This is a genomic window from Undibacterium pigrum (genome assembly GCF_003201815.1).
Lineage (GTDB): Bacteria > Pseudomonadota > Gammaproteobacteria > Burkholderiales > Burkholderiaceae_D > Undibacterium > Undibacterium pigrum.
The window spans coordinates 57,672-115,342 of sequence record NZ_QJKB01000002.1; the positions used below are offsets into that span (position 1 = coordinate 57,672).

The 57,671-nt window shown below is 50.8% G+C and carries 57 protein-coding genes and 1 pseudogene (2 of these 58 cut by a window edge); 9 read left to right on the forward strand and 49 right to left on the reverse strand.

Features of this window, described 5'->3' with window-relative positions; translation table 11 throughout:
* On the reverse strand, positions 1-825 hold the 5' portion of the coding sequence (locus DFR42_RS07280; protein ID WP_110254328.1) for a PKD domain-containing protein. 579 nt of this gene lie to the left of the window's left edge; 825 of the gene's 1,404 nt are visible here — the first part of the coding sequence; its start codon is at positions 823-825; its stop codon lies beyond the left edge, outside the window.
* Positions 826-1,199: 374 nt separating this feature from the next.
* Here DFR42_RS07280 and DFR42_RS07285 point away from each other — a divergent pair, with 374 nt between their 5' ends.
* Positions 1,200-2,864 carry a long-chain fatty acid--CoA ligase gene (locus DFR42_RS07285; RefSeq protein ID WP_110254329.1) on the forward strand — a complete coding sequence of 555 codons (1,665 nt, stop codon included), beginning with the start codon at positions 1,200-1,202 and terminating at the stop codon, positions 2,862-2,864.
* A gap of 32 nt (positions 2,865-2,896) precedes the next feature.
* Here the strand turns inward: DFR42_RS07285 and DFR42_RS07290 are convergent, their stop codons facing one another.
* Positions 2,897-4,924 carry a hypothetical protein gene (locus DFR42_RS07290; RefSeq protein ID WP_110254330.1) on the reverse strand — a complete coding sequence of 676 codons (2,028 nt, stop codon included), beginning with the start codon at positions 4,922-4,924 and terminating at the stop codon, positions 2,897-2,899.
* Positions 4,925-5,256: 332 nt separating this feature from the next.
* Here DFR42_RS07290 and DFR42_RS07295 point away from each other — a divergent pair, with 332 nt between their 5' ends.
* Positions 5,257-5,991, forward strand: coding sequence for a hypothetical protein (locus DFR42_RS07295; protein WP_110254331.1), 735 nt, complete (start codon positions 5,257-5,259; stop codon positions 5,989-5,991).
* A 204-nt stretch (positions 5,992-6,195) separates the two neighbouring features.
* Positions 6,196-6,483, forward strand: a complete 288-nt coding sequence (locus DFR42_RS07300) for an SMI1/KNR4 family protein (RefSeq protein WP_170133436.1) — start codon at positions 6,196-6,198, stop codon at positions 6,481-6,483.
* Between the two features lie 55 nt (positions 6,484-6,538).
* Here the strand turns inward: DFR42_RS07300 and DFR42_RS07305 are convergent, their stop codons facing one another.
* From DFR42_RS07305 to DFR42_RS07320, 4 genes are all read right to left on the reverse strand, one after another.
* Positions 6,539-7,018, reverse strand: a complete 480-nt coding sequence (locus DFR42_RS07305; protein ID WP_110254333.1) for a DUF6985 domain-containing protein — start codon at positions 7,016-7,018, stop codon at positions 6,539-6,541.
* A gap of 70 nt (positions 7,019-7,088) precedes the next feature.
* The gene (locus DFR42_RS07310; RefSeq protein WP_110254334.1) at positions 7,089-7,523 is read right to left on the reverse strand and encodes a DUF6386 family protein; all 435 of its coding nucleotides are present in this window, start codon (positions 7,521-7,523) and stop codon (positions 7,089-7,091) included.
* A gap of 70 nt (positions 7,524-7,593) precedes the next feature.
* Entirely contained in the window at positions 7,594-7,881 is a 288-nt protein-coding gene (locus tag DFR42_RS07315) for an immunity 22 family protein (RefSeq protein ID WP_110254335.1), read from the reverse strand.
* A 65-nt stretch (positions 7,882-7,946) separates the two neighbouring features.
* Positions 7,947-8,546, reverse strand: a complete 600-nt coding sequence (locus tag DFR42_RS07320; RefSeq protein WP_110254336.1) for a hypothetical protein — start codon at positions 8,544-8,546, stop codon at positions 7,947-7,949.
* A gap of 257 nt (positions 8,547-8,803) precedes the next feature.
* On the opposite strand from DFR42_RS07320, the gene DFR42_RS07325 reads away from it, so the two are divergent.
* Positions 8,804-9,826 (forward strand): BMP family ABC transporter substrate-binding protein, encoded by a 1,023-nt coding sequence (locus tag DFR42_RS07325; RefSeq protein ID WP_110254337.1) that lies wholly within the window; start codon positions 8,804-8,806, stop codon positions 9,824-9,826.
* A gap of 12 nt (positions 9,827-9,838) precedes the next feature.
* Here DFR42_RS07325 and DFR42_RS07330 read toward each other — a convergent pair whose 3' ends face one another.
* The 17 genes from DFR42_RS07330 to DFR42_RS07410 all read right to left on the reverse strand — a co-directional run bounded on the left by DFR42_RS07330 (position 9,839) and on the right by DFR42_RS07410 (position 28,059).
* Positions 9,839-10,027 carry a 4-oxalocrotonate tautomerase gene (locus DFR42_RS07330; RefSeq protein ID WP_110254338.1) on the reverse strand — a complete coding sequence of 63 codons (189 nt, stop codon included), beginning with the start codon at positions 10,025-10,027 and terminating at the stop codon, positions 9,839-9,841.
* 53 nt (positions 10,028-10,080) lie between these two features.
* Positions 10,081-11,409: a guanine deaminase gene (gene guaD, locus DFR42_RS07335; protein ID WP_110254339.1), complete on the reverse strand. Its 1,329-nt coding sequence runs from the start codon at positions 11,407-11,409 to the stop codon at positions 10,081-10,083.
* A 303-nt stretch (positions 11,410-11,712) separates the two neighbouring features.
* Complete coding sequence (gene xdhC, locus DFR42_RS07340; RefSeq protein WP_110254340.1) at positions 11,713-12,810, reverse strand: xanthine dehydrogenase accessory protein XdhC; 1,098 nt, start codon at positions 12,808-12,810, stop codon at positions 11,713-11,715.
* Between the two features lie 38 nt (positions 12,811-12,848).
* Positions 12,849-15,215, reverse strand: coding sequence for a xanthine dehydrogenase molybdopterin binding subunit (gene xdhB / locus DFR42_RS07345; protein ID WP_110254341.1), 2,367 nt, complete (start codon positions 15,213-15,215; stop codon positions 12,849-12,851).
* Positions 15,216-15,229: 14 nt separating this feature from the next.
* On the reverse strand, positions 15,230-16,711 hold the full coding sequence (xdhA, locus tag DFR42_RS07350; RefSeq protein WP_110254342.1) for a xanthine dehydrogenase small subunit: 1,482 nt from the start codon (positions 16,709-16,711) through the stop codon (positions 15,230-15,232).
* Between the two features lie 737 nt (positions 16,712-17,448).
* Positions 17,449-17,877: a hypothetical protein gene (locus DFR42_RS07355; RefSeq protein WP_110254343.1), complete on the reverse strand. Its 429-nt coding sequence runs from the start codon at positions 17,875-17,877 to the stop codon at positions 17,449-17,451.
* A gap of 71 nt (positions 17,878-17,948) precedes the next feature.
* On the reverse strand, positions 17,949-20,315 hold the full coding sequence (locus DFR42_RS07360; protein ID WP_110254344.1) for a protein kinase domain-containing protein: 2,367 nt from the start codon (positions 20,313-20,315) through the stop codon (positions 17,949-17,951).
* Positions 20,316-20,972, reverse strand: coding sequence for a 4Fe-4S single cluster domain-containing protein (locus DFR42_RS07365; protein WP_110254345.1), 657 nt, complete (start codon positions 20,970-20,972; stop codon positions 20,316-20,318).
* Entirely contained in the window at positions 20,969-22,831 is a 1,863-nt protein-coding gene (locus DFR42_RS07370; protein WP_110254346.1) for an AAA family ATPase, read from the reverse strand. Before DFR42_RS07370 ends, DFR42_RS07365 begins: the two co-directional genes overlap by 4 nt.
* Complete coding sequence (locus DFR42_RS07375; protein WP_110254347.1) at positions 22,828-23,898, reverse strand: hypothetical protein; 1,071 nt, start codon at positions 23,896-23,898, stop codon at positions 22,828-22,830. The genes DFR42_RS07370 and DFR42_RS07375 overlap by 4 nt, the downstream gene beginning before the upstream one ends.
* 57 nt (positions 23,899-23,955) lie before the next feature.
* On the reverse strand, positions 23,956-24,531 hold the full coding sequence (locus DFR42_RS07380) for an immunoglobulin domain-containing protein (RefSeq protein WP_110254348.1): 576 nt from the start codon (positions 24,529-24,531) through the stop codon (positions 23,956-23,958).
* A gap of 12 nt (positions 24,532-24,543) precedes the next feature.
* Positions 24,544-25,206: an HAD-IA family hydrolase gene (locus tag DFR42_RS07385; RefSeq protein ID WP_110254349.1), complete on the reverse strand. Its 663-nt coding sequence runs from the start codon at positions 25,204-25,206 to the stop codon at positions 24,544-24,546.
* Positions 25,203-25,667 carry a GNAT family N-acetyltransferase gene (locus tag DFR42_RS07390; RefSeq protein WP_110254350.1) on the reverse strand — a complete coding sequence of 155 codons (465 nt, stop codon included), beginning with the start codon at positions 25,665-25,667 and terminating at the stop codon, positions 25,203-25,205. The genes DFR42_RS07385 and DFR42_RS07390 overlap by 4 nt, the downstream gene beginning before the upstream one ends.
* Positions 25,668-25,674: 7 nt before the next feature.
* Positions 25,675-26,013, reverse strand: coding sequence for an antibiotic biosynthesis monooxygenase family protein (locus DFR42_RS07395; protein WP_110254966.1), 339 nt, complete (start codon positions 26,011-26,013; stop codon positions 25,675-25,677).
* A 134-nt stretch (positions 26,014-26,147) separates the two neighbouring features.
* Entirely contained in the window at positions 26,148-26,489 is a 342-nt protein-coding gene (locus tag DFR42_RS07400; RefSeq protein ID WP_110254351.1) for a YkvA family protein, read from the reverse strand.
* Positions 26,490-26,500: 11 nt separating this feature from the next.
* Entirely contained in the window at positions 26,501-27,133 is a 633-nt protein-coding gene (locus DFR42_RS07405; protein WP_110254352.1) for a LysE family translocator, read from the reverse strand.
* A gap of 95 nt (positions 27,134-27,228) precedes the next feature.
* On the reverse strand, positions 27,229-28,059 hold the full coding sequence (locus tag DFR42_RS07410; RefSeq protein WP_110254353.1) for a L,D-transpeptidase: 831 nt from the start codon (positions 28,057-28,059) through the stop codon (positions 27,229-27,231).
* Between the two features lie 210 nt (positions 28,060-28,269).
* On the opposite strand from DFR42_RS07410, the gene DFR42_RS07415 reads away from it, so the two are divergent.
* Positions 28,270-28,737, forward strand: a complete 468-nt coding sequence (locus DFR42_RS07415) for a hypothetical protein (RefSeq protein WP_110254354.1) — start codon at positions 28,270-28,272, stop codon at positions 28,735-28,737.
* Between the two features lie 12 nt (positions 28,738-28,749).
* On the opposite strand, the gene DFR42_RS07420 is transcribed toward DFR42_RS07415, so the two are convergent.
* From DFR42_RS07420 to DFR42_RS07450, 7 genes are all read right to left on the reverse strand, one after another.
* A complete protein-coding gene (locus tag DFR42_RS07420) occupies positions 28,750-29,190 on the reverse strand; it encodes a GNAT family N-acetyltransferase (RefSeq protein ID WP_110254355.1) in 441 nt (146 codons plus the stop codon).
* A 90-nt stretch (positions 29,191-29,280) separates the two neighbouring features.
* Positions 29,281-29,832, reverse strand: a complete 552-nt coding sequence (locus DFR42_RS07425; RefSeq protein WP_110254356.1) for a gamma carbonic anhydrase family protein — start codon at positions 29,830-29,832, stop codon at positions 29,281-29,283.
* A gap of 78 nt (positions 29,833-29,910) precedes the next feature.
* A complete protein-coding gene (locus tag DFR42_RS07430) occupies positions 29,911-31,947 on the reverse strand; it encodes a primosomal protein N' (protein ID WP_110254357.1) in 2,037 nt (678 codons plus the stop codon).
* 503 nt (positions 31,948-32,450) lie between these two features.
* The gene (gene hemE, locus DFR42_RS07435) at positions 32,451-33,539 is read right to left on the reverse strand and encodes a uroporphyrinogen decarboxylase (protein WP_110254358.1); all 1,089 of its coding nucleotides are present in this window, start codon (positions 33,537-33,539) and stop codon (positions 32,451-32,453) included.
* 342 nt (positions 33,540-33,881) lie between these two features.
* Positions 33,882-34,646 (reverse strand): SGNH/GDSL hydrolase family protein, encoded by a 765-nt coding sequence (locus DFR42_RS07440; RefSeq protein ID WP_110254359.1) that lies wholly within the window; start codon positions 34,644-34,646, stop codon positions 33,882-33,884.
* 19 nt (positions 34,647-34,665) lie between these two features.
* Positions 34,666-35,490, reverse strand: a complete 825-nt coding sequence (locus DFR42_RS07445; RefSeq protein WP_110254360.1) for a PPK2 family polyphosphate kinase — start codon at positions 35,488-35,490, stop codon at positions 34,666-34,668.
* A gap of 34 nt (positions 35,491-35,524) precedes the next feature.
* On the reverse strand, positions 35,525-35,944 hold the full coding sequence (locus DFR42_RS07450) for a CoA-binding protein (protein WP_110254361.1): 420 nt from the start codon (positions 35,942-35,944) through the stop codon (positions 35,525-35,527).
* Between the two features lie 229 nt (positions 35,945-36,173).
* Between DFR42_RS07450 and DFR42_RS07455 the strand changes: the two genes are divergently transcribed.
* On the forward strand, positions 36,174-38,321 hold the full coding sequence (locus DFR42_RS07455; protein ID WP_146218800.1) for a TonB-dependent receptor plug domain-containing protein: 2,148 nt from the start codon (positions 36,174-36,176) through the stop codon (positions 38,319-38,321).
* A 202-nt stretch (positions 38,322-38,523) separates the two neighbouring features.
* Here DFR42_RS07455 and DFR42_RS07460 read toward each other — a convergent pair whose 3' ends face one another.
* The 15 genes from DFR42_RS07460 to DFR42_RS07530 form a co-directional block, all read right to left on the reverse strand.
* On the reverse strand, positions 38,524-38,946 hold the full coding sequence (locus tag DFR42_RS07460) for a F0F1 ATP synthase subunit epsilon (protein WP_110254363.1): 423 nt from the start codon (positions 38,944-38,946) through the stop codon (positions 38,524-38,526).
* A 73-nt stretch (positions 38,947-39,019) separates the two neighbouring features.
* Positions 39,020-40,426 (reverse strand): F0F1 ATP synthase subunit beta, encoded by a 1,407-nt coding sequence (gene atpD / locus DFR42_RS07465; protein WP_110254364.1) that lies wholly within the window; start codon positions 40,424-40,426, stop codon positions 39,020-39,022.
* Positions 40,427-40,456: 30 nt separating this feature from the next.
* On the reverse strand, positions 40,457-41,326 hold the full coding sequence (gene atpG, locus DFR42_RS07470; RefSeq protein ID WP_110254365.1) for a F0F1 ATP synthase subunit gamma: 870 nt from the start codon (positions 41,324-41,326) through the stop codon (positions 40,457-40,459).
* 29 nt (positions 41,327-41,355) lie between these two features.
* Positions 41,356-42,897, reverse strand: a complete 1,542-nt coding sequence (gene atpA / locus DFR42_RS07475) for a F0F1 ATP synthase subunit alpha (RefSeq protein ID WP_110254366.1) — start codon at positions 42,895-42,897, stop codon at positions 41,356-41,358.
* 26 nt (positions 42,898-42,923) lie between these two features.
* On the reverse strand, positions 42,924-43,457 hold the full coding sequence (locus tag DFR42_RS07480; protein WP_110254367.1) for a F0F1 ATP synthase subunit delta: 534 nt from the start codon (positions 43,455-43,457) through the stop codon (positions 42,924-42,926).
* Positions 43,458-43,459: 2 nt separating this feature from the next.
* Entirely contained in the window at positions 43,460-43,930 is a 471-nt protein-coding gene (locus DFR42_RS07485; RefSeq protein ID WP_110254368.1) for a F0F1 ATP synthase subunit B, read from the reverse strand.
* Positions 43,931-43,995: 65 nt separating this feature from the next.
* Positions 43,996-44,238, reverse strand: a complete 243-nt coding sequence (atpE, locus tag DFR42_RS07490) for a F0F1 ATP synthase subunit C (RefSeq protein ID WP_110254369.1) — start codon at positions 44,236-44,238, stop codon at positions 43,996-43,998.
* A 78-nt stretch (positions 44,239-44,316) separates the two neighbouring features.
* Positions 44,317-45,147 carry a F0F1 ATP synthase subunit A gene (atpB, locus tag DFR42_RS07495; RefSeq protein ID WP_110254370.1) on the reverse strand — a complete coding sequence of 277 codons (831 nt, stop codon included), beginning with the start codon at positions 45,145-45,147 and terminating at the stop codon, positions 44,317-44,319.
* 2 nt (positions 45,148-45,149) lie between these two features.
* Positions 45,150-45,488, reverse strand: a complete 339-nt coding sequence (locus DFR42_RS07500; protein WP_110254371.1) for an ATP synthase subunit I — start codon at positions 45,486-45,488, stop codon at positions 45,150-45,152.
* A 308-nt stretch (positions 45,489-45,796) separates the two neighbouring features.
* Positions 45,797-46,354, reverse strand: a complete 558-nt coding sequence (locus DFR42_RS07505) for an RBBP9/YdeN family alpha/beta hydrolase (RefSeq protein ID WP_110254372.1) — start codon at positions 46,352-46,354, stop codon at positions 45,797-45,799.
* A 13-nt stretch (positions 46,355-46,367) separates the two neighbouring features.
* Positions 46,368-47,261 (reverse strand): ParB/RepB/Spo0J family partition protein, encoded by an 894-nt coding sequence (locus DFR42_RS07510; RefSeq protein ID WP_110254373.1) that lies wholly within the window; start codon positions 47,259-47,261, stop codon positions 46,368-46,370.
* A 2-nt stretch (positions 47,262-47,263) separates the two neighbouring features.
* A complete protein-coding gene (locus DFR42_RS07515; protein ID WP_110254374.1) occupies positions 47,264-48,040 on the reverse strand; it encodes a ParA family protein in 777 nt (258 codons plus the stop codon).
* 16 nt (positions 48,041-48,056) lie between these two features.
* Positions 48,057-48,707 (reverse strand): 16S rRNA (guanine(527)-N(7))-methyltransferase RsmG, encoded by a 651-nt coding sequence (gene rsmG / locus DFR42_RS07520; protein ID WP_110254375.1) that lies wholly within the window; start codon positions 48,705-48,707, stop codon positions 48,057-48,059.
* A gap of 133 nt (positions 48,708-48,840) precedes the next feature.
* Positions 48,841-50,796 (reverse strand): tRNA uridine-5-carboxymethylaminomethyl(34) synthesis enzyme MnmG, encoded by a 1,956-nt coding sequence (gene mnmG / locus DFR42_RS07525; RefSeq protein WP_110254376.1) that lies wholly within the window; start codon positions 50,794-50,796, stop codon positions 48,841-48,843.
* 184 nt (positions 50,797-50,980) lie between these two features.
* A complete protein-coding gene (locus tag DFR42_RS07530) occupies positions 50,981-51,772 on the reverse strand; it encodes a TSUP family transporter (protein WP_245936876.1) in 792 nt (263 codons plus the stop codon).
* A 215-nt stretch (positions 51,773-51,987) separates the two neighbouring features.
* On the opposite strand from DFR42_RS07530, the gene DFR42_RS07535 reads away from it, so the two are divergent.
* Positions 51,988-52,863, forward strand: coding sequence for an alpha/beta hydrolase (locus DFR42_RS07535; RefSeq protein ID WP_110254377.1), 876 nt, complete (start codon positions 51,988-51,990; stop codon positions 52,861-52,863).
* 206 nt (positions 52,864-53,069) lie between these two features.
* Complete coding sequence (locus DFR42_RS07540) at positions 53,070-54,227, forward strand: iron-containing alcohol dehydrogenase (RefSeq protein WP_110254378.1); 1,158 nt, start codon at positions 53,070-53,072, stop codon at positions 54,225-54,227.
* Between the two features lie 69 nt (positions 54,228-54,296).
* Here the strand turns inward: DFR42_RS07540 and DFR42_RS07545 are convergent, their stop codons facing one another.
* From DFR42_RS07545 to DFR42_RS07555, 3 genes are read right to left on the reverse strand one after another with little or no spacing between them, the layout of a single operon-like run.
* Positions 54,297-55,619 carry a hypothetical protein gene (locus tag DFR42_RS07545; protein ID WP_110254379.1) on the reverse strand — a complete coding sequence of 441 codons (1,323 nt, stop codon included), beginning with the start codon at positions 55,617-55,619 and terminating at the stop codon, positions 54,297-54,299.
* A gap of 36 nt (positions 55,620-55,655) precedes the next feature.
* Complete coding sequence (locus DFR42_RS07550) at positions 55,656-55,961, reverse strand: transcriptional regulator (RefSeq protein WP_110254380.1); 306 nt, start codon at positions 55,959-55,961, stop codon at positions 55,656-55,658.
* A 9-nt stretch (positions 55,962-55,970) separates the two neighbouring features.
* On the reverse strand, positions 55,971-56,660 hold the full coding sequence (locus DFR42_RS07555; RefSeq protein WP_110254381.1) for a hypothetical protein: 690 nt from the start codon (positions 56,658-56,660) through the stop codon (positions 55,971-55,973).
* Positions 56,661-56,859: 199 nt separating this feature from the next.
* Between DFR42_RS07555 and DFR42_RS29995 the strand changes: the two are divergent.
* Positions 56,860-56,979 (forward strand): annotated as a pseudogene (locus DFR42_RS29995) (iron-containing alcohol dehydrogenase); the annotation flags it as partial.
* 90 nt (positions 56,980-57,069) lie between these two features.
* Here the strand turns inward: DFR42_RS29995 and DFR42_RS07560 are convergent.
* A protein-coding gene (locus DFR42_RS07560; RefSeq protein ID WP_110254382.1) for a hypothetical protein crosses the window boundary here: on the reverse strand, positions 57,070-57,671 show its 3' portion. Its footprint extends 103 nt past the window's final position; the window shows 602 of its 705 coding nt (coding positions 104-705); its start codon lies off the right edge, out of view — the gene reads right to left on this strand; its stop codon occupies positions 57,070-57,072.

A 57,671-nucleotide genomic window follows, 5' to 3' on the forward strand; every position in this document is an offset into this window, starting at 1 on the left:
GGTAATCGTGGCACCGGCGTTGACCACGCCGCCGCTATATGAGATAGGCACTACTGTAGGCTTGACGACAGGCGTGACCGTCACAGTCTGCGTAGCCGTACCGACTTTTTGCTTGTCATCCGTCACCCGGCACTGGAACTTCAGGGCACTGGCCACGGCCACTACTGGTGCTGTGAAGGTGGTGGTAGCGGTATCCGTCGTTGCCAGGTTGATGGTGGTGCCAAGGGCATCGCTGATAACCCATTGGTAGGAGTAAGGTTCGCCAGTGGCTGCCGGAGTACCGCCACTGCCTGCGCAAGTCAGGGTCACCTTGTCGCCTGTGCTGGCGGTCAGGGAACTACCTACCTTGGCTACCGGGTTGGCAGTCGTCGATGCTTCCTGTTTCACCAGCAAGGTGGTGGAAGCCTTGATGGTATTGCCTTTGACATCGACCGCATTCAGGGTCAGCTTGTAGGTAGCGTCTGCCGTCAGCAAGGCAGGCGGTGCCACTTGCAGGACGCAACTGGCTTCTGTGCCCGTGCTGCTTTTCTGCATGGTCTTGCAATCTGCATTACTGACTGAGGCCAGCGGGTTGGCTGACAGCGTCAGATTCTCCACCTGCCAGTACATATTCGTGATGACCCCAACCGTGCTGCTGGCCTGGCCGGTAAAGTTCAGGGGTGCGCCGGTAATCACCGTCAGCGCTTCCGGCACGCCTATCGCCATAGGCGCAGCGCTTGATCCGCCAGTATTGCTATTGCCTGAGCTGCTACTGCCACCACCACCGCAAGCCAGCAATGCCAGGCTGGAAAAAACGATTAGGGCTGTTTTGATTTGCTGAACCACGCTGACTCCGATGACTTACAAAATAGAGGGATGCCTATCATTGTAGCTTCATGTCAGCATTTTCAATACCTTTGCATAAAGTGTTGACAAAATGTTTCAAGTTTCTGACAAAGATGAAATTTTTGCGAACGATCGTGCAAAAATGAATTAGGTATGGCACTCTAATAAAATCTAATAAGGGCTTTCACAAAATTTTCCCAGCAAGGCTCTCGCTTTGGGGAACCTCCCGTAAAGGGAGGTTCGTTACGTCGGCAGACAACATGTTGTCTGAAACCCCGACTACACCGTAGCGACGAAGACAGTACTTAACAAAGTACTGTCTTTACAACACAGCTGGGGCGGTTTTGTGGAAGTCCGTCTAACGGAGACTGTAGATGAACACTTTGCATCACGCCCACTGGCCACAAGGCCTGCCCCATGAACTGGTCGTGCCTGAAGCCAGTGTGTATACCAATTTGCAAGTGTCCGCCCTGCGCTACCCGGACAAGGCCGCCATCATCTTCTATGACAGCATCATCACCTATAGCGAATTGCATGCAGAAGTGCTGGCGCTGGCGGGCTACCTGCAACGAGTCTGTGGCGTACAAAGAGGTGACCGGGTCTTGCTGAACATGCAAAACTGCCCACAATTCATCATAGGTTTTTATGCCATCCTGCGGGCAGATGCCATGGTCGTCCCCGTCAACCCCATGCTGATGACAGATGAGTTAAGCCATTACATCGCTGACAGCAGCGCCAAAACCGCCCTGGTCTCGCAAGAAATATTTTCACGCCTGCAACCCCTGATAGGCAACAGCATCTTGCAAAATGCGATAGTAGCCACTTACTCCGACCATTTGACCAAGACCACCAGCCTGAACATCCCCGATTTTGTCAAAGCAGAACGCCAAGTGCCAGAGCAGGCAGGCGTCTGTAGCTGGCAAGCCGCAGTAACAGCCGGATACCAGCCTCAGGCCCATATGGCAACACCAGAGGACCTGGCCTGCATGCCGTATACCTCGGGCACCACCGGCAAACCCAAGGGTTGCATACATACCCACCGCTCCGTCATCTTTAATTCCGTCGCCAGCCCGACTTGGTCGGGCAGCATAGTCGCCAATCATGTGTCGCTGGCAGTGCTGCCATTCTTTCATGTGACCGGCATGCAGTCCGTCATGAACAGCATGATTTATTGCGGTGGCACACTGGTCATCCTGCCACGCTGGGACCGCGATGTTGCCGGGCAACTCATCACCCGTTATGCCGTCAGCAACTGGACCCTGGTGCCATCGATGATGATAGATTTCCTGTCCAACCCGCGCCTGGCTGAATACGATATTTCCAGGCTGAACCGGGTCTCCGGCGGTGGCGCAGCCATGCCCGCTGCGATAGCCCAAAAGCTGCTGGACCTGTCGGGCCAGGTCTATATGGAAGGCTATGGCTTGTCAGAAACCATGGCCGCCTCACATGTCAACCCGCCACAACGCATGAAGCAGCAATGCCTGGGCGTACCCTATTTCAACGTCGACTCGCGCATCGTTGATCCCACCACCCTGCAAGAAGTCAGCCAGGGAGAAACCGGTGAAATCTGGATACATGGTCCGCAAGTCTTCCAGGGTTACTGGAATGACCCGCAAAAAACCGCCGACTCTTTCGCCGAACTCGACGGTAAAAAATTCTTCCGCTCTGGCGATCTGGGCTATATGGATGCCGAAGGCTTCTTCTTCTTCACCGACAGGCTGAAACGCATGATCAACGCCAGCGGTTTCAAAGTCTGGCCCGCCGAAGTCGAATCCATGATGTACCAGCACCCAGCCATACAAGAATGCTGCATCATCGCCGCCCACGACGCCTACCGTGGCGAAACCGTCAAAGCCGTCATCGTCAAAAAAACCGGCAGTGACGTGACAGCCCAAGACATCATGACTTGGGCCCACGACAAAATGGCCGCCTACAAGGTGCCAAAGTTCATCGAATTTGTCGACAGCCTGCCCAAGTCAGGGACGGGCAAGGTCATGTGGCGCACGCTGCAGGAGAAAGAGGCGGCGAAGGCTAAATAAATCACTGATTTACAGGGGCTTGATGTCTGTGATTACTTCGTCTTACTTTTAAGCTCGGCCAGGGCCTTGCTTGCCAGTTCGACTACCTCTTTATCATCGGACTGGCTGGCAATCAGGTAGCCGTCTTTTAAATCGCTGCTATCGGCATGAATATCTTTGAGTATATCAACGAGCAAGTTGTATTTGCTCACGTCTAATTTTGTCTTGAAAAAAGAAAGAAATACAGGCACAGCAGGCTTGGCCTTAACTCCCATGGCACGTAATGCCGTCAAAGCTTCCATCCTGCCCATATTTTCCAGCAATAAGTTCAACATGCGAGGACTACTGATATTGCGCTGTATCAGCAAAGAGATCGCCGTGCCACGTATCTTCCCTGAAACCGGTGACTCTGCCACGTCAAACAAAATGGCTGTATCTGTCCGCTGATCCAAAGTCATGTTCTCTAAAAGGGTCTCGATACCATATATGCCGGAATTGTTTTTTTTCAGCAATATCTGAAAAACCCTTTTGTCTTGAGGCGCCAGCTCAATGATAAGTTTCAGGAAATCTCGTTCAGGATGCAGATTGACGTAGCTGATTAACGATGACGTCAACTCTTTTGAATGTCCGGCCAGTATTTTTAATGTCTGGATGATGTATTCATTCTGAGCGAGGTATTCATGTTCACTGGAAGCGATAATAGAAAGTAATTCTTTGCCCATCCACCCAGCAAATTCTGCGTTCATCCGCCCAGCAAGCTTGCCGGTATGTGGATCTTCCAGCACATATGACACAAAACTCTTGAGTGCACTCCCCAAAATAACATTGGTGGGTCTTTGTTTCTGCTTTATTTGTACGAGCAACAGGCGCGATACTTCTCTGATTTGTTGAGATTCCACCGTTTTTAATTGGCGCAACATGGAGGACAAAGCCAATACTGAATATTGGCGAATTGCGGGATCATCATGATCGCTCAGATTAAAAAGTATGGGTATGAATTGCTGCGCATCACCGTCACGCAATGGCTTACTGGCCAATTCCTCGGTGATGTCTGTGATCAGCTCCCGTCTTTCTTTAGCGATGGATTGTCGCAAGTACTCCACACCGTAACAAGCTTCATTCGCGGTATTCTTGAATTGAATTTCCTTAACAGGTGTTTCGTGCAGCACATCATCTGCTTCCAGCAGCCCCACGTATCCCCTAAGATAAATTGTTGGTCCGTGCTCGCTTAGCGCACTGCAATGAGCATAAACGATGTCCTTTGAGCTGACTGATTCACTACTGCCATATCGAATTTGACTACAGTTGTTGGAGCGGTAGGAATGAGGGAAAAAATCCTTCTCGCCTGGAGGCGCTACATCAGCCTCCGCAAACAAGCTGCTCTTTTGCGTAAAGTACACCATAGAATCAAGATATGGCCGAAAAGCATCAGACATCTGGTAGCGCACATTCTGCACAAACATATAGCTGCCTCTTGAACAACTACCGCTCTGAGGAAAGGACAACATCCTCACTCTGGCGAAATCTTGCTTATCAATCCAGAATTCAGCCTTATCGGCGTGGGCTTCATTCTCATCGATCGTTACTTCAACTTGATTCGGATATAGCCAATGCCGGCTGCGCTCATTTGCATTCCGGAACTTGATTGAATACTTTACGCCTTTTTGGAAACCGCCAGCAGGTCCTATGCGAAAGAAGTGAGACTGCCCTTGGATTTGCGCATTCCGCTCAGGCTTGGGATGGAATTCCTCGATAACAGCTTTGATTTCTTCATTTTTTTCATGATTCGAAATCGCGAACAGATCTGGTGCCAGACTCCTCAAAGATGCATTTTCCTGACCAGACGTCAGTTCAAGGAAACGATCCTCACTTAGTATGAGTACTACACCGCGCGCATTGGACGGCAAACGCCCGCCATGCAAAAACCCAGACTCTTCCTGAAACAGGCAACTACACGCCTGTGCTGCATCCGTGAACAGATAGTTCGTTCCCAGTCCCACAAGAAAAATTGTCAGATAACGGCTAAATTGACTCTTCAATTTGCGCACGGAATAAGCATAAGACAAGTGAGGCAAATGCATGATGGACAGGTCAGTAATAAATACAAGTTCGGAGGATGCTCGTAAACATGGTATATAGCAAACACTTTCAAACAAACAGTGGCAGATATTTTCCAAAATTTGCGACAATCGTGCGTCACCCAAGGTCTTACTAAGAGGCTGTTGCTAAATTGCGATGGCCAGGCGTAGCCGCATCGTTAACAGTCATCTTTTCCCAGAAAAATTTCATCTGTAGACGGTTCTACATAGATCTTCAATTTTTCGGTTTTCGTATTTTTCAAGACAAGATTCATTTCCGGGTCTCCAATTTGTTGCATTAATTCTGATCGGGCTACAGGCCTGGAAATTTCTGCATGCTAAACTTTACCTTAACCCTCATTTTTGACCAAATTGGAGTCGATTTGAATTATCTGGAACTTTTATTAAATTGCGGCTATTCAACAGAAATAATAAATATTGCCAAAGGCGATATTAAGGTACCAGAATACACTTTTAAGGCACTAGCTGATTTAAGCTTTGCCTTTCCTCCAGCCCTGATTCCATTATGGAGCAATGCCAGTTGGCCAGGGTATATCGGCATTGTTAAACATTGGTTTGGCAATCAACCCGATACCTTCGTTGAATACTTTTCTGGCGAGACTTCCATTATTGAAATAGCCAAAAATTTACAACAGCTAAAGGCATGGATGGTTTTCGATTTTTTAAGCAATGTGCCAGATGCTGATGAAGTCGGGCGATTTGCTGAGTCAATTGGATTTTGTCGGGCAGATGAGGTTGAGACCATTTTTGCGGAATGCGAAGATGTATCTGATCTAGCGTTTTTAGATATTTTTAAAAGTGACCTTCCTTCTATTCTCAAACGTGATGAAAGATTAGGTAAACCTGAATGGTGGTCATCATCATCAGGAGTTGACGAAATTCGCAATCAAATAAACCATGGCCAATTTGAACAAGCCTGGTTACAACTTAATAGCGGGGTATCCAATAAATCCGAGATAGCTAGCATTCTAAGTTTGCTATCTGGTCACGTGGAAAGAAAAACAGAGTTCCAGATTTTGATTTCTTGTTGGAGCACAGCCAATTCATAAACTGCGTAGTGGCAATTTTTTTGCGAGGGAAACGCGTACAAACTTGCACTGCAAGCCTCCTACGCTGGTTATTTGATAAATAAATGGAAGTTGCATGGACCAATATTCTGATTTGCTGCACTTGGTAAGTACCAACGCATCCTTAGGAAAATTAAAGCCTGTTGATCCAGTATTATTTCAGGAAAATCAATTGACCATGGAAAATTGCCATCCGACTATGTAGAGTTCTTGACTTCAATTGGTGCGGGGACTATTGGAGATAGTCAATACAGCTTATATTCCGGCTTGATTGATCCAGATTTTATCTACGGTGATGATCGTCAACAAGTTGAAAATATTCTTTTTTTTGGTGACGATTTTCAAGGCTTCAATGCTGGTTTCAAGACCGACGAAGCCTGGTGTATAGTTGAAGTCAATCCCCTGGACTTAGAAGTAAGCATCGTTGCACCAAATTTCCAAACCTTCATCCGGGAAATAATCGCACAACTATAAACTCACATAATTTGCCTGAAAATTACTCCCGAAAATTTTTTGCACATAGAAAACATCAAAGAACTATGTCCTGAACTCCCACTTCTTCCAAGCATTCATCAACAAATTTAACCGCCAATCCCAGCGAAGGTTCCCACGAACAATCATAAAGCAAACCAACAATTCTTTCATTTTCGCCAAACGAGGGTTGAATAATAATTTCAGTTAGTAAGACGATAGCGCCTAGTTGTGATGGACTGTGAATAATTGGAGCCAGCTCATCAGCAAATTCCATGCCAAATCTGTCCCTATATTCCTGGCAATTATCTTGGTAGTAACCAAATATAGCCTCTTCAGCTTGTGCAAGAAATAAGTCTGCTTTTTCGTCAAACCGCTGAAAGGCCTCTCGCTGACTAGATTCAATTTCATCGTCCTCATCACAAGATATAGCAAGGTTGACGCTTATTGCTTTACCCAAAAAAATGCAACGATATGGTCGAGTCCAACCATAATCATAATTGAGATCACCTAGTACCCGGTCCTTGAGTTTATTCACTATTCACTCCCATACTTTTTTATATCAACGCACGTAGTGGCGACTCCCCCCGTGCTAAATGAATAGCATTTCAAATTCGCACGACACTGAAAAATGAGTTGGTACTGATGTCAGAAATCTTTATCGCAACTAATATTGAAAACCCGGTTTTCTTAATATGCAAAGCATAAAGTCCAACAGGAAACTCAAGGAATATTCCACCTCTTAAGGCTTCAGGCTCTAATCCATCACTGCTCACTTCTTCGGCAGCGCCAAAGAACACTCGTCCAGAATTGAGCTTCAAATTTACGCTCACATCTGGCTCATCTATAGTATCGACGATAGAGACAAAGTATTTCCCATCACTTTTAAAATTCAAGAAAGCCACATTACCGTTATTCACTTCCTGAATTTCAGCGCTTGAAACACTCCACCAGTCCGCATCGTCTTCAAGACGATGTTTTAAACATGCCAGGTCAAAAACGCACATGGTCGCAGTGTCGGTTACAAATTCAAAAGTATGCATAGAAAATTCTTCAATTCAGTTTTCGTAATCGCTCCCGAAGCTTGGATATGCCTAGCTTGTAATTCCCGCTCTAGTCATCATCATCGTAGTTGAACACTCCTAAGAATCTGACTATGTCTGACACCTTCTTCTTTGTTTGGCTGTCATCAAAAGAAAAATTTAATTGCATCACTACCCAGGCTATTTCATTGATACCAATGGCTTGAGCTGATGAACAAGCATTACTGCCAAAAGATTTATTGTATGAAAGTTGATTAACTAAGTTTCCAATCGCATCCGTTTTCTCCAGAGCTGGAATACATTCCTGAAAATCAAGGTCGCAGAAATCCACACCACAAAGATCTTTAAGCAGATCCATGTCACTGCGCTGATGTTCTAACCCAACTCATATGGAAACCACCCCATCCTTTTCATTTGAGTTCATTAGACTATTCTTTCTCCCAAGTTTTTCATGTATTCATGGATATTATTTTCGTCGAAATGAACTAGGTCAAAACCAAAATTGCTACAAAGATTTTTCTGCAAGTCCTGTAGCAGGCTTTTATCTGCGAAATAAACGCCATCCAGATCCTCCACATCATGCACTGAAGGCACTAAGCCATATGGCATTTTTTCGAAGTAATCAAAAATGTTACGTTTATCAGCTTCACCTACTAAGCTTGATTCGACAACATAAGCAAGTGCGTCTATACCCAAGTATCTCGACAAGAATTCAATGTCGACAAAATAACTCACCTCGTCTATCAATCCTGAAATCTTTGGTCGAATATTTGGACGAACTAACATTCCCACCCAAAAATCATTTGGCAAGCTTCCCCATAAAAACGGTGTGCTCAAAATGAAATCCAGCACATATTGATGATGCCAATTTAGGCTCATTTGATGCTGTAAAATTATTTCAAAATTAAACTCTTCCAATTCATCAGAATATTTTCTGAAATAAGAAATCCCCACTGCACCCGATGTTCCATAGCCGTCATACATAGACGTCAACAGTAAAGAAAGCTTCTTTATTTCTTGCATTTTCTCATTGCCTAAACAAGTTTGATTTATGAAATTTATTCCCAGTCGATCTCCTACGTACTTGAATGCACATAAATTCTGGCGGCGTTATTATCTTAACAAAGAAATCTCACACTTAACACAAGCCCTATTTACACCTATCCCCAAAAATCCATATTCATTATTGCCGACAACACCCTTATCACCCATCTTTTTCCTCCAAGATAAAACCTCATGCTGACCCCGAAGCCAGCAGTAAAAATATCTGGAGAACGACCATGCGAGTCTGTATAGACAAGTACAAATTCATCTGTACCATTCTGCTGTTCATCGCTGCAAGTACTGGCTTCACAGCCAGGCTGGCATTTGCCGCAGAAGCACAAAAGATTTTCTACGTACGCCCAGTCCCTGAAAATGATGACCCCTACCTGCAACAAGGCAGCGATGGCATTAAGCAGGCAGCGCAGATGTACCAGATGCAGGCTACTACACTGGCCAGTCAGGCGGACCGTGCAGGCAGGCAAAAGCAACTGGAAAATGCCATCAGGCTGGGGGCGAATATTATTGTCATGATAGGGTATGAATTCAGGGAATTGCTCGATACCGTGCCGCGTACTGCGCCCCATGTGCGTTTCGTGATGCTGGAACAGTGCATCAGCAATCCACCTCCCAATCTCTTGTGCATCAGCTTTCGTGAAAGCGAAGCCAGTTATCTGGCGGGCATGGAGGCAGCGCTGGTATCAGTCAGCGGCAAGATAGGTGTCATCGGGGCAGTGAAAACACCGCTAAAACAAAAGCCTGTCGATGCCTTCATCGCCGGAGCGAGATCAGTCAGGCCGGATGCTGACCTGAACCACATCGTCTGGATAGAAGGCAGCCAGCCCTTCAATGACACAGCACGTGCCGAAGCACTGGCGAAGAGCATGCTGGCGGACGGCGTGGATATGATTTATGCAGCCGCTGGCAGCAGTAATAATGGGGTATTCAAAGCGCTTGCAGGCAACAGCAAGGCACGCGCCATAGGCAGTTATGTCAACCAGTGCCCTAGGACTGCGGGCAAGGTTATCGACAATATGCAGGTGCATGGCGATACTGCCATCAGTCTGGCGGTCGCGGCTATTTTGGCTGGATCAACTGCAACCAGAATAGAATATGGTTTGAAGGAAGGAGCAGTATCGCTGACCGGTATCAGCACTGATGCGGCATATTCTGATTGCGATATCCTGCGCCAGCGGCCTGTGCTGCAAAAACTGCGTGAAGCCAGTCAGGCGATTATCAAGGGCAAATTGAAAGTGGATTAAGTTTATTCAGGCTTACTTTTTATCCGACCACAAAGTCCCGCCAGAAGCCCAGTCTTCGCGCTTGATTTCCTGGATGATGATATCCACAGCATCGAGGGAGCAACCCAAGGTTTGGGCACTGGCTTCGGTGACGGCTTTGACGAAGGCACGTTTTTGCTCGAGCGTGCGGCCTTCAAACATTTGTACATTGATGGTGGGCATGGTTTTTCCTTGAAAGGTATTGGACATTGTTGAACAATACCCACCATCATAAATCACTTATGCCCGGCTTGTCGCTGATGTACCAGTTTGCCTGCTGCATAAGTTGCAGCTACTGTGCGGTCATCCCCCAGCAAAGCCAGGGCAAACAGCAATTCATCAAGGCTCTCTGTATGTCCGGTACGCCGTGCCAGCAAGGGCGTGGCTTGCGGGTCAAGCACAATGAAATCAGCTTCTGCATCCTTGACGAAATTACCTATCGTGCCTTCCAGCTGCATGCTGCGTGCGCCACCTAGGGTTGCCAGGTAAAACATGCGCAGCGCAGGCAGGTAAGTACCACCCAGGCGTGCCATCTTGTAGGCTTCGTTCATGGTGCGCAACATCGAAAATGAAGTGCCGCCACCGACATCGGTGGCCAGTGACAGGCTGACTTGCTGGGCATCGGCACGTTCAAAATTGAACAGGCCACTGCCAAGGAAGAGATTGGATGTCGGGCACATCGCCACTGCCGATTGTGTTTCTGCCATACGCGCACGGTCAGCATCATCGAGCCAGATGCAATGGCCGTACATGGCACGCGGGCGCAGCATGCCGTACTGGTCATACACATCGAGATAGCTGCGTGCTTTTGGATACAGTGATTTGACCCAGGCAACTTCATCGGTATTTTCTGCGACGTGGGTCTGCAAGAAGGTATCGGGATAAGCTTGCGCCAACTCACCTGCCAGCTGCATTTGTGCGTCGCTAGAGGTAGGTGCAAAACGCGGTGTGATTGCATATAACTGGCGGCCACGTTTATGCCATTTCTTGATCAGGGTTTCGCTGTCGCGTATGCCGCCCTCGGCAGTATCGCGCAGGAATTCAGGACAATTCCTGTCCATCAGGACCTTGCCCGCCACCATACGCAGATTGCGTGCTTCACTCTCGGCAAAGAAGGCTTCGACGGATTCAGGATGGACGGTGCAATACACCATCGCCGTGGTGGTGCCACAGCGCAGTAATTCATCAATGAAAAAATGCGCGACCTGGGCACTATGGTTGATGTCGGCAAACTGGCGTTCAGTCGGGAAAGTATAAGTCTCCAGCCAGGGCAGCAAACCGGGTGCTGGTGAGGCGATCATGTCAGTCTGGGGATAATGGATGTGGGTATCGATAAAACCCGGCACAATGAGTTTGCCGCGGTAATCGATGACTTCTGCCCCCTCAGGCAGGCTGGCATGCAATTGCGCATATTCACCTGCGGCGACGATCTTGCCACCATCAACGATCAACAGGCCATCTTCATGCCAGGCATAAGCCTGTTCATGAAAGGCCGGGTCTTGCTGGAAATGCAGCACACTGGCGCGGTAAGCTTGCAGATTGGTGTTACTTGAAATATTGCTCATCGTGGTCTTTCTGAATTCTGTCTTGCAGGCGCAATCAAGCCAGACCACGACTTGTTCATCAAGTCTGCCGGTCTGGCGTCACATTCGCATTGATCTGGTGGGTGCTAAGCGCTAACAGCGAGAGTTTAACGCTTAGCCAGCGAGTGACACTCATATAGTGAACTGTAACAGTAAAAAACAGAGTGCCTTCCACTTGCGCGACGATCATGGCTGCGTTGCAAATGCTCGCGATAGTTCACTATCGCTGCGCTTTGCGCCTTGCCCTGATCGCCGGGCAAGCGTCTTTCACTTCCGTTTTTACTATTACAGTCCACTTGCCTGTCTTTCTGTATTAGATGCAAAAACATCAGAGCCTATGCGCGCAAGCACTCGGCTGAGTTCTTTTTGCTGATGGATGTCATGCTCTTCCCAGACCTGCAAGAGCTGGGCGGCGACGGAGGCGGCAATCACTGCCGGTTGCTTGCCATGTATGCCGGGCAAGCCTATGGGGCAGACCATGTCATTGAGGCGGGTAGCCGGTATGCCACGTTCACGCAGGCGGCGCTCAAACTGTACACGCTTGGTTTGCGAGCCTATGAGGCCAAACCAGCCTACATCTGGCAGGCGCAGGATATGCTCGGACAGTTTCTGGTCCAGTGCATGGCTATGCGTGAGCACGAGGAAGGATGTTCCCGGAGCGGCTTTGGCAATCAGGGCTTCTGGTGTATCCGTCGCTTCTACCGTGACATTGGCTACCAGCCTGGTCGGAAACATATCTTCGCGTTCATCGACCCAGGTGATACGGCAAGGCAAATCAGCCATGGCACGAACGATGGCTGCACCAACATGGCCAGCACCAAACAACATCAGGTGAGCGCGGTAAGCGAGGCAGGAATCGAGCAGCCAGCGCTGGCCCGCTGCATCCGTCAGGACCTGACAGGGATTACTGGTATCAATTTGCACTGGCAAACCCGCAGGCCAGGCAGAGCCTGTCAAATGTGTACCGTTGGCATCGCACAGGCTTGGTTCTTGCGCACTGTCCAGCGCCAGCAAACGCCAGCTATCCTGTCCCAGACGCCAGCGCTGGTTCAGGCAATTCAAGTAAGCCAGACTATCAGCCTGCACACGTTCAAAGGCCAGATGCACGACACCGCCGCAGCATTGACCCAGGCTGGGGCCTAACGGGAAACGTTCAAAGCGGCGCTGGGCGGCAAGCTGGCTTTCCGGCATGGCCAGCATGCTGCGGGCGATTTCTGTGGCCTTCATTTCCAGATGGCCGCCACCTATGGTGTCGAATAATTCATCTGCCGTGACCAGCATCTTGGCACCTGGCTCACGCGGGCCGGAACCCAATACAGTGGCAACCGTCACCAGTATCTTGGGGGCGGCTTGTGTGGCAATTGCATTTAACCAAAGCTTCATGATGAACTCGCTTGTCTGACTTTATGTCTGAATTTAGCTTAGCTGGCCGCAGCCATGGCCGCTACGCCATTGATGGCCGACAAAATCGCTTCACTGGTTGCAGGTGCATTCAGGGGCGGGTTATAGCGGTAATCTGCCACGCTGGCAATCGCATCACGTATCGCAAAGAAAACAGAAAACGGCAACAGCAGCGGTGGCTCACCGACGGCTTTGGACCTGTGTATGCTGTCTTGCACATTGCGGTTCTTGAACAGGCTGACGCGGAAGTCTTCAGGGCAATCAGAAATCGCCGGTATCTTGTAAGTCGAAGGCGCATGCGTCATCAGCTTGCCGCCCTTGTTCCACCATAATTCTTCTGTCGTCAGCCAGCCCATACCCTGTATGAAAGCACCTTCCACCTGGCCTATATCGATGGCGGGGTTCAAAGAATTGCCGGCATCGTAGAGCCCATCAGCACGCAAGAGTTTCCATTCACCGGTCAGGGTATCGACAATGACTTCAGACACCGAAGCACCATAGGCATAGTAAGAGAAGGGATTACCACTCATGGTTTTAGGGTCCCAGTGCAAACCCGGTGTCGCATAAAAACCGTCAGACCATAATTGCACCCGCGCCAGATAGGCTTTTTGCACCAGGGCTTCAAACGGGATATCCAGCCCATTGACACTGACCAGGCCAGCCGCAAAGCGTATGTCTGCCAGCTCGCCACCATAAGTTTTTACTGCAAATTCAGCCAGGCGCTGGCGCAGGGTATGCGCAGCATTTTGCGCAGCCTTGCCGTTCAAATCTGCACCCGTCGAAGCAGCCGTGGCCGAGGTGTTTGCGACCTTGCTGGTGTCAGTGGCGGTAGCCCGCACCTTGTCCAGGTTCAGGCCCAGCTCATGGGCGACGACCTGGCAGACCTTGGTATTGACACCCTGCCCCATTTCACAACCACCATGGTTGACCAGTACCGAGCCATCGGTATAGATGTGTACCAAAGCACCAGCCTGGTTCAGATGAGTGACGTTGAAGGCGATACCAAATTTAACCGGCGTCAGCGCCAGACCTTTTTTGAGGACGGGGCTGCTGGCGTTGAAAGCCTTGATGTCAGCACGGCGTTGCTGGTATTCACTGCTGGTTTCGAGTTCTGCCACCAGTTCATGGATGACGTTATCAACGACCTTCTGGCCATACTGTGTAACGTTGCGCCCCTCTTCATCATTGCGGCCATAGAAATTGATCTTGCGTATTTCAAGCGCATCCTTGTTCAAGTCACGGGCAATATTATCGACGATGTATTCAATCGCAATCGCACCCTGCGGGCCACCAAAGCCACGGAAGGCAGTATTCGACTGGGTATTGGTTTTGCCGCACATGGCGCGGATATCGACATCGCCAAGGTAGTAAGTATTATCGAAATGGCAGACGGCACGGGTCGCTACTGGTGCTGACAGATCGGCAGAGAAACCGGCGCGTGACACCATCTCTACCCTGGCGGCAATGATGCGGCCTTCGTCGTCGTAACCGACTTCATAATCATAATGGAAGCAATGGCGTTTGCCTGTCACCATCATGTCGTCATCACGGTCAGCACGCAGTTTGACTGGGCGTTTCAGGTGGACGGCAGAAATCGCTGCCGCTGCTGCCCACAAGGCAGACTGCGATTCCTTGCCACCAAAGCCACCACCCATGCGACGGCATTCAACCACGATGTTATGACTGTGCACGCCAAGCGCGTGGGCGACCACATGCTGCATTTCGCTGGGGTGCTGGGTAGAGCACAGCACCAACATGCCACGGTCTTCCTTCGGTATGGCGTAAGAAATCTGGCCTTCGAGATAGAACTGTTCTTGCCCACCTACATACAATTCACCCTTGACACGGCGCGGTGAACGCTCGAATGCGGCCTGCGCATCACCACGCTGCAAACGCATGGGCGGCAAGACGAAGGACTGGGCTTTTTTTGCTTCTTGCGGTGTCAGTATCGCGGCTAATTCTTCATAGACTATCTCGGCCTTGCGCACGGCACGGCGCGCATTGTCATGCGTATCAGCGACGACGATGAAGATGGGCTGGCCTACATATTCCACCAGGCCTTCTGACAGGATAGGGTCATCATGAATGATGGGGCCGCAATCATTGGTGCCGGGAATATCCTTGGCGGTATATACCGCCACGACACCACGTGCGCTTTTGACTGCATCAAAATTCATGGACACAATATTCGCATGCGCCTTGGACGACAGCCCCAGTGCTGCATGCAAGGTGCCCTGCACTTCAGGAATATCGTCGGTATAACGCGCCTCACCCAGCACATGCAGGATAGCCGATTCATGCGGATGCGATTTGCCGACCTCTGCCCAGTCTGCGTTGTCTTTGGCGAGGTTTTTGTCGTTCAGGAAAGCTTCAGTTTGGGTATTCATGTTTTCTCCTGAGCTTAAGCTGTGACGGCGACGGGGGCAAAGACATTGATGGCTTGCAGTTTCAACGGCGCATCTATACGTGTCTCCAGCCAGAAACGGCGCAAGAGATTTTGTGCTGTCTGCATGCGGTAGGTATTGCTGGCACGCATATCGGTCAGCGGTGTGTAATCCTGCGCCAACAAGGCCATGGCATTTTTCACCGTTGCTTCATTCCAGGCTTGCCCATTCAAGGCTGCTTCTGCCAGCGGCGCGCGGCGTGAGGTGGCGGCCATGCCACCAAAAGCGATATGCGCATCACGCACGATGTCACCATCGAGGCTGATTGCAAAAGCGGCACAGACGGCAGAGATATCCTGGTCATAACGCTTGGCGAGTTTATAGGTACGGAATTGCTGCCCGACTTTGGGCAAGGGTATGCGCACGGCAGCGACAAATTCACCGGGCTGCATATCCTTTTTCATATAGTCGAGGTAAAAACTCTCCAGTAACAACACACGCTGGCCGCGCACGCTGTGCAAGACGATCTCAGCACCCAGGGCTATCATCCATGGTGCTGAATCACCAATAGGCGAGCCATTGGCGACACTGCCACCCAGCGTGCCGGTATTGCGTATAGGTTGCGAAGCAAAGCGCTGCCACATCTCGGTCAGTTCATCCGGGTAATGCTGGCAGACTGCGCCATAGGCATCATTCAGGGACACGGCTGCACCTATTTCCAGCATGTCATCCACAGTCTTGATGTGTTTTAACTCATCGACTTCACGCACATAAATGATATTACCCAGCTCACGCATTTGCTTGGTCACCCACAAACCGACATCAGTGGAACCTGCCAGTATAGTGGCCTTAGGGTTGGCTTCACGCACCTCAGCCAGTTGCTGCAAAGTGCGCGGCGCATAGAAAGTCTGGTCATCAGCCGTATAGCTGAACATCTCACCACGTTGCAGACTTTGCAAGCCACTAATAACAGCCGCACGATCAAACTCCGCCGCAGGCAATTCCCCCATGCGCTTTGCGGCATCGATGATAGGGCGGTAACCTGTGCAACGGCACAGATTGCCGGACAGGGTTTCGTCTATCTCCTTGCGACAGGGCGGAACATTGTCACCTTCTTTTTTCAGGTACAGGCTCCACAGCGACATGGCAAACCCCGGTGTACAAAAGCCGCATTGCGAGCCATGGCATTCCACCAGTGCCTGTTGCACAGGATGCAGTTCACCATTCTTTTGTTGCAAGTCTTCTACCGTAAACACAGCTTTGCCATCAAGCGTGGGCAGGAATTGTATGCAGGAATTCACCGACTGCAATTCCAGCTGACCATGTTTCATTTCACCAACCACGACCGTGCAGGCCCCGCAATCGCCCTCGGCACAACCTTCCTTGGTGCCGGTGCAATGCAAGTCTTCCCGCAGATGTTGCAACAGCGTACGCGTAGGCGCAGCATTGCTGACTTGCTGGATTTGGCCTTGATAGTAGAAACGAATAGGGTCAGACATGAATGCTCCGGTATGAAATTCTTATGGGGCGAGGTTAGCATCCGCGGCGCTGACATCTATATGCATAAAATGATGTAGCTTATCTGCGTGCAAAAATATAAAACACCAAACCAACACCCTGACAGGCTGGAAAGCCTTGTCAGTATTCAGTATAGACAGTACGGGCGAAAACGCAGACCGGGGTGTAAATGGGGGATATCACGGTTTTTGTATATCGGTACGACTAAGCAATACACGCAAGATATACCTAGCAGGTCACATTGATGTTGCTTTTGACGTTGTGGTTGCTTTTGAATTTCTGCCGTTCCCATGTGTAGCCGCCGTTTGTGCGGTACAGAAAATGGATTAGAAATGCCCGTGTTTGAGCGCAGCGAGTTTCGGGCATTTCCCATTTTTTGTACTGCACAAACGGGAACCCCGCAGGGGCGGCTACGCCTGGGTCGCTTTCTTTTGCTTACTTTTCTTGGCGACGACAAGAAAAGTGAGTAGCTGTCGGGCTACCCCCGACCGGCAATCTTAAATTACATGTAAACGTACTCCAAAAACAGATGTTCAAAACACGACTAATCTGAAATTAATATACCCAACAGTATGCGTCGAACGCCGCTGGATTCCAGCTAAAAGCACGCTGGAGCGCCAGCCCGGTGGAATGACGTTAATAATTTCCCTTCAGACTTTAAGGCCGACTAGCCAGGTAAGTATCTCAACGCTCTCATTTTTGCACCACAAGCCCCAAATCAGCCAGCAGATTTCTTGGAAGAATTCTTAATAAAATCACTATGCCTAAACCTCAACCCCGACCAATCCTCATCTATCGCCACCATCCTCACCGTATCAAACCCCGCCGCCTTGATCACATCCCAGCCAGTATCGCGGTTAAATTCACACTTATACTTTTTCGACGTGCCTTTGGGATAAGCAAACCACAATAAGGCGTCTCCCTCGATTTTTGTCAGCAAGGCAGCACTGATCTTGTCCAGCTCATCTTGCTTGCTGACAAACGCCAGGGCAAATTCGCAGCGTTTGCATTTCTTGATATCCTGAAAAATCTCTACATCTGATTCAGCAAGCAGTTCATCAATGACAGGCTGGAAAGATGCTGGCGCATTGACTATCAGGAGCCGTTTTTGCTCTTTCAAATTCATTTTCGTAAAAATCGGCGACATTTGTCTGGCTCCTTTTTTTGATGCAAACAACTATCTCAGATGTTTGCGAGAAATATCAGATATTTGAAAATTCATAATTGCCTGCCCAGCTCACGGATTTTGCGCATGGTCAGAAAATTTGGCAGGAAGCGCCAGACAGCGACTGCCGCAATCAAGCCAGGTATCCAGTAAAAATTCACCTGAGGGAAAAACAATGGCACGCCCAGCACGGCGATGGCAACAAAAATCTGCACTTCACGCCCTACCCAGCCCTGGTTTTCAATACGCCTGGCAGCCAGCTTATCCAGCAACTGCGAGATTTTTCTGACAGTGTGCTCAACTCTCAATGCTGCTTTTTTGGCGTCCTGCCACGCTGTTTCTGTACTGGCCGAAGCGCGCAACTTTTCCAGCAAATCATGGTAGTCATCCAGTGTCCTGTAGAGATCATCTGCGGCGGCGGTAGACAAGAGGCTGTCAGTAGCTGCTACGCGTATGGCTTTGATGCTGCGTAAAATTTCCTGCTTCATGGCCGCTGCCGCATCCTGGTCAGCGGTGCGTTGCCAAGCCTCGGCTTTTTGCTGGCGTTCCACGGCTTTTTGTGCTTCGGGCAACAGGGCTTCCAGCACCAGCAACGAGGCTACAGGCATTTGCTCTATCTCACCAAGCGCAGCCAGCCAGGGACAATAAGCTTTCAGGCCAGCATAGGCGATGACCAGGCGTTTGCGCAGGCGTTCCGGCCACCGTTCATCATAGGCCAGCGCCAGAATGCGCGCATGCAATTTATGCAGAGGCGCAGTTTCGTCGGGATCAAGACCATAAACGAGTTTGTCGATATTGGCATACTCACCCGGCAAATTTTTGCTGGCATAGTCCTTCACCAGGCCAAAAGCATCTTGCCAGGCGAGCTGGATTTGCTTGCAACAATGCTGCCACTTTTGCACTATGCTGGCGACTTCCTTGTTACCGGCTTCAGCATAGGCTTCCAGCACACCGTAGTTATACAGCTGGTTCAACCAGCTGCTGGCGGCTTCGTCTCCTTTCAGCGCACGGTTGGCATAGCCTAGTATGGCAGGCAATTCTATGGTTTCGCCACGCCAGACTGGCGGCAGGCCCGGGGCCAGATGCAGGATGAGGCGTAATAGCTGCACGTCGACCGAGAGCTTTTTATCCTGGCGCATATCGAGCAGGACACGTACCGCATTCTGGTCTTTTTGCACATCGCGAAACCAGGCCAGCAATTGCGCATTCGAGATATCCCTGACGCCATTATCCCAGTTGCGTGCCAATGCCACTGCCAGTTGTTCGCGGGTGTGGCACAGATATGGCCCTATATGATAGGGCTCGCGAAAACCGCCCATGGCCATGGTTTCCACGGCCTCTGGCAAGCTGGCATCGCGCGCCAGCCAGCGCATGATCTGTTCATCGCCCCAGCGTTTTTTAGGGTCCCGCAAGAGCAGGCCACGCAGCAGTTTGCGCAGGTAGGTATCGGATACGGCATTGAGTTCCAGCTCACGCGTGGTCAGGTGGTGCAGGATCACGGCTTCTGACAAACCGGCAAATGGATGCTGGCCCAGAGCCAGTTCCAGCATGATCATGCCCAGTGCCCAATAATCTGCCTTGGCATCAATGACGCCAGACAGGCTTTCTGGTGAGGCATAGGGCAAGGTGCGTGCTGTGCCAGTCAGCCTTTGCGTGGCATCCAGCACGGATGAAATACCGAAGTCAGTGAGTATCAAATCCAGCGGTTGCAGCGTGCGCACCAGGATATTTTCTGGCTTGAGATCACGGTGGATAAGTCCGGCCTTATGCACACTGGCGATAGCGGCTGCCAGCTCACGCACTATGTTTTCCAGCATGGCAAAATCTGGCCGCTTGCCCTGCGTGATTTTTCTTAAGGAACCAAGCTCACAATATTCCATGAGTTCATAGGCGTGACCATCAGACACACCTGCTTCCAGCACAATGACGCGGTGCTCGGCTGCTACTGTTTGCAGCCTTTCCCTGACTTCAGATTTACCATGTATGCCGTGGCGATATATCTTGGCGACACGCTGTATGGCGCTTGTATTTTCTTCCACCAGCAACAACTCGGCCTCTGCACCCAGGGTGGGCAGGTGATGCAATATCTTGTAGCGATCTCGCAGGGCTTGCGGCAGTGACAGCAAGCTGTGAATCTGGCTGCTGTCTGGTGTTGCTGCAGCAGGTTCCTTGATCAGCGGGCGATTGCAATACAGGCATAGTTCACTGTCTGGAGGATTACTTTGTTCGCAGTCTTCATAACTGCAAATTAGCTCTGTTGCTGTGGCTGTTGACAGCTTTACTTCAACTTCAGGTTCTGCCTGTTCGCGCTTTTCCATCAAGTCCACACCGGACAGCAAGGTGCCACAAACGCAGCGCATGACTTCAGGCGCGTTTTCGGTTTCACATGCAGGGCAGCGGCGTATGTAGGTCTGACTCACTCAGGGTCTCCAGCTGACGCTATCAAAAGTCAAACCGCGGCTGGCGCATAATTGTTCCAGCGCCTGCATGTCACCGCGCCCTGGTATGCCTACATACCAGACACGCTGGCCGTCTATCATGGTCTGTATGCGCTTGTCCTGTTCATCTATGGGAGCATCAACATAGGTCTGCATACGCGCCCTGGCACGGTCTGACAAGAGCACCAGCGGCTGATTGGCTGAGCCACGCCAGGCCTGGGTCAAGGGCTTGCTCACGATAAAAGGCTCGGGGATCAGGGCATCAAGTTTTTGCAGCAAGTCTGCATGTTTTTTTTGCAGGGTAGCCAGTGGATAACCGCTATAGCAGAGTATGTCAAAATCCATTCCTGTACTGCTGCGCCAGTGATGCAGACCATCGAGCAAGGCATGCAGGGCCTTGGGCTGCTCGAATGGTTCGCCGCCTGAGATGGTGATGCCATCAAATAGCCCGGCACTGACTTCGCGGCACCAGCTCAGCAAACCCGCCACTGTCATTTCCTTGCTGCCATCCCTGGCCCAGGTATCTTGCGAGACACAGCCCTTGCAGCCTATGCTGCAACCCTGTACCCATATGCCTATGCGCCGCCCCGGCCCCAGTACGGTCACGGGGAAATGTGCTTTATTGATGGCAATCTTCATGCTAATTGCAGGCTCAGGCTGATGACTTTATCGGCTTCGGTAATTGCTGTCACGCTGACACGCTGCTTGCCTTCCAGCTCTTGCTCAAACAGGGCACGCGACAGAGGATTGATGAAATTCGATTCCAGCTGGTTGCCGACACCGCGGCCACCATTGCTGAGGTCACGTATGCAGCGTGCCAGTAATTCATCGCGCACCGTCGCTGGCATGGCCAGTTGCAGGCCGAGTTCTTCTTGCAAGCGACGTGCCACATTACGCAACATGCCATCAAAAATTTTTGCAGCGACTTCAGCAGAAATAAAATCAAAGACCACGATATTGTCACCGATGCGATTCAATAATTCTGGCCGTGACAATTTGAACTTGAAGTAATTGCCTATGGCCTCGCGCACCTTGAATTCCACGGTTTCATAACTGTCGCCAGGCTTCACATTCTGGCTGCGGTTACCCTGGTTATCTTCTACATAGATACCCAGATTGGAAGTGAAAATCAGAATGGTTTCTGAAAAATAGGCAGTGTCGCCGCGGCCATCGGTGAGGCGGCCATCTTCGAGTATCTGCAAGAATTTATCGAGTATGCGTGGATGGGCTTTTTCGATTTCATCGAAGAGTACGACAGAAAAAGGTTTTTGCCTGACGGCGTTGGTGAGTTCACCACCGGCATCAAAACCCACATAACCAGGCGGAGCACCGAGCAGGCGGGCGCTGGTATGTTCTTCAGCAAATTCGCTCATGTCAAAACGCAGGTAGGCACGTTCATCACCAAACACCAGTTGCGTCAGGGTCTTGGCCAGCTCGGTTTTACCGACACCGGTAGGTCCGGCAAAAAATAAAACGCCACGCGGGCGGCTGCCGCCAGAACGTGCCTGCGCGCCCGTCAGGCTCATGACGGAACGCTTGAGTATATCCAGGGTTTTGACTACGGCAGGATGCTGGCCCTTGACGCGGTCTTCGATAAAGCTTTGCCCATCGCGTATTTTCTTGCGCAGGTAATCCTTGCGCCAGGGGTTGTCCAGCGCACCTATCTTGAAGCAGCGCACTGCATCTTCTATATCTGCAATACCCAGCTTCTGTCGGTCTGCCAGTTCAGTGATATCGGACAGGGCAGACAAGGACATGCCCTCAGTGCCTTCAGTAAAACTTTTGACAAACTGGGTGCGCACGGCAGTAGCTGCGTCCGCATAGCCATTGAACAAGGGGGCCAGTTGCAAAGCAGCCGCCTGGCGCATTTCAAAATCTGGCTTGCTGATGACCAGGCTGGCGACTCTTTCACTATCCAGGGTAAACCAGGATGGTAAATCTTGCGCACGGTTCACCAGCCAGAGTATGGGGTTGTATTGCGGTGCACCGCCAACTTCGCGCGGGACGATGGCGCTGGCCGTCAGTGAGATTTTTTCTGCGGCGACAAAAAAACGGTGTTCAGCCTCGCCCAGTTGTTCTGCCTTGCGGGTAATACGCGAAGCAAAATCCAGCACCAGAGCGCAGCGCATTTCTCTTTCGGCGCTGAGTTTCTTCATCAGCTTGCTCAGGCTTTCGAGACTGATTTGCTGGCAACCATCAGCCAGTTTCACATCAAATAAACGTGTGGCCAGATCGCGCTGTGCGCTTTCATCAGGATAAACACGCAGGCCATCCACTGGGTCATAGATCAGCAATAGCTTGTAATCCAGACGTTTCAGCGATTCCCACAAGGCGCGGTTGAATGGCACCAGGGTAGCGCCGCCACCGCCTGAGGATGCATCCTGAGCTGCCAGCGGCAGTAAAAAACTGTCGCGTATGGCACCAGAAATCACATAGTGTGATCGTATAGGCAGCAGGCGCTGCAAGTCTTGCAGCCAGCGGGTTTCGGGTACATTCATGGCAATTTTTTCGACTGTAATTGGCTATGACTTTCAATTTGCTCTTCTTCAGCAAATTGCGGCAGCTTATCCTCCACGACCAGTTGCACGGGCAATTCACCTGCCTGCAATAGTCGCGTTACCTGCATATGTATGCCACGTGCTTCCAGTGCTGCCATCAGCGCCGGGAATTCGCTGCACCAGCGGTCTTCTGCCAGATGGTCAAGCACACTTCGTTCATTTTCACCCTGTTTGACAGAGCGGATGACATTGAAATTGGCCTGCCCAGTCTTGCTATCCATGCGCATGCGCACCATGTATTTGTCCCAGCTGGCGCGGCGGAAATGCACGACGCCACCTTCAACAAACAGGGTATGCGACACTTCTTCTACCTGGTAACCAAGGTCTTTCAAGGTCTGTTCCAGTATCAGGGCCTGTGCTTGTTCGACCTGGCGTTTTTTCTCGGCTTCCAGCAGAGTCTGGATTTGCAGGCGCAGCTCGCTGGCCAGCATGTCGGCGCGGGCACCCGGCAAAGATTTTTCCAGCTCCCTTGCCAATTGCGCAATGTGTTCGGGTAATTGTTCTATGTGAGCGATGCGTTTCAACAAACGCGCCAGCCTGTCTTGAGGCAAGCTTGCGGCACTGGCGGCGTCCAGATTGGCATCGCCTTCATCCGACAGGGCGTCAGCGCGTCTGGCTGACTCTTGCAACAAGACTGGCCTTAATTCATGCACCAGTGCCTGCAAGCTGCGCAGATATTCTATGATTTCCTGTTCATCCGTCCCGGCTGGCGGGACAGGCTGGCTTGCGGTGATTTGCGCGCTACAGCCTATCTTTTCAGCCAGAGCAATCAACTGGGCATAATCCTGCTCGGCGATTTGCAATTGCTCTTGCAGGGCTTGTTTGCCCAGAACGCCTGCTTGCTGCAGGCGCTCTTGCAAGTCAGTTTGCTCAGCATCCTGATGTGTGCGCAACAGATCGGCGTTGTGATGTGCCTGGGCCACCGACATGGCAGCACGTATGGCCGCCGCCGCCAACAGGATTACCAGGCCATCGCCCGTGATCAGGACTGTAGTTGGACCACTCATAGCTGGGATGTAAAGAAATGCGGAAGTAGCTAATATAGCATGTAGCAGACTGCAGACTTACTGAAACACGCAGTAGCCATTGATCAGCCAGCGTTGCCCCACTTTGACGAATTTGAACTCAGTTTCCCATTGATAGGGCGAGACCACGATCACACTGGCTTTGTCGCCATCGAGCTTGATGGACTTGGCCTTGATTTTCCTGATAAAAGAAGGCTTGTACTCATATTCCTGAGCACAAAAGAAAATGTCCATGTCTTCCGTATCCATCAGGGGGCCACGGCCATCCTGGGCCATCTGAGCAAACTCGGCATCGGTATAAGCCTGGAACTGTTGCTGGTATTTTCCATAATAACGCTCCAGCGCCGCCGGGAAGTCTGCTGCAAAATAACCACTGGCCATGAATTTGCCACTGAAAGCCTTGAGGTTTTTAGTATCGAGCTGGAATTTTTTGCTGCCCGGGATGTCCTTGATAGCAGGCTGCAAGGCAGAAACCTGCTTGCCATTCTTGAGCACCCAGCCATAGAAACCCTGCACTCCCGCCATCAATGCCTGCTCATCCTGTTTGCCTGCATGGACCATGGGCGCAGTGCTGAACAAGGCAGTGATCAGGATTAAGTTGAGGCTGGTTTTCATCAGCAGCTACTTTCAAGGGAAGGTTTGTGAACACTGCAATAAGCATGGTAACTCATACATGGAAGAAAATCGTGGTACTTGTGGATAAGTAGCCACTTGTGCCGCAGCACCAAACCAGCAGGCTTGCATGCCCGCCGCGATCGCTGCCTGTATGCCGATCTCGCTGTCTTCAATCACGATGCAATCTGCTGGCGCAAATCCCATTTGCCTTGCCGCATGCAAAAACAGATCAGGCGCGGGCTTCCAGGAAGAAATATCGTATGAACTGTAGATACGTTCACCAAAAAACCGGCTCAGCCCAGTCAGGCTCAGCGCTTTGCGGATTTTGTGCGGCGGCCCGGCAGATGCCACGCACATGGGTAAATCCAGTTGCTGCAAAACTTCTATGACGCCGGGAAAAGCCTGCAAAGATGCATCGAATAAAAGAGCTACTGTACGCCGGTAGCTGTGGATAAAATCCTCATCCAGTTCCAGGCCATATTGCTGCGACAAGGCACTACAGATATCTGCCAGCTTGCGGCCACGAAAACGCTGCGTCAGATCAGCAAGATCTGCCTGTACGCCATAATGTTGCAATTCTTTTTGCAAACCCAGATTGCACAAACCTTCGCTATTGACCAGCGTGCCATCGCAATCAAAGATAAGACAATTGGCTTTGCGCAGCGGGGAGTTCATTTTTCCAGTGCAGCGTTCAGGACTATCTCTGCATTCATCTCACCCTCTTCATCCACACCTGTTTCTACAAATCCAACACTGGCATAAAAATCTTTGGCGACCGGGTTTTCCGGCAGATAGCAAATGGTGATGCGTTCTGCCTGCAGGTCCTGACGTATTTCCTCAATTGCCAGTTGCAAGGCTTGCCGCCCTATGCCTTTGCCCTGTTGGCGATGATCGATCATGAAGCGGTGTATGGCATATTCCCTGGGGCGATTTTCATCATCCATGCTCTTGTACATCAAAAAACCCGTCAATTGATCATCTGCATAAATGGCGCGTGGTCTGTAGTAAATATCGTATTTGGACTGCGCCAGAGAATAAGCATTACTGGCCAGATAATTTTCCTGATGAGGCAACAAGGGTAAATTGATTACCTCATCAAAATTATGGATATCTACTTCTCTCAGTTGTATCTTCATCGAAGTTTTAATTTGCGGTATGCGGCGCTACGCTCACGCAAGGATGCGGCAAATTGCCATCACCATAAGTGCGTAACACTTCTGCCACGATGACCTGATAGCCATCCAGCCATTTTGCCTGCGCCGCCTTGGCTTGCTGGTGGATGGGGTTGTTGATCAAGGACTGCAGGGCTTCCAGGCTATCCCAGTAATACACATTGGAAACCTGCCCGGTCACTGCATTTTCCCAGGTCTCTTCACCGAGATAGCCTGGTATGGACTTGGCCAGAGCGACGATCTGATCATCAAGCGCATAAAAAGCGTCGTCGTATTGCTTCTTCTTGAAAGTAAAAGTGGAGGTGTACATGCGCAAGCCCGGCGGATTAAATAAGTTGCAAATCATACATAGATTTGCAAGCGCCAGATCTTTTTTTGTCGGTTTTTGTGCGTTTTTTGAGCTGAGATTGAGCTAAAAAACTGGCTGTAAAAAGTGAATGTACTTTAGTCAGATTTCTGCCCAAACCATGCCTTCATTCTATCCCGTGCACTCTGCTTCACTTCGTCTGTAATATACAGACTGACCGTCACCAGCGCCCCGGCAATCACACCAAGATCATCTGTATAACCAACCACAGGCAAGACATCCGGCACGGCATCGAGAGGGAAAATGAAATATCCCAATGCGCCAAATATGACTGTCTTGGCCCAGGCTGGAGTCTCTGGCCTTTGCGCCGCATAATACAGACAGAGCACTTTTTCTACGATTTCACTACCTGCCGTCCGGGCATATTTCTTGAGCTTGTCCCAAAACCCGTTTTCACTATAAGCGTCTGCATGTGACATGATCTTGCTCCTTAGTCATTCGCCTTTTTCACGGTTGCCAGCAGACCCGCCGCCGCAACAAATACGCCACCAGAAAGCTGGTTGAACATTTTTGCCTTGCCCCTGGAGCGCAGCCACGGCCCCATGCGTTCGGCAAACACGGCGTACAGCATGAGGACACTGAATTCAAAAAATACAAAGGTGCTGCACAAGACCAAAAATTGCGGCAGTTTGGCGGCAGCCGGATTGATAAATTGCGGGAAGAAGGCGGTAAAAAACAACAAGGCCTTGGGATTGCTGATGCCGACCAGCATGCCTTTGACATACAGGCGCAGACGGGTACCGCGCATATCGGTCTCTGCTGGCAAGACAAAATCACTGCTTTTGGCCCGCAAGCTGCTGATACCCAGATACAGGAGATAGGCCACACCCAGGTATTTGATGACGGTAAACACCAGCGCCGACGTCGCCAGGATGGCGCCTATGCCTATTGCCGAACAGGTCATGATGGCAATGAGGGAGGTGATATTTCCCAATGCCGGGAACAGGGTCATGCGGGCACCGAAATTGATGCTATTGGTAATACACATCAAGACGGCAGGACCGGGGGTGATCGTTAATACAAGAACGGCAACGACATACAATAACCAGGTTTCTATGGACATGGGGTTTCCCTGAAATGAGATAAAGGCCTTGATAAAGACATCTTAGTCGATTTCCGGGTTCCCCATTATTTTCTGAAAATCATAGAAAACCATACTCAGGCAGGTTTGACCTGTTTGCGTGCTGTGGGCGCTGGTGCAGGTATATAGGCTGCCCATTCAGGCTTTTGCTCTTTGCCACTGTCGACGATGACCATGTAACGCCCTGCCCAGGGATTGTCTTCACGGTTTTTATCCAGTACCCAGAATTTTTTCCCTTCTGCTACTGCCTGCAGATAATCGGCATCCAGGACAGCGTAACGGTCCAGCAGGAAATTCAGCGTGCCGGGTATGCGCACACAGCCCTTGGATTGCACCGTGCCCAAACGTGACTCAAGCAGGCCGGGGTCAGTGGCATGCATTTGCATGCGCATGTCGGCGATGATTTTGTCGCCCCAGCCTTTTTTGGCTTTTTGCCAGCCAAAATCAAACACGCGCCGCCCTTTGATGCCATAGCCGCGTACGCCTTTGCTGTTCTTGCTGCCTTCTGCACGGTAATCCAGATTGGCCAGGCTATGGGCATATACACCTGTGGGTGTTTCAAAATGCTCAAAACCGGGGGAACGCCCTGTCGATACAGGTGAGGCGCCGATAAGCTGGTACTGCCCTTGCTGGTCCAGCCAGAACAACATGGCAACCTGTACTTTGGGATTGCGGTCCACCAGCAGAATATATTGGGATGGCAGATTACTGATATTGTTGCTGACCAGCGTACTGATCATCTGGTCTATATAATTTTGCAAGTCTTCTGGCGTTGGCTGGACTTGCTGTTCAACCGTCCTGGCATAAACATCTTTCAGGCTCAGGGCAGACTCCAATGCCCGGGCCGGTACAGTCGAGGCAAGCGCCAGCAGGATGGCCAAGGCAGGTTTTAGTGGAAATAAAGACATGTTGGATAGAAGAAAGTCGGGTTGAAGCTGGATCTCTGCTGCATGTGGATAAAGGTGTGGATAAATCTACGCTTTTAATATGCCGCAGTTTGATGCTGCCCGACAAGCATAACAGCGTGCTGGTATGCAAGATGTTGCAACTTTGACTCACCTCAAGCACTCTCATGCAGCAGACATTATCCTGAACACCTTACTCTGGAGGACACTGCTGTGAAATATGCAAAACTGGCCATGCTCTTGCCCTTGTCGCTTTCCCTCTGCCTGAGTTTGCCAGCGCTGGCGGCAGGCAGCAATTGCTCGAATAAGGATATCGCCTGTGTATCAGGTGGCATAGGCAGTACGGAACGGGAAGAATTACAGCAACAGGCGGGGCAATACACGCTGTGGCTGCGTACTGCCGCCACAAAATCAGGTGCTTATCTGGCGAATATCAAGATCATCGTGCGTGATGAAAAGAGCAAGGCGGTGTTAATGAACGTAACACTGGACGGCCCCTGGCTATTTCTCGGTTTACCTGAAGGCCGCTATGAAATTGAGGCGCAATATCATGACACTGTGAAACGCTCGGACCAGATCGTCAAGAAGGTGACGGAGATCAAAAAAGGCAGCCAGCGGCAGATGATGATGTATTTCGAGGCCAGCAATGTCGGTGAGCTGAATTACCAGCCTGCTCAGTAAAACACCGTGGTTTCAGTCCAGGTATATCCTGGGCTTGTACACTTCCATGAAATTCTCAGGCTTGCTGAGTGGCGTGAAACCAAACTTTTCATATAGACCGGCAGCAGTGCTTGTCGATAAGGTAAAGCGGCGCAGCTTGCTGACAACCGGGTGGGCCATGACTTCTTCCATGAGCAATCTGGAAATGCCCTTGCCGCGCATGTCGGTCACGACAAAGACATCGACCAGGTTACCAAAGGTGGCCATGTCAGTGATGATGCGGCAAAAGCCCACCATGCGCTCTTGTTGGAAGATACTGAAACACAGGGAATTGCGCAGGGATTCCTCTACCACAGGTCGTGAAATACCGGTGGCCCAGCCACTTTCAGTCGTCAAAAATTGATGGACAAGGTCGATATTGATCTTGTCCTTATCTGTGGTGATCCAGTATTCGCCAGCCTGTGTTGCGTTCATGCCATCCTGTCCTTGTGCCTGGTTGATTAGGTGATTGGGAGTCTTTCAAAAATAGTTTGCCGGGTTCAGACCATAAAGACGTTTTCAAGTTCATTCAGATGGTTGCGCCACAGCACTGGCCAGGTAATTATTCTTGATACGCACATAGTGTTCTGCCGAATATTTGAAATAGCTGATTTCTTCAGCCGTCAGGGCGCGGACTTTGACTGCAGGGCGGCCTACATACAGATAGCCGCTTTCCAGTACCTTGCCCGGCGGCACCAGGCTGCCAGCACCCAGCATGACATGTTTGTGGATAATGACATCATCCATGACGATGCTGCCCATGCCTATCAGGCATTCATCACCTATATTGCAGCCATGCAGAATGACAGAATGAGCGATCGTCACATAGTCACCGATGATGAGCGGTGAACCGGCAGGCTTGCTGGCATTCTTGTGCGAAACATGACCCATGGCCAGGTCCTGGAAATTGCTGCTACGGCCTAAGCGTATGTGATTGACATCGCCGCGCAAGACGGCATTGCACCAGATAGAACTGTCCGGTCCGATTTGTACATCACCAATGATCTGGGCACTGGGGTGGATGTAGCAATTCTCGGATATTTCAGGAAAGCTGTTCAGGTAAGGGCTGAGTGGCATGATGCTGTATGGAGTTTGATGATCTTCTGAACAGCAATTTTAACTGATCACCAATCTCAGGCCCATGTGGACAAATACTTAGATATCCACAGGATCAATCTCGACCGACCATCTGACCCGGCTTTTCATGGCGCGCAAATCGGCTATCCAGGCTTTGACGAAGGCTTGCAGAGCCGGGCGTGAGACTGATTCGACCAGCAACTGTGCCCTATCGACGTTAGCCACCCGCGTCATGGTCATGGGGATGGGGTCGTTGATCATGATGCCCTGATGCTCTGTACAGAGCGCAGCTTCTTTCAAAAAGGCGATGGCAGTTTCCAGCTCTCTGGCTTCTGCCCGCAATAAAGCCTGGTACATGAAGGGTGGCATATGGGCTTGCTGGCGTTCGTCCAGCAAGTCTTTGGCAAAGTCAGGGTAATTGTGTGACATCAGCGCGTGGTAAAGCGGATGGTCAGGGTAGCGGGTTTGTACCAGCACCTCGGATGCATTGCCACCTTCTTTTTGCGCCGCCCGCCCTGCCCGGCCTGCCACCTGCATGAGCTGGGCAAACAGGCGTTCACTGGCGCGGTAGTCTTGCGAGAACAGGGCAGCATCCGGGTTCAGCGCTGCCACCAGGGTCAGACGTTTGAAGTCATGGCCCTTGGCCACCATTTGTGTGCCTATCAGGATATCGACTTCACCGGCATGCACACGTTCAAAGGCGGCGGCAGCGCTACCTTTGAGGCGGGTGGAGTCGGCATCGATACGAAACACTCTTGCCTCGGGGAAAAGCAGGGCCAGGCTTTCTTCCATGCGCTGGGTGCCGCGACCCAGGGGTTGCAGGTCAATATTGCCGCAAGTCGGGCATGAGCGCGGTATGCGTTGCTCCAGACCGCAGTGATGGCAGCGCAATCTATGGTCACCTTTATGCAAGACCAGATGGGCAGTGCAGCGCGTGCAGTTGCTGATCCAGCCGCAGGCATCGCAGGCCAGTACCGGCGCATAACCACGCCGGTTGAGGAACAGGAGTGATTGCTCACCCTTCTCAAGACGTAGCTTGATCGCACCTATCAATCTTTGCGTCAGGCCTTCGCTGGGTTTTTCTCTTTCCAGGTTGATGATACGTATGATGGGCAGGACGGCGTGCTGGACAGCGCGCTCACGCAATTCCAGCAGGCGATAACGGCCAGTCTGTGCCCCCTGCCAGCTTTCCAGCGAGGGCGTGGCAGAACCCAGCAAGATGGGTATCGAGAGCTGGCGCGCCCGCCACACGGCAAGATCACGCGCGGAATAACGCAGGCCTTCCTGCTGCTTGTAGGATGGGTCATGCTCTTCATCGATGATGATCAGCTTCAGCCTGGGCAGGGATGCCATCATGGCCAGGCGTGTACCGAGCACGATGCGGGCACGACCGGTATGTGCAGCCAGCCAGTGCAACATGCGCTCACCTTCGGCCATGCCGCTATGCAAGGTAGATAGCATCAGGCCAGGGAAACGTGCGCGGATATGCGATTCAAGCTGTGGTGTCAGGTTAATTTCTGGCACCAGGATCAGTATCTGGGCATCCGGGTTTTTTGCCAGTATTTTTGTGGCAGTCTGCAAATACACTTCGGTCTTGCCGCTGCCAGTCACACCAAACAAGAGATGCGGGGCATAGCCCTCGGCGTTGGCAACTGCATCCACCGCGGCCTGTTGCTCAGGATTCAATTGCGGTTCACCCAGCGGGCTGACATCGGCTTGCTCAGGCAATTTGGCCAGTTTCTTGATGGCACGCTGCAGGGATACTGTCTTGATGGCTTTGAGGTTCTTGGGCAAGGCGGGTACAGCCACCTCACCTATGGGGCGCTGGTAATACTCGGCGGCAAACTGGCATAGTGCCAGCCATTCTTTGTTCATGGCTGGCAGCTCATGCCTGACGGCGATGGCGTCGCGCAGCTTGGCGGGCGGGACTTGTGTCTCGCTCACCACGTCCATGATCAGGCCGACGACTTCCTGGCGACCAAACGGCAGAGCCACCAGTTGTCCAACCTGGGGCAAGTCGGCAACAGCCCCACCCTCTTCCTGTGCCGCCCACCGATAATCGAAGGTGCTGTCAAGAGGGGTATCGAGGGCAACGCGCAGATAAACTTGTTTCACGATCTAGCGCAAAGCATGGAAATCACCGCTAACTATTGATTTCATAAGGCTTTTTGACATATCCACAGTTTCTGTGGATAACTTTGTGGAGAAAGATCTATTGACATCGGTTTTCGCTAGCGTTTACGTGGGTTTCCACAGATTGCCCTATCTCAGAGCCTAGAATTTAGTCTTTTAAAATCAATGACTTAGAAAAAATGCTGGAAGACAAAAAAATATTTTTGAAAATATTTTTTGTCGCCCCGATTTTGTGCATAAGTGACAGAAAATGTGCATAGAAATGCAAAATTTTTCTGCCGCGTCTCTATTGGTTTTCCACAGCTTTCAGGCTGGAAAAGCACGCCAGTGCTATGTTTTGCACAGCAACATGACGCAAAGACAAGCATCTCAGCCACTTGTTGTTTTATCAGTGCCTGAATATACAGACTTGAGCCATCACACTGACAACAATACTGCCTGTGGAGCCAGTCTGTACTAACAGACTGGCAATGAAACATGTTGTTTTAGACAGACTGACGTTGCTTGCGGCTGTATTCATGCACTGTTTCTACCAGCACGCTGACCGACTCAAGCGGGGTAAATTGCGAAATGCCATGACCCAGATTAAATACATGACCATGACCAGCCGCTGGCTTGCCATAACTATCCAGCGCAGCAATCACCTGCTTGCGGATTTGTTCTGGCTCAGCAAACAGTACTGCCGGATCAAGATTACCCTGCAAAGCCACCTTGTCGCCAACCTTGGCACGTGCCTGACCCAAATTCATGGTCCAGTCCAGTCCCAGGGCATCAGCACCTATGTCCGCCAGTTGTTCCAGCCACAAGCCGCCACCCTTGGTGAAGACAATGGCAGGAATACGCTTGCCATCTTTTTCTTTTTGCAACTGGCTGACGATATCGCGCATATAAGATAGCGAGAACTCTTGATAAGCCCCGTCTGCCAGCGCCCCACCCCAGCTATCAAAGATCATCACGGCCTGGGCACCGGCATCGATTTGCGCATTCAGATAAGTAGCGACTGCATCGGCATTGGTGCGCAAAATGTGATGCATGAGGTCTGGGCGCTTGTACATCATGCTCTTGACGGTATGGAAATCTCGCGAACCCTGGCCTTCCACCATATAACAGGCCAGTGTCCATGGGCTGCCGGAAAAACCGATCAACGGTACGCGGCCATCCAAAGCAGTGCGTATTTGCGTTACAGCATCAAATACATATTGCAGGCTGCCTGCTTCTGGCACTTTGAGTGCCATGACATCTTTTTCATCTTTTAACGGGCGCTCAAACTTCGGGCCTTCGCCTTCTTCAAAGTACAGACCCAGGCCCATGGCATCCGGCACAGTCAAAATATCAGAGAACAGGATGGCAGCATCGAGGCCATAGCGGTCTATAGGCTGCAAAGTCACTTCAGTCGCAAAGCCTGGGTTCTTGGCCAGGCTCAGGAAAGAACCTGCACCTTTGCGGGTGGCACGGTATTCTGGCAAATAACGGCCAGCCTGACGCATCAGCCAAAGCGGTGTGTAATCAGTTTCCTGGCGCAACAAGGCTCTCAGGAAGGTATCATTTTTGAGCGGTGCAAAATTCATGGACATAAGTGCTTTCGGTGACGCTGCGCGCATCTGCTTATCTACTGACATGGTCAAACTACGCAGGCTATTGCTGTATAAGCGACATTATCGCCTATGCGCGCAGGATAGGCATCTGATCTGCAACAAGTGGCGCAATTTTCAGCAGAATTTCCAGTAATAAACTGTGGATAACTTTGTGGATAGAAATGACAGAATGGCAGTTTACTGATTTATTTTAAATCCGGTTAACAGGAATATTACGTAAGTCATTGATTTCATTGACAGTGATTACCGTCTTTTGATAATTATCAGTTTTTGTGCATAAATCGCGCGCAAGATAAATTGTGCATAAGTACCATACCAGTATTATTTTTCTTGACGATTTTGCAGAAATGTTTTCGCTAATTCTTCTGCCCAAATACTGACGCCAAGTGCTGACGGATGGTAGCCATCTTCGGCCATCTGGCGTACATCTTGAAGATTTGCGGTAAACGGCAAATGCAAAACCCGGGGTCTGGTTGCGGCCATTTCACGGTTTATTTGATCGAGAGCATGCGCTTTCATGCCCAAAACCTGACGCAAAGGAGCTGGCAAGGCGGGGAAAACCTGCATCGGCGGCACGCCAGCCAGAACAATAAGACCAGTTGTTTTTAGCATCAACAGCAACTCATCCAGCAAGCTTTGCAACTCTGCCCGGTAACTGTTGACCGGGCAAAAACTGGTTGTATCATTGACACCAAAAGCGAGCAAAATCAAATCCCAGGCTGGTGAGTCATGGCCTTGTGCCTGACGAAATGCTGGCAAGGCCTGCCTGGCCCATGACAGGCGAGCGCCGTTTTGTCCCAGCGCCTGCCATGCCACAGCCGTATCCAGCTTGCCCGCCAGGGCTTTGGCCAGTTGTGCGGTAATGGCTTCTTGATAATTAGCCACGCCCACACCCGCCACCGGTGACTCGCCTATGCCCAGCACCCTGAAGTTATCCACAGGCCGACTCGCATGAGTCCACAGCCCATATGCCTGGTCACTGGCTTCGGGCAGGCGCGGTGTCACGGCACGGGTGCGCCGCCCCTGCCAGGCCAGCAAGGGGTATAAGGCTGCGGCAATCAGTTCTGGCCCGTAGCTGAATTTCACCTTAAATCACCTTAGAAGCTCATTCCACCTTGAGTTTGCTGTATTCAGGATTGCCAGGTGGATATTTGAGTTTCAGGCTCAGCAGTTTTTCTTGCACTATGCTGGCGATCACCAGATTGCGCTGGGTTTTGGAGTCGGACGGTACGGCATACCAGGGGGCATGATCAGCGTCCGTTGCCAGCAAGGCCTCTTCATATGCTTCCTGATAAGCATCCCAGTATTTGCGCTCTACCAGATCCTGGGTATCAAACTTCCAGTGCTTTTCAGGGTCTGCCAGACGCTCTTCCAGCCTGGCTTTTTGTTCCGCCTTGGAAATGTGCAGGAAGAATTTCAGGATCACCGTGCCGGTTTCGGCCAGCATACGTTCAAAGTCACGGATTTGCGCATAGCGGCGCTTGCACTCTGCCTGATCTATCCATTCATGAACGCGGGTAATCAGCACATCTTCATAATGACTGCGGTTGAAGATGGTGACTTCCCCCTTGCCTGGCACTTCTTTATGAATGCGCCACAGGTAATCATGGTTCTTTTCATCGTTGCTGGGAGCCTTGAAGGCAACCGTGCGTGCGCCCAGGGGATTGATTTGCCCGAACACACCCTTGACTGTGCCGTCTTTGCCGGATGTATCCATGCCCTGCAAGATGATCAGCAGCTTGCGTTCATGACCCGCGTACAAGACATTTTGCAGGTCAGAAATTTCTTCGGCCAGCTTCAAGGTTGCCAGTTTGTCGGCCGCTTTTCCGCCATCCTTGTCATCGCCAGCAGTGCCTAAAGGCTTCTTCTTTGCATTTGCATCCTTGACCTGAAATTCTTTCGTGATGCGAAACTGTTCGGCTATCGTCATGCTATCCCTTTCATTTGAACTCTGGTGTGTTGCATTACAAGCGTATACGGTGTTCTATCTTGATACACCTGTCCATCACTACTTTGATGCCTGCTGCTTCGGCCCTGGCAGCAGCACCTTCATTAATGATGCCTGATTGCATCCAAAAATAAGGCACGGCTATCTGTATCGCCTCTTCAACGATGGGTGGGATATCAGCCGCATTGCGGAAACAATCGACGATATCGATGCGATGTTCTGCCGCGGCAGTGATCAGATCAGGATAGCAATGCTCGCCCAATATGATGTTTCCCGCCTCGCGCGGATTGACCGGGATGATGCGATAGCCATGTGCCTGCATATAGGCCGCCACGCCGTGACTGGGGCGTGAAGTTTTTGAGGACATGCCAACGACGGCAATGGTTTTGCTCTTGCTTAATATGCTGGTGATCAAGTCCGTTTGATTTGTACTCATGCAATCCTGCTTTCATTTCTGAGACTATATGTGTATTTGTTATTGACCATTATTGACACTCATATTGAGTAATTGCTAATGTCGTGTTTTGCTAATTTACAATAATTTCGATCATGTCAGGCAGTTCAATCTCATTTTCAAGTAAGAGTCGCAGCACCATGAGAATACAGTGTTGACCAGGCCGTCTGCTATCTGCGGCCTGACTCTGCTGCTCCTCACGCCTGGCACTATGGCCGTTACTATGGCTGCTTCCATGGTTGGTGAAGCTCAACTGGATCAAACTATACCGCAACAAGTCATCGTAACTGGTGGGCAAACTGAGATGAATGCCAGGCGTGACTCTACTGCAGGCAAGATTACGATAGGCCGCAAGCGCATAGAAGAGAGTGGCGTCGAGAAGGTCGCGGATTTGCTTGCACGCGAACCGGGCTTGCCCAGCACTTTGGGTGCGCTTGGCAGCCCGACTTATACACAGTTTCTGATCGATGGTTTGCCCCCTGCCAAAAACCAGAATCTCGCAGACATGGATTTGCAGCTGGTCGAAAAAATCGAAATCATCAAGACCACAGTCGCTGAATTTGGCCCGTATGGCATTGCTGGCACCATCAATATCATCACCCGCAAAATCATCGCTGAACAAAAAAAGACAGACCTCAGGGTCGCTTACAACACCAGTGCAGGTCAGCCGGGTTTCAATCTTTCTTCGTCTTTGAGCCGGGGGAAAGAAGAAGACGTGCTGAGCATGAATATGCAACTGTCTTCATCTTATAAAACCCAGGAGAGCAATGGCAGCCTGAGCCAGACATCCTCCTCATCGGGTAGTGGCATTGCACAGCAATTGCAGGGGCAAGCTAGTACAAGCAATCGCTTTGTGACGCTGGCGGCATCAGGCAATATGATCTGGCGACCTGCTCAGCGTCACCAGCTTATCTTCTCGCCAGCGATTAATACCAGCACCAGCGTTTGGGCAAATAGTAATATCCGCCAATGGGATGATGGCAGCAGCCTGGAGATGAATGAGCATTTTCACGGGAATACGGAACAACTTAGTCTGCCGTTAAGCTGGACTATTCGCCTTCATGAACAAAGTCAGCTAATGCTATTCACGCGTGTCAACCGTGACCGCGGTCATATGGAAACAGTCTGGGATGAATACCGCAGCAGCCTGGGAAACAGCCTGCGTCGTAACGCTGCAGATAGCACTGGCAATTCAGCTACATTCAAGCTGGACTATAAAACCGTGCTGGCAGATGTACATGAAATCAAGACGGGCATGCATCTGACGCGAAGTAGTGACAGCGTGGATGAAAAACACTGGCTCAACGGCAATCCTGACCTGGCTCTTGATGAATTCAATGCTCCCTATAGTCTCGTAGAAACTAAGCTCCGCTGGTTCTGGCAGGATGACTGGCGCCTTGACGATAGCTTGTCCTTGAATCTGGGTATATCCGGAGAGCAGACTACACTGGATCTGCAAGAGCGACATTACCAGCCCCATGCATTTTATCGCGTGCTGTCGCCATCCATGCATGTGCTAAAGAAACTGAATGCCGATGGTACGCAAAGAATGCGCTTTAGTCTGGCGCGCTCGTTTAATGCACCGCGCTCAGGCGATTTGATGCAGCGCCCGTTCATTAATGCCCTCGCTCCATGCCTGGCGAATGGCGTATGCATTGCAAATGGCTTAGAAACGGCAGACAGTTCTGGCAATCCGGATTTGCAGCCTGAGCGTTCCCTGGGGCTGAATATCACTTATGAATATGATCTGGCTGCGAATAGTCTCTTGTCCCTGGGTTTATACACCAGGGATATCGATAAAAAGCGCGGCTCGGAAATACGTCTGGAGAATGTGGCCTGGTCAAATCAGGCGCGTTATGTATATCGTCCAGTGAATTTTGGCGATGCCAGTGTGCAGGGCATAGACATGGAATTGCAACTGGCTTTGCGCGATCTGAGTGTACAGGCACCGGATGCCAGCTTGCGTGCAGGCTTGGGCCTGGCACGCTCCCGGGTAAATATACGCTCAGGACTGGACATGCTGACGGATTGCCAGACGCCGTGGAATGCCAAACTGGGCGCGAGTTATACGGCCAGGGTCTGGCCTTTAAAACTGGATATCGATGCCAGCTGGGCACCCGGAAACTGGGTACGTATCAATGCACAGCAGCGCTCTTTCTCACCCCGGCAATTTAATCTGAATGCAGGAGCCGTATGGAAATTCAATCCAGATACCAGCCTGACGATTAATTTGGGAAATATTCTGGCAGACAGCAGAACTAGCGTGATTGAGTATGCGAACGTTGATGGTGTAGTACGACAGCAGAGCCTGGACAAATCGCATACGCGTTTGAGTATGCGCTTGAATTTCAAACTCTGAATGGCCTGGAGCTATCCAGAAGAACTGGATGAAACAGTGTCATCGCGATTTCATATGTCTTCCATCTCACTACTGCTGCGGTGATGGAGATAGCTTCAGCCCTGTACCTACGGTGAAGCCGGGCACCAAAAACAAAAGGCAGCCAAGGCTGCCTTTTGTTTTTATGCTTGCTTACTACGCAGCAGAGTGAACTGCTAACGTATTAACGCTTTTGACGCAATCTTTGTATCGCTGCCAATTGGGCGATCGCGGATGCCAGTTCTGCCTGTGCTTGCGCATAGTCAATTTTGGAATCACGATTAACCAAAGCTTGTTCTGCCAGTTTCTTGGCTTCGCTGGCTTTGGCTTCGTCCAGATCGTGACCGCGAATCGCTGTATCAGCCAAAACTGTCACTGCATCTGGTTGCACTTCAAGCAGGCCACCAGCGACGAATACGAATTCGTCTTCGGCTTTGCCTGGAACCTTGATGCGCACCGCGCCCGGCTTGATGCGGGTAATCAGTGGTGTATGTTTCGGATAGATACCCAATTCACCAGCCTCACCCGGCAACGCGACGAATTCGGCTTCACCGGAGAAGATCAGCTCTTCTGCGGAAACCACGTCAACGTGAATAGTGTGTGCCATGTTGGACCCTTATTATTCGCTCTAAAAAGCTATGGTGCGACCTTTCAGTCGCACCGCCAGTGCGCTTAATTAATTAAGCAACAGCCAGTTTTTTCGCTTTTTCGATTGCTTCGTCGATAGTACCTACCATGTAGAACGCTTGTTCTGGCAGGTGATCGAGTTCGCCGGAAGCGATCATTTTGAAACCACGGATCGTTTCTTTCAAGGAAACGTATTTACCTGGAGCACCGGTAAACACTTCAGCAACGTGGAAAGGCTGAGACAGGAAACGCTGCATCTTACGTGCACGTGCGACCAGCAGTTTGTCTTCAGGAGCCAATTCATCCATACCCAGAATCGCGATAATGTCGCGCAATTCTTTGTAGCGCTGCAAAGTACCTTGAACAGCGCGGGCTGTTTCATAGTGCTCTACACCAACCACTTGTGGGTCCAGCTGACGGGATGTTGAATCCAGTGGATCAACCGCAGGGTAGATACCCAGGGAAGCGATGTCACGGGACAGAACAACGGTGGAATCCAAGTGAGCAAATGTGGTTGCTGGAGATGGATCGGTCAAGTCATCCGCTGGAACATACACGGCCTGGATGGACGTAATGGAACCAGTTTTAGTGGAAGTAATACGCTCTTGCAGACGGCCCATTTCTTCAGCCAGTGTAGGTTGATAACCCACGGCGGAAGGCATACGACCCAGCAAAGCGGATACTTCAGTACCGGCCAGTGTGTAACGGTAGATGTTATCCACGAAGAACAAAACGTCTTTGCCTTCGTCACGGAAACCTTCAGCAATCGTCAAACCTGTCAGAGCAACGCGCAGACGGTTACCTGGTGGTTCATTCATCTGACCGTACACCATCGCTACTTTGGAGTTTTCTGGATTTTCCAGATCAACCACTTTAGCGTCAGCCATTTCGTGGTAGAAGTCATTACCCTCACGAGTACGCTCACCCACACCGGCAAACACGGACAAACCGCTGTGTGCCTTGGCGATGTTGTTAATCAGTTCCATCATGTTCACGGTCTTACCTACACCCGCACCACCGAACAGACCGACCTTACCACCTTTAGCGAATGGGCAAACCAGATCAATAACTTTGATACCGGTTTCCAGCAATTCCTGGGATGGGGACAGTTCGTCGTAAGCAGGGGCTTTACGGTGGATGGATGCTGTCTGCGCGTGGCTGACAGGACCGCATTCATCGATAGGGTTGCCCAGTACGTCCATGATGCGGCCCAGCGTTGCTTTGCCGGTTGGTACCATGATAGGGTTGCCAGTGTTGGAAATAGTCATGCCGCGACGCAGACCATCAGAAGTACCCAGAGCAATCGTACGGACAATGCCGTCACCCAATTGCTGCTGAACTTCCAATGTCAGCTCGGAGCCTTCCATTTTCAAGGCGTCATAAATCTTAGGCATCGCGTCGCGTGGAAATTCAACGTCCACAACAGCGCCGATACACTGAACGATTTTGCCATTAGCCATGTTCGTTCCTTCAATAATTTTAAATTCAGTTTAGACCGCTGCCGCGCCGGCGACGATCTCGGAGAGCTCTTTGGTAATGGCAGCTTGACGGGTTTTGTTATAAACCAGTTTCAACTCACCAATCACGTTACCTGCGTTATCAGTTGCTGATTTCATCGCCACCATACGGGCCGATTGTTCAGATGCCATGTTTTCCGCTACAGCCTGGAAAATCAGTGCTTCTACATAACGTATCAACAATTCATCAATGACCGTTGCTGCATCTGGCTCATACAGATAGTCCCAGGAATGGGCATTCTTATCTGTTGCCAGCCTGTCCGCTGTCAGGGGCAACAACTGCTCCATCACCGGCTCTTGCTTCATGGTGTTGATGAACTTGGTATAACTCAGGTAAACCGCGTCCAGCTTGCCTTCCTGATACGCATCCAGCAAAACTTTGACTGGACCTATCAGTTTGTCGAGGTGAGGAGTGTCGCCCAATTGTGTGACATGGGAAACCACTTGCGCACCTACGCGATTCAGGAAGCCGAGACCTTTATTACCAATTGCGACCGCTTCTATCTTTGAACCCTTACCTTCGAGTTCACGCATTTTGCTGGTGACCAGACGCAACACGTTAGTGTTGAGACCGCCACACAAACCTTTATCTGTCGTTACAACAATCACGCCAACTTTCTTGGACAGATCTTGTTGCACCATAAAAGGATGCGTGTACTCTGGGTTGGCCTGTGACAAGTTAGCAGTGATCGTACGAATTTTTTCACTGTACGGGCGAGCCGCACGCATCCGGTCTTGCGCTTTACGCATTTTGGATGCGGCGACCATTTCCATCGCCTTAGTGATCTTCTTCGTATTTTCTACGCTTTTGATCTTGCCACGTATCTCTTTGCCTGCAGCCATGAGTATTGACTCCTTCTAGCTACAGTAAATTAATAGGAACCGGTTTTTTTGAAATCAGCAATTGCGGCAGCCATGGCAGCTTCGCCATCTTTGTCGAGTTGCTTGGTTTCTTCGATTTTCTGCAGCAATGCTGCATGGTTCGTTTTCATGTAGCCATGTACGCCTGCTTCGAATGCCAGCACTTGCTTGACCGCTACATCATCCAGGAAGCCTTTGTTCACGGAGAACAGAGTAACGGCCATCAGGGAGATAGACAGTGGAGCATATTGAGCTTGCTTCAACAATTCAGTAACGCGGGCACCACGATCGAGCTGCTTGCGTGTTACTTCATCGAGGTCAGAAGCGAACTGGGCAAACGCTGCCAGTTCACGGTACTGTGCCAAGTCATTACGGATACCGCCGGACAAGTTTTTGATAACTTTAGTCTGCGCAGCACCACCAACGCGGGAAACCGAGATACCAGCGTTAATCGCTGGACGGATACCTGCATTGAACAAGGATGTTTCCAGGAAGATCTGACCGTCAGTAATCGAAATTACGTTGGTAGGAACGAAAGCGGAAACGTCACCAGCCTGAGTTTCAATGATAGGCAATGCTGTCAAAGAACCTGTTTTACCTTTAACTTCACCTTTGGTGAAAGCTTCAACGTAGTCTGGATTCACGCGTGCTGCACGTTCCAGCAAACGGCTGTGCAAATAGAATACGTCACCTGGGTAAGCTTCGCGGCCTGGTGGGCGGCGCAGCAACAGGGATACCTGACGGTAAGCAACAGCTTGTTTGGACAGATCATCATAAATGATCAGTGCATCTTGACCGCGGTCACGGAAGTATTCACCCATCGCGCAACCGGAGTAGGCGGATACGTATTGCATCGCTGCAGATTCAGCAGCAGTAGCAGCTACAACGATGGTGTATTCCATGGCGCCGTGGGCTTCGAGAGCGCGCACAACGTTTTTAACGGAAGAAGCTTTTTGACCAATCGCTACATAGATACATGTAACGTTTTGACCTTTTTGATTGATCACGGCATCGATCGCAACAGCTGTTTTACCAGTTTGACGATCGCCAATGATCAATTCGCGCTGACCACGACCAACCGGTACCATGGAGTCGATAGACTTCAGGCCAGTTTGCATAGGTTCAGAAACGGATTGACGTGCAATAACGCCAGGCGCAATCTTTTCGATAGGCGCGGACAGTTTTGCATCGATAGGACCTTTGCCGTCGATAGGCTGACCCAGCGCGTTAACGACACGACCGCGCAGTTCAGGACCGATAGGCACTTCCAGAATACGGCCGGTACATTTAACTGTATCGCCTTCGGAGATGTGTTCGTAGTCACCCAGGATAACGGCACCAACGGAATCACGTTCCAGGTTCAGCGCCAGACCAAATGTGTTGCCTGGGAATTCCAGCATCTCGCCTTGCATCGCGTCAGACAGACCGTGAATGCGGCAGATACCGTCGGTAACGGAGATAACCGTACCTTGATTGCGAATCTCAGCTGTGTCGCCAAGGCCTTGAATCCGGCTCTTGATCAGCTCGCTGATTTCAGATGGGTTGAGTTGCATACTAACTCCTAATATTTATTACGTTCTTACGCGGTCAGGGCGACGTGCATTTTCTGCAGCTTCGCGCGTACCGACGTGTCGAGCACCTGATCACCAACCACGATGCGTACACCACCGATCAAAGAGGAATCCACTTTGACTGTAGGGTGCAACTTGCGGCCAAATTTCTTTTCCAATGTCACTGCCAGTTCGCTCAACTGAGTTGCCGTCAATTCAAAAGCGCTGGTCACTTCAGCATCTGCAGCGCCTTCAAAGGCGTTTTTCAGAGCTTGAAACTGGAAAGCGATTTCCGGCAACAAAGTCAGGCGGTCATAGTCAGCAAGTGTGTTGATGAAGTTTTTCGCTTCAGCAGTCACTGGAGATTTGATCGCAGACAAGAAAATCTCAGCTTTTTGATCAGCCGAGACTTTGGGGTTGTGTGCAAGAGCTTGTACATCGGAATGCGCGCCTACTTGCCCCATCTCAGTAACCAGTTCCGACCAGGCGGACAGGTTACCGGATTGAGCAACACGAAACAGCGCTTCTGCGTAAGGACGAGCGATCGTTGCGATTTCGGCCATGATTACAGCTCGGTTTTCAGTTGGTTCAACAGATCAGCATGAGCAGATGCGTTGACTTCACGTTTCAGAATTTGTTCTGCGCCTTTGACTGCCAGAGTGGCAACCTGGTCGCGCAATTCTTCGCGTGCTTTAGTCACTTGATTATTCGCATCAGCTTGCGCAGCGGCGATAATACGGGCGGCTTCAGCAGCAGCAGCGTTGCGGGCTTCTTCAACGATCTGGGCAGCTTGCTTCTCTGCGTTGGCGACACGTTGTTTGCCTTCTTCACCAGCTTTTGCCATTTCAGCTTGCATTTGCTTTTGGACCAAGACCAGTTCAGCCTTGCCCTTGTCAGCTGCAGCCAAACCATCTGCAATGCGCTTCATGCGCTCATCGATCGCACCAATAACTGGTGGCCAGATGAATTTTGCAGTAAACAAGGCCAGGATGATAAACACCCCTGCCTGGTACCACATGGATAGATTCAGATTCACTTTAGTTTCCTTATCAAATTAATCGTTCCGCAGGCGCGGGGCCTGCGGTAGAAAAAGGAAAGCTATTAGCCTTTGAATGGGTTAGCAGTTGCGAAGAACATGGCGATACCAACACCGATAATGAACGCAGCATCGATCAGACCAGCCAGCAACAACATTTTACCTTGCAGTTTTTCCATCAATTCTGGTTGACGAGCAGACGCTTCCAGATATTTACCACCCATCATAGCGATACCGATACAAGCACCCAAAGCGCCCAAACCGATGATCAAACCACAAGCCAATGCAACGAAAGCGACGTTAGTCATGAGAAAACTCCTAGAAAGTTAAAATTAAAATGCCAAAACCAAAAAACTAAAACCAAAAACTAAAACTTCAAAACTTAATTAATGCGCTTCGTGAGCCTGACCCATGTACACCAGAGTCAGCATCATGAAAATAAACGCTTGCAGAGGTACGATCAGGATGTGGAAGATGGACCAGGCAGAACCCAGTACCAAGTGACCAATACCACCAAACAAAGAACCAGAAGCACCCAGCAAAGCGGCGATCAACAGGAACAACAATTCACCGGCGAACATGTTACCGAACAACCGCATACCGAGCGAAAAAGTCTTGGCTGCGTATTCAACAACGTTCAACATAAAATTGAACGGGAACATCATCGGACCAAACGGTGCGCTGAACAATTCCTTGATGAAGCCGCCTACGCCTTTGATCTTGAAGCTGTAATACATCATCAGACCGAAAATACCGATGGAAATACCCAGAGTACCGTTCAAGTCAGCAGTAGGAACGACACGGTGTGGCATTTCATGGTCCAGACCCAGAACTGGGAACAACCATTGAGAGAACAGATCAACTGGCAGGAAATCCAGGGAGTTCATCAGCAATACCCAGACAAATACGGACAGGGCCATAGGAGCGATGAAGCTGGTGTTGCCGTGGACTATGCTTTTTGCATTGTTGTCCACCATTTCGATGAGCATTTCAACTGCACACTGGAAACGGCCAGGTACGCCGGAAGTTGCCTTGCGTGCAGCCAGAAACATGATGAGGGAACCCAGCACGCCGCAAACGACAGACCAGATAACCGTATCAATATTCACATACGACATATCCCACAGGGAAGTTTGCGCATGATGGCCGTGGTTAGTCAAATGCCCAAGGTGATGGGATATATATTCTGACGGAGTGACTTGTTCAGCTGAGCTCATGATCAGTGCCTAAAGAGTAAAATGAAATAGCTTTTCAGTACGACGATGAAGGCGATCAAAAAGGCCGGCCAGTTGACATCGGGGTACCAGAAGACAACCGCTGCCATCAGCGCGACTGTCGATATAACTTTGAAAAATTCACCGATGAAAAAACTCATCGGATTTGCTCCTCCAGGCCTCCGGGCGCTCATACTCAGGCGCAACGCGAACAAGGCATTTGGAATCGCACAGGATAATCCCCCAAACAGGGCGGATAATCCGTAAGAAATATTGCCAAAAATTCCAGCCAGCAAGCCCACGACCAGCGCTGCTACCAGTTGCAGCAGTATGATGCGTGCCATGCTTCCCTCATTTATCCAGGACTTGCGCAAAATAGCAGCAATGGATCAAGCTCATCGCCAGCCCCAACATCAGTATTGCACTGCGTTCGCGGTGGGGCTTTGCTGGACTATCTTGCGTAAGTCCTATAATTTTTAAAATATGACATTGAATTTAACTGGCTTGCCACTATATAACCGGGCAGCGCAAATCCTCGCCAATCAAAACCACGGAATTATACGTGGTTGTGCGTAATAACGTCAAACGTTTGATGTATATCGTCAAACGTTTGGTGCATGCCACCAAAATGCAACATTTTGGTGCTTTTTTATTATGCTGCTGGTTTTGCTGTTTTTTCAATTAATGCGTTCAGCCAGTCCTGGCCTTGCTTCCAGCTGCCGAGACCAGAGTCGCCATTGATATGGCTTTTCGCACCAATCAGGTGCAGATCTGCCCCCCAGCTTGTTGCCCAGCCTTCAGCAATTGACACATCGCACCATGGGTCATCACTGGATGCTACCACGGCAACCGGGAAGGGAAACCTGAGCAGCGGCATGGGATTAAAGGTGGGTGCAGGAAAGTTTTCACGGCCCACGTTCGGTGGCGCCACCAAAAATGCGGCCTTGACCTTGTTTTTATCCAGCACGCCAGGCATGTCGGACGCCAGCCACCAGGCAGTCAGCGCACAACCCATGCTGTGCGCTACCAAGACCACTTCATCAGACACTGCATTCACAGCAGCTGACAAAGTGGCAACCCACACGTCCTTGACCGGATGGTCCCAGTCTTGTTGCTCTACTCTTTTTACATTTGCTAATTCAGCTTCCCAGCGTGTTTGCCAGTGGCCGGGGCCTGAGCTATACAGGCCGGGTAAAGTCAGTATCTGCATGGGTCAAATCTTTTTACTGTCCGCGTATCTTTAAAATAATGCCATCCAGACTATCCAGGTCGGCAAAGTCTATCAGCATCTGGCCCCTGCCCTTGCTGCCTAATTTAAGAGCAACCTGGGTTGCCAGCAAGTCAGACAATTCTTCTTCCAGACGGGTGATGTCTCTGGATTTTTCTGCCTTGTCACGCGGCTTGCCATTGGTGCTCATTTCAGCCGTGGTTTTGGCCACCAGCTTTTCTGCTTCACGGACAGACATGCGTTTGGCAACAATCTGGTTCGCCAGTTGTATCTGCGTCGCTGCGTCGGTTACCAGCAAGGAACGGGCATGGCCCATGTCGATATCGCCTGCCATCAGCATGGTTTGTACCGGCTTGGCCAGGTTCAACAAGCGCAACAGGTTGGACACCGCACTGCGTGAGCGCCCTACTGCGTTGGCTGCCTGCTCATGGGTAAACGAGAAATCCGTGATCAGTCTGTGTATGCCCTGAGCTTCTTCGAGGGGGTTAAGATCTTCGCGCTGGATGTTCTCGATCAGGGCCATGGCGGCGGCGGCCTGGTCATCCACATCCTTGACCAGTACCGGCACTTCTTCCATGCCTGCCATTTGCGAAGCGCGGAAACGGCGTTCACCGGCAATGATTTCGTAACGGGTTACGCCATTGTTTTGTCCTATCGGGCGAACCAGGATAGGTTGCATCAAACCCTGGGCCTTGATGGAGGCCGCCAGCTCAGCCAGCGCGCCCTCGTCCATGCGGGTACGGGGTTGGTACTTACCAGCTTGCATTTGTGCCACGTTCAGGCTGGTAGGGGCACCAGTGACGGTAGGTACGGCTTCGGCAAAGTCGGCGGCACCGCCGAGCAAGGCGTCCAGGCCACGGCCCAGACCTTTTTGTTTTTTGATCGACATACTTATTTTTCCAGTTGTTTAATTCTTTCCACCATCTCTGCACCAAAGGCGATATAGGCTTGCGCCCCTTTGGATGCAGGATCAAACACCACGCCTGGGATACCGTAAGATGGTGCTTCTGCCAGACGCACATTGCGCGGGATCAGGGTCTTGAAAACCTTGTCGCCAAAATGCTGCTCCAGCTGGTCAGAGACTTGTTGCGATAATGTCATGCGCGGGTCAAACATCACGCGCAGCAGACCGACTATCTTCAAGTCAGGATTCAGGTTGGCGGAGACTTTCTTGATGGTATTGGCCAGGTCAGACAAACCTTCCAGCGCATAGTATTCACACTGCATGGGGATGATCACGCCATGGGCGGCACACAGGCCATTCAAAGTCAGCAGCGATAAAGCTGGAGGACAGTCGATGAGGATGAAGTCATAGTCAGCATCGACCTTAGCCAGGGCTTCGCGCAGGCGTTTGTCACGATTCTCCAGCGAGACCATTTCCACCTCAGCACCAGCCAGCTCACGATTGGCGGGCAAGACATCAAAACGGCCAGACTCAGAACGCAGCTTGGCTGTCGTCACGTCAGACATACCCAGCAAAACTTCATAAATGGAAGCGGTCAGTTTGGCCTTGTTGATACCTGCTCCCATGGTGGCATTACCTTGGGGGTCGAGATCAACCAGTAAGACGCGTTGATCGAGTTTCGCCAGGCCTGCGGCGAGATTGACGGTAGTTGTAGTTTTACCCACACCACCTTTTTGGTTTGCTACACAAAAGATTTTTGCCATAGAGGTTTCCGTGAAATCAGGCCTGGGTTTTCTTGATAAAGACGAGGTGACGTTCTGCCTGCAAGCCAGGCACCGTCAAGGCTTGCAACTTATCCACATGCCAGCCAGCGGGCAGGCTGTCTATTTCCTGCTTCGGTTCCACGCCTTTCATGGCGATGAACTGGCCGCCGTCTGCCAGCAAATGACCCGACCAGTTGACAAAATTGGACAGCTCAGAAAAAGCGCGTGAAGTGATGACGTCAAATGCTTCCTTGACCTGCAAGGCTTCTACCCTGCCAGTATGGACGGTAACATTCTTCAAACCCAGCTCAGTCTTGGCCTGGGTCAAAAATGCAGTCTTTTTACTGACTGTATCTATCATGGACACTTTTGCCTGTGGATAAGTAATCGCCAGCATCATACCGGGCAAACCGCCACCGGCACCCACATCCAGTATATTTTTTGCATCTTTGAATGCCGGAGCCGCAGAAAGCGAATCCAGCAAATGTTGCCTGACCATTTCTTTTGGGTCACGGATAGCCGTCAGGTTATAAACAGAGTTCCATTTTGACAATAATGACAAATAAGCAATCATGTTGTCAATTTGATCATTATTTAAATCCAGTGCCAATTCCTCAACACCGCTTGCCAGCATCGCTCTTAACTGTGCTTGTTCCACGTGAATCATACGGCCCTGCCCTCGATTAGCTTTTTGTTTTTCATTTCAGTTTTTATTCTTCGTTTTAATTTCTTGTGTTTGCAGGCATGCTCATACCAAAGCGCTTGCAAAAACACGCCTGCAATCTGATGTTCCACGTGAATCAATCTGCTGGACTTTCAGTAACCGTCTCAGTCACTGCATCTGCACTCGCCATGAACTCTTTAAAACCACGCTTCTTCAGATGTACCAAAAGCAGGGAAATCGCAGCAGGCGTCACGCCAGAAATACGGCCACACTGGCCCAGGCTTTCAGGCTGATGCTTGTTCAGCTTTTGCCTGACTTCGATGGAAAGCCCGTTGACTTCCATATAGTCAAAACCAACCGGCATTTTGAGGTTTTCAAAATGCGCATGGCGCTCAACCTCCTTGGCCTGCCTGTCGATATAACCGGCGTACTTGACCTGTATCTCGACCTGCTCGCGCACATGTGGATCAAGCACTCCTGGCCCAGCCAGTTCCTGCCCTTCCACACCTTGCAAACTCATGAGGCTTTCATAAGTCACTTGTGGACGACGCAGTAAATCAGCCAGGGAATATTCACGCTCCAGAGCCTTACCAACGACACGCTCAGCTTCCACATCTGCGAGGATGCGCGGGTTGACCCAGGTCGAGCGCAATCTTTCCATTTCACGTGAAACACTTTCACGCTTTTCTTCAAACTGCTGCCATTGAGCATCGCTGACGCAACCAAGCTGACGACCTATCTCCGTCAGGCGCATATCGGCATTATCTTCACGCAAACTGAGACGGAATTCCGCACGGCTGGTGAACATGCGATAAGGCTCTTGTACACCCTTGGTAATCAGGTCATCCACCAACACACCCAGATAAGCTTCATCACGGCGCGGCACCCAGGCGTCTTTACCCTGAGTTTGCAAGGCAGCATTCAAGCCTGCCAACATACCCTGAGCCGCGGCTTCTTCGTAACCTGTGGTGCCATTAATCTGCCCGGCAAAGAACAGGCCCTCAATCTGGCGGGTTTCCAGCGATGACTTCAAACCGCGCGGGTCAAAATAATCATATTCAATCGCATAGCCAGGGCGCAGGATGTAAGCGTTTTCCATACCGCGCATGGAACGAACCAGGTCCAGTTGCACATCAAAAGGCAGGCTGGTAGAGATACCATTAGGGTAAAACTCATTGGTCGTCAGACCTTCAGGCTCCAGGAAAATCTGGTGTGATTCCTTGCTGGCGAAGCGGTGTATTTTGTCTTCTATCGATGGGCAATAGCGGGGGCCCACCCCTTCGATAACACCCGTGTACATGGGGCTGCGGTCCAGACCAGCACGGATAATGTCGTGGGTTTTTTCATTGGTATGGGTAATCCAGCATGGCAACTGCCTTGGATGCATACTGGTGTTACCCATATAAGAGAACACTGGCACAGGATCAAGATCACCTGGCTGCTCTTGCATCAGTGAAAAATCGATGCTGCGACCATCTATACGTGGTGGCGTACCTGTCTTCAAACGACCTTGTGGCAGCGCGAGTTCTTTCAAACGCGCAGACAAAGATATCGCTGGCGGGTCACCGGCACGGCCTGCCGAGTAGTTATTCAAGCCCACGTGGATCTTCCCATCAAGGAAAGTACCTGCTGTCAACACGACTGCGCGGGCACGGAACCTGATACCAACCTGGGTCACGGCACCGACAACACGGTTACCTTCGACCAGCAAATCATCAACTGCCTGCTGGAACAACCACAGATTTGGCTGATTTTCCAGACGACTACGGATAGCCTGCTTATACAAAATACGGTCAGCCTGGGCACGGGTGGCACGCACGGCCGGACCTTTGGATGAATTAAGGATACGAAATTGTATGCCCGCCTCATCAGTGGCAATCGCCATGGCACCGCCCATGGCATCGACCTCTTTAACCAGATGGCCTTTACCTATCCCACCTATGGATGGGTTGCAAGACATTTGACCCAGGGTCTCGATATTATGGGTCAACAACAGTGTGGACTGCCCCATACGGGCAGCGGCGAGTGCAGCTTCAGTACCGGCGTGACCGCCGCCGACGACGATAACATCGAATTCTTTAGGATAAAACATGGTGGATTTCTGAGAATCTAGGAGATGAGGCTCGATTATAGTTTGTTTTGCAGTGCAAACTTTAGAGAGCTAAAGATTCTCTTTTTATTTAGATCTATGTTTCACGTGAAACATAGGTATCAAGACATAAAAAATGGGACCGAAGTCCCATTATCACTGCCTGATTGTTTCACGTGAAACACTGCTATTTGAGAAAACCATCATAAGTCGTCTTGCATATCAGCGCCACAACCACGCCAAGAAACATCTTACGAACAAACGAAGTGCCGTGTTTTATTGCCAAATGACTACCTAAAATAGAGCCGCCAACACCACAAACAGCCATCGTCAAACCCAGCATCCAGAGCACGTGACCGCTATAACCAAACCAGATAAGTGCAGCAGTATTGCAGGCAACATTCAAAACCTTGGCTGCTGCGGAGGCCCGCAGGAAGTCATAACCAAAGATACGCACAAACAAAAACATGAAGAAGCTGCCTGTGCCGGGTCCAAAGAAACCATCATAAAACCCTATGCCTGCACCCACCAGCATTGCCATATAGGTTTCCTTGGAACCAGAGAACACTGGTTTATTGTCAGCGCCAAACTCTTTTTTCTTGAAGGTATAGATAGCCACAGCCACCAGGATAAAGGGTAAAGCCTTGCGCAAATAGGTGGGCGGGATATGTGTCACGAGAAAAGCCCCGGCAAAGGAGAAGGCAAATGCCATAAATGCAGCCGGTGCCACCATGCTCCAGCGCAGGCTGACTGTCTTCATATAGCGAGTCGCTGCGACTGTCGTGCCCCAAATACCGGCCATCTTATTGGTACCCAGCAAGGTGGCAGGAGCCGTCCCTGGCATGAAAGAGAACAGGGCGGGAACCTGTATCAAGCCACCGCCACCGACGATGGAATCAACAAAACCAGCAAAGAAGGCTGCCAGAGCTAAAAGAAAAATATCCATATTGAGCGCGTTTGATTTGTAATGGGAGGTCATCATGTTGCCTCGAGAAAACACCTTAAGCAGCAAACATGGCACAGATAACTTATACAGAAGCAAGCTATGGGCAACAAGGTACAGGCTATGCCATAACAGTTGCAGCACCAGTTGCAGCACTAAGTTGCCGGTTTGACTGGTAGCGGCAAATCAGACAAGATGCAAATCCGGTGTAATCAATCTGTCGCTATTTGTCTTTCACAAGGATAACCGCAATGAAGATTTCCCTGTCTCTGATGTTTGCAGCATGTATCTTGTTCAGCACCAGCAGTAAGGCGCAAACTGAAACCGAGATCCCCTTATGGCAAAACGGCGCGCCCGGTCTGCAACATCAGCAGGCAGAGACAGCAGAAGACAGGCACGAAACTGGCCGCATGGACAGATACCTCAGCTACGTCAGCAAGCCTACCCTGACTATCTATCCGGCTCCAGCCGACAAGGCCACTGGCACTGCGGTGCTGGTCGTACCGGGCGGTGGCTTCCGTTATGTCTGTATAGACAAGGAAGGCATAGAAGCCGCGCACTGGCTGAATGCCCAGGGGATTACTGCAGCCGTCCTCAAATACCGCACCCTCGCACTGGATACCGAGCGCAATTGGAAAGCCATACAGCCCCTGACAGCAGATACCAGCCGCGCCATGCGGGTGCTGCGGCAACATGCAGCAGACTGGAAAATCGACAGCAAGAAGATAGGCGTACTCGGTTTTTCTGCTGGTGGCGTCATGGCCTTGCAACTGTTGATGGATCAGGATGAAGGCGACTCAGGCGCTGCGGACGCCACAGAAAAAATGGGCAACCGCGCAGACTTTATCGCCCTGGTATATACCGGTGTTCCCGGTGGAAAAATCCCAAAGGCAAGCAAGAACACTCCGCCCGTATTCATAGTCCATGCCTCGGACGATCCCAAAGCCCCATCGGTCGTCGCTGCTAAAATCTATCAGCAATTACTGGAAGCCGGTGCCCAGGCAGAACTGCATGCCTTCCGCCGTGGCGACCATGGTTTTGGCATGACACCCGCCAGCGGCAGCGTGCGCAGCTGGGCCAGCCTGTATGCAGACTGGATGCGCGATTTGAAACTGCTGGACAAATAGAAAACACCAGCATGTGCTAAGGTAGATATCCCTACAACGAGCTAAGAACCTGTTTACGATCTGTAGCGAGCGTGCGTCAGCGGGGTGAAGAGCAGCGCAAAAAGCGGAATGTACTTAAGTACATGAGCATTTTGAGCAGCACATGAGCCCCGATCACGCTCGCGCAGTAAGATCGAAAACAGGTTCTAAATGAAAATGAGATAACGATGAACGACTTTGAATTCAGAACCGTCCCCAGCCTGATCAGCCAAACCGGTGCAGCAACGCGCCTGGGCAAAATCATACGCCAGGAATTTCCAGCGATTAGCCATGTACTGCTGGTGACCGATGCCGGTTTCCTGCGTACCGGCCTGGTCCAGCCTGTCATTGACAGCCTGGAAACGGAACAACTCAAAGTCAGTATTTTCTCCGATGTAATTGCCGACCCGCCAGAAGCCATCGTCTTGCAGGCAGTAGCCAATGCCCGTGACCTGCAAGTCGAACTGGTGGTTGGTCTGGGTGGCGGCAGCTCCATGGACGTGGCCAAACTCATCGCCATCCTGGCCGGAAGCGATCAAAGCCTGTCCACCATGTATGGCATAGGCAATGTCAAAGGTAAGCGCCTGCCACTGATACAAATCCCGACCACGGCTGGTACGGGTTCTGAAGTCACGCCCATCTCCATCGTCACCACCGGTGCCACCACCAAGATGGGTGTGGTCGCGCCACAACTGTATGCAGACATCGCCATCCTCGATGCGCAACTGACGACAGGCTTGCCAGCCAAGGTCACTGCTGCCACTGGCATTGATGCCATGGTGCATGCGATAGAAGCCTACACGACCAAACATAAAAAGAATCCCCTGTCCGACATGCTGGCAGTGCAGGCATTGAAATTACTCTGGAACAACATCGACGAAGCCTGCACCAATGGTGGCAACCTGGCGGCAAGGCAGGCCATGTTGCTGGGTGCCATGCTGGCCGGCCAATCCTTTGCCAATGCGCCCTGCGCCGCTGTGCATGCGCTGGCCTATCCGGTAGGCGGCATCTTTCACGTGCCGCATGGTTTGTCGAACTCCCTGGTCTTGCCCCACGTACTGCGCTTCAATGCCAGTCATGCGGCTGAACTGTATGCCGAGCTGGCCGCCATCATCGCACCAGAAGCCACAGGCACGGCTGAGCAGCGTTGCCACGCCATGATCAAGGCAATGGAAGACCTGGCAGTAAGGGTAGGCATAGAAACCCGCCTGAGCCAGGTAGGCATCACCGAGCAAGACCTGGACCAGCTCGCCAGCGACGCCATGTTGCAAACTCGTCTGCTGGGGAATAATCCACGTGAAGTAACAAGGGAAGATGCACGGGCGATTTACGCCGCGGCTTTGTAAATATAAAAAAGCAGAGGCGACGATGAACTAATCTCGCCTCTGCTTCAGCACATCAGATAGGCAATTTTGTCAGCTTGCCTCATCAGGCCCAGTACCAATACGAAAACGCATATTCACCCACAGGCCTGTCAGCAATATGGTGAACGCAAGGACGATAACCACTATGCCTTTGCCCGTTTCCTTATATGGCAATAAAGCGCCTCCGTACCGATAAAGCATAAAGAGCGCCGCACAGGACAGCAGCGTAATAGCGAGGAGATTGCGGGTGCGGTAAATAATCATCGCCAGGCAGGTCACCAATAAAACACAGTTCCACGAATACCAGATCGGGAAATCTGGCAAGGCTGCGCCATCACCATTCCAGCCCTTCAGGTAAGTCGCGGCAAACATCATTAAACTCGCGCCGACAGCAAGATTTCCATTCAAGCGATATCCGGCCTGCAATGCCAAAATCAGGGATAACAAGAGCATTGCATACATCAGGATTGCGGGAGTGAGCAAGCAGCTTGCCAACATCAGAATAGCGAATTTCCAGATATCCCTCACCGACTCACGTGTTATCGTGCAAAGCAAAAAGTAAGCAGAAAACTGCCCTACCATCGCCGCCGCCCGCACATGTGGATCGGCGACAAAGAACAAGAAAGCCCAGATATGATAAAAGTAAAAACCGATCAGGATACGGAAAGCAGCCTTGATGCAGGTATCAGCCAGCCTCGCCTGTTCTCCATTTTTTGACCATCCTGATTTCAACGCTGGCCGACGCAGCTCTAAAGCCAGCACCATCAGGCTACCCAGCCAGGCGGCAACATGCAAGACGATGGCAGTATTACTGTCAGCACTGGAAAGCAAGGCAATCAATACCGGGATGGAAGCAGCGGCCAGCAACACCGCCACGTAGTGGTAAGCCTTGAAATCCAGACGCATGGCAATGGCCATCATGCGTAACTTGAGAGCCAGCATCAACAGCCACAAGACATCAATCACAGCACCAAACCAGGACTGTAAAGCCAGGCCTTCAAGCCTGAAAGTGCAATCAAAAAGTAATACACATTCCAGCAGACACAACATGGCAGCCGGGCGAATAGCCCCTAGCCTGTGCGCCAGAAAGATGGCCGCCGCCAGCAAGCTGATTTCATACAATTGCAATACCAGTAAAAGCGCAACACTGGCCATAGGTCCCGATGACATAGTCACGGCCGACAGATTGCGATCGATCAGGAATATGCCATACAGCATACAAAAAGCACTGACAAAATACAGCGGGTTATATTCGACAAAGAAATACCTGAGCCAGGTCCCGGTGTCAGATTTTTCTTGTCCGCCCTGGCCTGGTATCAATCCAAAATGCCGGGCTGATTCGGGTAGATTTTCCATCACTGGCGAATTGTTCATGATAACTTTCAATGGCTTACCTGCTTGTCACTCGTCTCAACGTACTTGTTTCAGCAATGCTTCTATCGTGTTCAGATAGGTTTGCAAATCTTGTCGTCCAGATGCCGTGCACACATAAGTCGTCCTTGGTTTGCGATTAACAAACTCTTTATTGACGCTGATCAGTGCCGCCTCTTCCAGCTTACGTAAATGCGTAGAGAGGTTGCCCTTACTAAGATCGAGTGCTTCAAGCAAGCTATTAAAATCGACTGGCCCGCCAGCAATGGATAAATGCACCATGATCATCAGACGCACGCGGTCAGCCAGCAAGGGATGCACATTTTGTAAATCATTAGCACTCATGGATGCCGCCTAGTGCACGGTCTGCACTTGATTGCGATAGCGCAAAACCAGCCTGCCTGCGGACAAACCAGCCACTGCGCTAAAAGTCAGCAAGGGTAGCAACAATGATCCTGAACCCACATAAAATTGATAAGCAGCCAGGCTCAGGCAAAGCACACCCAGTGCCGCAGCAACCTTTGAGGGCAGCGTAAACAGGCGCGCCTGAAACAAGTAATCAGCAGTAAAAGCCAGCAAAACCGGTGCTATCCACAGCGCCTTGTCAGCCAGCAGCAGCAAAGCCAGACAAATGAACTTCATCAGCAAATCCGACACCAGTGACAACTGGTACATATACAGAAAATTGCGCCGGATATAGGCCCCGGGTTCTTCGCCATTATGTCTGGCAGCCCGCCAGACGACAAAATACAAAACCAGCACGAGGCCAACAATAATGAATGCCATCAAGCCTATGCCGAAAAACTTCAACTCCAGATTTTGATGACCACTACCAAGTGTCTCTGTCATCGCACCACTGGTAAATAACTCAAGCAGGCCAAGGGCAAGCACGATGAAAAACACACCTAGCTGTACGAGCAAATTGGCATCCAGCGTGATGCCGGACAATTTCGCATCCGGGTTACCGGCATCAGTCTGACTTATCACCTGCCGTATCAAGGCAATACTATTGATTGCCTGTTGAATATCATCATCTTTACTCATGTCGCGCCTTTATCGAAAACTAGTTTGCAATACAAACCAAATGATAGACGATTGAGAAAATAAGTCAAGAACAGCACTTCCAGCGCTTCCTTCTCTTGCATGGCTCACGAATTTCCAGCTCTTGCCGGACGTACAGCGCTCCAATTTCATTGAACTGATAGCAGACCCGGCTGAGTATCGCTGCCACGCCATGATCAAGGCCAGGGTAGACCTAGACCAGCTCGCCAGCGACGCCATGTTGCAAACGCTCCTGTTGGGGAATAATCCACATGAAGTAACAAGGGAAGATGCGCGGGCAATTTACGCCGCGGCTTTGTAAATAAAAAAGCAGAGGCGACGATGAGCTAATCTCGCCTCTGCTTCAGCAGATCAGGCAGGCAGTTTTCTTTATATACGCTGCCTGACGGTTTCAGACTGCACCTGGAACCTTGATCACTTCCCGGTCAGACAACAGCTTCATCTCTACAACAGAAATCCGCGCCTGCCGGATTTCCGCAGACTTTTGGTACAGGACAGAAAGATGGTCAGCATCTTCCATACGATACGACAACACGCTGCCCACCTCTTCGAGCAGCACGGTAAGACCAGTGCCGTCGACTTTGCTCAAACCGATGTTTGATAGCGTCGTTCTGGAATTGCCCTGCCTGGTCTGGGCAGCTTCAGTGACAAACTCGATATACAAGGCACGAGTCACGCAATTTTTATCTGCCTTGCATGTATCCGTACCCTGCTCGCTTAATTGTGTCACATCCAGAATACGGTTCTTATGCTCCTTGAATAACCATCGTGCCTGCTTATCCTTGCCGCTAAGGAAAAGGAGATTCCTGGCGCCCTCTCCCGAACCATAATGGCCCGATGAAAACTTGCCAGATTTTTCCTGCGCCAGTAAACGGCCCATCTGCACATCCGTACCAGGAATATCTTCCAGCGATCCCAGGCTAAGCATCACCGACTGCGCACTGCCAGCATCAGCTGCAGGCACCTCAACTGCACCACGACGTTGCCAGGCAT

Bases quoted from the DNA above. Each gene is read 5' to 3' on its own strand.
- DFR42_RS07550 (WP_110254380.1), bottom strand. From the start codon at position 55,961: ATGAGTGCTAATGATTTACAAAATGTGCATCCCTTGCTGGCTGACCGC.
- DFR42_RS07540 (WP_110254378.1), top strand. From the start codon at position 53,070: ATGAACGACTTTGAATTCAGAACCGTCCCCAGCCTGATCAGCCAAACC.
- DFR42_RS07355 (WP_110254343.1), bottom strand. From the start codon at position 17,877: ATGTCGCCGATTTTTACGAAAATGAATTTGAAAGAGCAAAAACGGCTC.
- DFR42_RS07420 (WP_110254355.1), bottom strand. From the start codon at position 29,190: ATGAACGCAACACAGGCTGGCGAATACTGGATCACCACAGATAAGGAC.
- DFR42_RS07510 (WP_110254373.1), bottom strand. From the start codon at position 47,261: ATGTCGATCAAAAAACAAAAAGGTCTGGGCCGTGGCCTGGACGCCTTG.
- atpB (WP_110254370.1), bottom strand. From the start codon at position 45,147: ATGAGCTCAGCTGAACAAGTCACTCCGTCAGAATATATATCCCATCAC.
- mnmG (WP_110254376.1), bottom strand. From the start codon at position 50,796: ATGTTTTATCCTAAAGAATTCGATGTTATCGTCGTCGGCGGCGGTCAC.
- xdhC (WP_110254340.1), bottom strand. From the start codon at position 12,810: ATGAAGCTTTGGTTAAATGCAATTGCCACACAAGCCGCCCCCAAGATA.
- DFR42_RS07285 (WP_110254329.1), top strand. From the start codon at position 1,200: ATGAACACTTTGCATCACGCCCACTGGCCACAAGGCCTGCCCCATGAA.
- DFR42_RS07405 (WP_110254352.1), bottom strand. From the start codon at position 27,133: ATGTCCATAGAAACCTGGTTATTGTATGTCGTTGCCGTTCTTGTATTA.
- DFR42_RS07425 (WP_110254356.1), bottom strand. From the start codon at position 29,832: ATGCCACTCAGCCCTTACCTGAACAGCTTTCCTGAAATATCCGAGAAT.
- atpE (WP_110254369.1), bottom strand. From the start codon at position 44,238: ATGACTAACGTCGCTTTCGTTGCATTGGCTTGTGGTTTGATCATCGGT.
- DFR42_RS07445 (WP_110254360.1), bottom strand. From the start codon at position 35,490: ATGACGATAGCCGAACAGTTTCGCATCACGAAAGAATTTCAGGTCAAG.
- hemE (WP_110254358.1), bottom strand. From the start codon at position 33,539: ATGTCCATGAATTTTGCACCGCTCAAAAATGATACCTTCCTGAGAGCC.
- DFR42_RS07325 (WP_110254337.1), top strand. From the start codon at position 8,804: ATGCGAGTCTGTATAGACAAGTACAAATTCATCTGTACCATTCTGCTG.
- DFR42_RS07290 (WP_110254330.1), bottom strand. From the start codon at position 4,924: ATGCATTTGCCTCACTTGTCTTATGCTTATTCCGTGCGCAAATTGAAG.
- DFR42_RS07535 (WP_110254377.1), top strand. From the start codon at position 51,988: ATGAAGATTTCCCTGTCTCTGATGTTTGCAGCATGTATCTTGTTCAGC.
- DFR42_RS07295 (WP_110254331.1), top strand. From the start codon at position 5,257: ATGCTAAACTTTACCTTAACCCTCATTTTTGACCAAATTGGAGTCGAT.
- DFR42_RS07450 (WP_110254361.1), bottom strand. From the start codon at position 35,944: ATGAGTACAAATCAAACGGACTTGATCACCAGCATATTAAGCAAGAGC.
- DFR42_RS07375 (WP_110254347.1), bottom strand. From the start codon at position 23,898: ATGAGTGGTCCAACTACAGTCCTGATCACGGGCGATGGCCTGGTAATC.
- DFR42_RS07545 (WP_110254379.1), bottom strand. From the start codon at position 55,619: ATGAACAATTCGCCAGTGATGGAAAATCTACCCGAATCAGCCCGGCAT.
- DFR42_RS07555 (WP_110254381.1), bottom strand. From the start codon at position 56,660: ATGAGTAAAGATGATGATATTCAACAGGCAATCAATAGTATTGCCTTG.
- xdhA (WP_110254342.1), bottom strand. From the start codon at position 16,711: ATGTCTGACCCTATTCGTTTCTACTATCAAGGCCAAATCCAGCAAGTC.
- DFR42_RS07365 (WP_110254345.1), bottom strand. From the start codon at position 20,972: ATGAAGATTGCCATCAATAAAGCACATTTCCCCGTGACCGTACTGGGG.
- DFR42_RS07480 (WP_110254367.1), bottom strand. From the start codon at position 43,457: ATGGCCGAAATCGCAACGATCGCTCGTCCTTACGCAGAAGCGCTGTTT.
- DFR42_RS07410 (WP_110254353.1), bottom strand. From the start codon at position 28,059: ATGTCTTTATTTCCACTAAAACCTGCCTTGGCCATCCTGCTGGCGCTT.
- DFR42_RS07500 (WP_110254371.1), bottom strand. From the start codon at position 45,488: ATGGCACGCATCATACTGCTGCAACTGGTAGCAGCGCTGGTCGTGGGC.
- atpG (WP_110254365.1), bottom strand. From the start codon at position 41,326: ATGGCTGCAGGCAAAGAGATACGTGGCAAGATCAAAAGCGTAGAAAAT.
- atpD (WP_110254364.1), bottom strand. From the start codon at position 40,426: ATGGCTAATGGCAAAATCGTTCAGTGTATCGGCGCTGTTGTGGACGTT.
- DFR42_RS07380 (WP_110254348.1), bottom strand. From the start codon at position 24,531: ATGAAAACCAGCCTCAACTTAATCCTGATCACTGCCTTGTTCAGCACT.
- rsmG (WP_110254375.1), bottom strand. From the start codon at position 48,707: ATGATTCACGTGGAACAAGCACAGTTAAGAGCGATGCTGGCAAGCGGT.
- DFR42_RS07370 (WP_110254346.1), bottom strand. From the start codon at position 22,831: ATGAATGTACCCGAAACCCGCTGGCTGCAAGACTTGCAGCGCCTGCTG.
- DFR42_RS07320 (WP_110254336.1), bottom strand. From the start codon at position 8,546: ATGCAAGAAATAAAGAAGCTTTCTTTACTGTTGACGTCTATGTATGAC.
- xdhB (WP_110254341.1), bottom strand. From the start codon at position 15,215: ATGAATACCCAAACTGAAGCTTTCCTGAACGACAAAAACCTCGCCAAA.
- DFR42_RS07530 (WP_245936876.1), bottom strand. From the start codon at position 51,772: ATGACCTCCCATTACAAATCAAACGCGCTCAATATGGATATTTTTCTT.
- DFR42_RS07505 (WP_110254372.1), bottom strand. From the start codon at position 46,354: ATGCAGATACTGACTTTACCCGGCCTGTATAGCTCAGGCCCCGGCCAC.
- DFR42_RS07460 (WP_110254363.1), bottom strand. From the start codon at position 38,946: ATGGCACACACTATTCACGTTGACGTGGTTTCCGCAGAAGAGCTGATC.
- DFR42_RS07400 (WP_110254351.1), bottom strand. From the start codon at position 26,489: ATGTCACATGCAGACGCTTATAGTGAAAACGGGTTTTGGGACAAGCTC.
- DFR42_RS07310 (WP_110254334.1), bottom strand. From the start codon at position 7,523: ATGCATACTTTTGAATTTGTAACCGACACTGCGACCATGTGCGTTTTT.
- guaD (WP_110254339.1), bottom strand. From the start codon at position 11,409: ATGAGCAATATTTCAAGTAACACCAATCTGCAAGCTTACCGCGCCAGT.
- DFR42_RS07385 (WP_110254349.1), bottom strand. From the start codon at position 25,206: ATGAACTCCCCGCTGCGCAAAGCCAATTGTCTTATCTTTGATTGCGAT.
- atpA (WP_110254366.1), bottom strand. From the start codon at position 42,897: ATGCAACTCAACCCATCTGAAATCAGCGAGCTGATCAAGAGCCGGATT.
- DFR42_RS07390 (WP_110254350.1), bottom strand. From the start codon at position 25,667: ATGAAGATACAACTGAGAGAAGTAGATATCCATAATTTTGATGAGGTA.
- DFR42_RS07315 (WP_110254335.1), bottom strand. From the start codon at position 7,881: ATGGATCTGCTTAAAGATCTTTGTGGTGTGGATTTCTGCGACCTTGAT.
- DFR42_RS07330 (WP_110254338.1), bottom strand. From the start codon at position 10,027: ATGCCCACCATCAATGTACAAATGTTTGAAGGCCGCACGCTCGAGCAA.
- DFR42_RS07395 (WP_110254966.1), bottom strand. From the start codon at position 26,013: ATGTACACCTCCACTTTTACTTTCAAGAAGAAGCAATACGACGACGCT.
- DFR42_RS07515 (WP_110254374.1), bottom strand. From the start codon at position 48,040: ATGGCAAAAATCTTTTGTGTAGCAAACCAAAAAGGTGGTGTGGGTAAA.
- DFR42_RS07455 (WP_146218800.1), top strand. From the start codon at position 36,174: ATGGCCGTTACTATGGCTGCTTCCATGGTTGGTGAAGCTCAACTGGAT.